48 protein-coding genes and 4 tRNA genes are annotated in these 57,333 nt (G+C 70.4%); 8 read left to right on the plus strand and 44 right to left on the minus strand.

Translation table 11 applies throughout. The features are described 5' to 3' along the window. Nucleotides 1–71: 71 nt before the first annotated feature. The 8 genes from AB0M92_RS09010 to AB0M92_RS09045 all read right to left on the minus strand — a co-directional run bounded on the left by AB0M92_RS09010 (nt 72) and on the right by AB0M92_RS09045 (nt 4,665). A tRNA-Ala gene (locus AB0M92_RS09010) sits at nt 72–144 on the minus strand. 161 nt (nt 145–305) lie between these two features. Further along, nucleotides 306–539 (minus strand): hypothetical protein, encoded by a 234-nt coding sequence (locus tag AB0M92_RS09015; protein WP_008738908.1) that lies wholly within the window; start codon nt 537–539, stop codon nt 306–308. Between the two features lie 144 nt (nt 540–683). Further along, nucleotides 684–756: transfer RNA gene (locus AB0M92_RS09020), tRNA-Ala, on the minus strand. A gap of 123 nt (nt 757–879) precedes the next feature. Next, a complete protein-coding gene (locus AB0M92_RS09025; protein WP_366101650.1) occupies nt 880–1,536 on the minus strand; it encodes a histidine phosphatase family protein in 657 nt (218 codons plus the stop codon). Next, nucleotides 1,533–1,979 carry a ribosome silencing factor gene (rsfS, locus tag AB0M92_RS09030; protein WP_030159316.1) on the minus strand — a complete coding sequence of 149 codons (447 nt, stop codon included), beginning with the start codon at nt 1,977–1,979 and terminating at the stop codon, nt 1,533–1,535. Before rsfS ends, AB0M92_RS09025 begins: the two co-directional genes overlap by 4 nt. 109 nt (nt 1,980–2,088) lie before the next feature. After that, on the minus strand, nt 2,089–3,789 hold the full coding sequence (locus AB0M92_RS09035) for an LCP family protein (RefSeq protein ID WP_366101430.1): 1,701 nt from the start codon (nt 3,787–3,789) through the stop codon (nt 2,089–2,091). 23 nt (nt 3,790–3,812) lie between these two features. After that, the gene (gene nadD, locus AB0M92_RS09040) at nt 3,813–4,430 is read right to left on the minus strand and encodes a nicotinate-nucleotide adenylyltransferase (protein WP_030862415.1); all 618 of its coding nucleotides are present in this window, start codon (nt 4,428–4,430) and stop codon (nt 3,813–3,815) included. A gap of 67 nt (nt 4,431–4,497) precedes the next feature. Next, nucleotides 4,498–4,665 carry a hypothetical protein gene (locus AB0M92_RS09045; RefSeq protein WP_037836848.1) on the minus strand — a complete coding sequence of 56 codons (168 nt, stop codon included), beginning with the start codon at nt 4,663–4,665 and terminating at the stop codon, nt 4,498–4,500. A gap of 141 nt (nt 4,666–4,806) precedes the next feature. Here AB0M92_RS09045 and AB0M92_RS09050 point away from each other — a divergent pair, with 141 nt between their 5' ends. Then, nucleotides 4,807–5,886, plus strand: coding sequence for a M48 family metallopeptidase (locus AB0M92_RS09050; RefSeq protein WP_366101432.1), 1,080 nt, complete (start codon nt 4,807–4,809; stop codon nt 5,884–5,886). Here AB0M92_RS09050 and AB0M92_RS09055 read toward each other — a convergent pair. The 7 genes from AB0M92_RS09055 to AB0M92_RS09085 form a co-directional block, all read right to left on the minus strand. Then, complete coding sequence (locus AB0M92_RS09055) at nt 5,870–7,018, minus strand: hypothetical protein (protein ID WP_366101433.1); 1,149 nt, start codon at nt 7,016–7,018, stop codon at nt 5,870–5,872. The two genes, AB0M92_RS09050 and AB0M92_RS09055, sit on opposite strands and share 17 nt — an antisense overlap. A 68-nt stretch (nt 7,019–7,086) precedes the next feature. Further along, nucleotides 7,087–7,632 carry a hypothetical protein gene (locus AB0M92_RS09060; protein WP_366101434.1) on the minus strand — a complete coding sequence of 182 codons (546 nt, stop codon included), beginning with the start codon at nt 7,630–7,632 and terminating at the stop codon, nt 7,087–7,089. 77 nt (nt 7,633–7,709) lie between these two features. Next, nucleotides 7,710–8,987, minus strand: coding sequence for a glutamate-5-semialdehyde dehydrogenase (locus AB0M92_RS09065; RefSeq protein WP_366101435.1), 1,278 nt, complete (start codon nt 8,985–8,987; stop codon nt 7,710–7,712). Nucleotides 8,988–9,149: 162 nt separating this feature from the next. Further along, nucleotides 9,150–9,569: a hypothetical protein gene (locus AB0M92_RS09070; protein ID WP_078613336.1), complete on the minus strand. Its 420-nt coding sequence runs from the start codon at nt 9,567–9,569 to the stop codon at nt 9,150–9,152. A 62-nt stretch (nt 9,570–9,631) separates the two neighbouring features. Further along, nucleotides 9,632–10,759 carry a glutamate 5-kinase gene (proB, locus tag AB0M92_RS09075; protein ID WP_366101436.1) on the minus strand — a complete coding sequence of 376 codons (1,128 nt, stop codon included), beginning with the start codon at nt 10,757–10,759 and terminating at the stop codon, nt 9,632–9,634. Between the two features lie 42 nt (nt 10,760–10,801). Further along, complete coding sequence (locus AB0M92_RS09080) at nt 10,802–11,272, minus strand: GtrA family protein (RefSeq protein WP_366101437.1); 471 nt, start codon at nt 11,270–11,272, stop codon at nt 10,802–10,804. Nucleotides 11,273–11,275: 3 nt separating this feature from the next. Continuing rightward, nucleotides 11,276–12,307 (minus strand): glycosyltransferase family 2 protein, encoded by a 1,032-nt coding sequence (locus tag AB0M92_RS09085; protein ID WP_366101438.1) that lies wholly within the window; start codon nt 12,305–12,307, stop codon nt 11,276–11,278. A gap of 158 nt (nt 12,308–12,465) precedes the next feature. Between AB0M92_RS09085 and AB0M92_RS09090 the strand changes: the two genes are divergently transcribed. Together AB0M92_RS09090 and AB0M92_RS09095 are read left to right on the plus strand one after the other, a co-directional pair. Next, nucleotides 12,466–15,348 (plus strand): bifunctional glycosyltransferase family 2 protein/CDP-glycerol:glycerophosphate glycerophosphotransferase, encoded by a 2,883-nt coding sequence (locus tag AB0M92_RS09090; RefSeq protein ID WP_366101439.1) that lies wholly within the window; start codon nt 12,466–12,468, stop codon nt 15,346–15,348. Next, complete coding sequence (locus AB0M92_RS09095; protein ID WP_366101440.1) at nt 15,345–16,493, plus strand: glycosyltransferase; 1,149 nt, start codon at nt 15,345–15,347, stop codon at nt 16,491–16,493. The genes AB0M92_RS09090 and AB0M92_RS09095 overlap by 4 nt, the downstream gene beginning before the upstream one ends. An 82-nt stretch (nt 16,494–16,575) precedes the next feature. Here the strand turns inward: AB0M92_RS09095 and galE are convergent, their stop codons facing one another. The 18 genes from galE to AB0M92_RS09185 all read right to left on the minus strand — a co-directional run bounded on the left by galE (nt 16,576) and on the right by AB0M92_RS09185 (nt 40,606). Next, nucleotides 16,576–17,577, minus strand: a complete 1,002-nt coding sequence (gene galE, locus AB0M92_RS09100; RefSeq protein WP_366101441.1) for a UDP-glucose 4-epimerase GalE — start codon at nt 17,575–17,577, stop codon at nt 16,576–16,578. A gap of 81 nt (nt 17,578–17,658) precedes the next feature. Then, entirely contained in the window at nt 17,659–19,278 is a 1,620-nt protein-coding gene (locus AB0M92_RS09105) for a glycosyltransferase family 2 protein (RefSeq protein WP_366101442.1), read from the minus strand. Nucleotides 19,279–19,354: 76 nt separating this feature from the next. Continuing rightward, nucleotides 19,355–20,800, minus strand: coding sequence for a GTPase ObgE (gene obgE, locus AB0M92_RS09110; RefSeq protein ID WP_366101443.1), 1,446 nt, complete (start codon nt 20,798–20,800; stop codon nt 19,355–19,357). A gap of 169 nt (nt 20,801–20,969) precedes the next feature. After that, nucleotides 20,970–21,224 (minus strand): 50S ribosomal protein L27, encoded by a 255-nt coding sequence (gene rpmA, locus AB0M92_RS09115; protein ID WP_048480572.1) that lies wholly within the window; start codon nt 21,222–21,224, stop codon nt 20,970–20,972. 13 nt (nt 21,225–21,237) lie between these two features. Continuing rightward, nucleotides 21,238–21,558, minus strand: a complete 321-nt coding sequence (rplU, locus tag AB0M92_RS09120; protein WP_030715748.1) for a 50S ribosomal protein L21 — start codon at nt 21,556–21,558, stop codon at nt 21,238–21,240. 284 nt (nt 21,559–21,842) lie between these two features. Further along, nucleotides 21,843–25,871: an Rne/Rng family ribonuclease gene (locus tag AB0M92_RS09125; RefSeq protein WP_366101444.1), complete on the minus strand. Its 4,029-nt coding sequence runs from the start codon at nt 25,869–25,871 to the stop codon at nt 21,843–21,845. A 233-nt stretch (nt 25,872–26,104) separates the two neighbouring features. Then, entirely contained in the window at nt 26,105–26,884 is a 780-nt protein-coding gene (locus AB0M92_RS09130) for a TIGR03936 family radical SAM-associated protein (protein WP_366101445.1), read from the minus strand. Between the two features lie 115 nt (nt 26,885–26,999). Further along, nucleotides 27,000–27,974, minus strand: coding sequence for a hypothetical protein (locus tag AB0M92_RS09135; RefSeq protein ID WP_366101446.1), 975 nt, complete (start codon nt 27,972–27,974; stop codon nt 27,000–27,002). Nucleotides 27,975–28,113: 139 nt separating this feature from the next. After that, a complete protein-coding gene (locus tag AB0M92_RS09140) occupies nt 28,114–30,039 on the minus strand; it encodes a TIGR03960 family B12-binding radical SAM protein (RefSeq protein WP_366101447.1) in 1,926 nt (641 codons plus the stop codon). Nucleotides 30,040–30,119: 80 nt separating this feature from the next. Beyond that, nucleotides 30,120–31,643: a CYTH and CHAD domain-containing protein gene (locus AB0M92_RS09145; RefSeq protein WP_366101448.1), complete on the minus strand. Its 1,524-nt coding sequence runs from the start codon at nt 31,641–31,643 to the stop codon at nt 30,120–30,122. Nucleotides 31,644–31,724: 81 nt separating this feature from the next. Continuing rightward, the gene (rodA, locus tag AB0M92_RS09150; RefSeq protein ID WP_366101449.1) at nt 31,725–32,924 is read right to left on the minus strand and encodes a rod shape-determining protein RodA; all 1,200 of its coding nucleotides are present in this window, start codon (nt 32,922–32,924) and stop codon (nt 31,725–31,727) included. Between the two features lie 7 nt (nt 32,925–32,931). After that, on the minus strand, nt 32,932–35,109 hold the full coding sequence (gene mrdA, locus AB0M92_RS09155; protein ID WP_366101450.1) for a penicillin-binding protein 2: 2,178 nt from the start codon (nt 35,107–35,109) through the stop codon (nt 32,932–32,934). A gap of 13 nt (nt 35,110–35,122) precedes the next feature. Beyond that, entirely contained in the window at nt 35,123–35,827 is a 705-nt protein-coding gene (gene mreD, locus AB0M92_RS09160; protein WP_366101451.1) for a rod shape-determining protein MreD, read from the minus strand. 12 nt (nt 35,828–35,839) lie between these two features. After that, a complete protein-coding gene (gene mreC / locus AB0M92_RS09165) occupies nt 35,840–36,784 on the minus strand; it encodes a rod shape-determining protein MreC (protein ID WP_366101452.1) in 945 nt (314 codons plus the stop codon). 125 nt (nt 36,785–36,909) lie between these two features. After that, nucleotides 36,910–37,929, minus strand: coding sequence for a rod shape-determining protein (locus tag AB0M92_RS09170; RefSeq protein ID WP_008738981.1), 1,020 nt, complete (start codon nt 37,927–37,929; stop codon nt 36,910–36,912). Between the two features lie 295 nt (nt 37,930–38,224). Beyond that, entirely contained in the window at nt 38,225–38,635 is a 411-nt protein-coding gene (ndk, locus tag AB0M92_RS09175; RefSeq protein ID WP_123514492.1) for a nucleoside-diphosphate kinase, read from the minus strand. A gap of 90 nt (nt 38,636–38,725) precedes the next feature. After that, nucleotides 38,726–39,073: a DUF4233 domain-containing protein gene (locus tag AB0M92_RS09180; RefSeq protein WP_366101453.1), complete on the minus strand. Its 348-nt coding sequence runs from the start codon at nt 39,071–39,073 to the stop codon at nt 38,726–38,728. Nucleotides 39,074–39,076: 3 nt separating this feature from the next. Next, on the minus strand, nt 39,077–40,606 hold the full coding sequence (locus AB0M92_RS09185; protein WP_366101454.1) for a folylpolyglutamate synthase/dihydrofolate synthase family protein: 1,530 nt from the start codon (nt 40,604–40,606) through the stop codon (nt 39,077–39,079). A 117-nt stretch (nt 40,607–40,723) separates the two neighbouring features. Here AB0M92_RS09185 and AB0M92_RS09190 point away from each other — a divergent pair, with 117 nt between their 5' ends. Further along, nucleotides 40,724–41,773, plus strand: coding sequence for a rod shape-determining protein (locus AB0M92_RS09190; RefSeq protein ID WP_366101455.1), 1,050 nt, complete (start codon nt 40,724–40,726; stop codon nt 41,771–41,773). 6 nt (nt 41,774–41,779) lie between these two features. Here the strand turns inward: AB0M92_RS09190 and AB0M92_RS09195 are convergent, their stop codons facing one another. Together AB0M92_RS09195 and AB0M92_RS09200 are read right to left on the minus strand one after the other, a co-directional pair. Continuing rightward, nucleotides 41,780–42,928: a histidine kinase gene (locus AB0M92_RS09195; RefSeq protein ID WP_366101456.1), complete on the minus strand. Its 1,149-nt coding sequence runs from the start codon at nt 42,926–42,928 to the stop codon at nt 41,780–41,782. Between the two features lie 165 nt (nt 42,929–43,093). Then, nucleotides 43,094–45,715: a valine--tRNA ligase gene (locus AB0M92_RS09200; RefSeq protein ID WP_366101457.1), complete on the minus strand. Its 2,622-nt coding sequence runs from the start codon at nt 45,713–45,715 to the stop codon at nt 43,094–43,096. Between the two features lie 128 nt (nt 45,716–45,843). On the opposite strand from AB0M92_RS09200, the gene AB0M92_RS09205 reads away from it, so the two are divergent. Continuing rightward, nucleotides 45,844–46,779 (plus strand): hypothetical protein, encoded by a 936-nt coding sequence (locus tag AB0M92_RS09205; RefSeq protein WP_366101458.1) that lies wholly within the window; start codon nt 45,844–45,846, stop codon nt 46,777–46,779. A gap of 494 nt (nt 46,780–47,273) precedes the next feature. On the opposite strand, the gene clpX is transcribed toward AB0M92_RS09205, so the two are convergent. From clpX to AB0M92_RS09230, 5 genes are all read right to left on the minus strand, one after another. Further along, complete coding sequence (gene clpX / locus AB0M92_RS09210; protein WP_030297265.1) at nt 47,274–48,560, minus strand: ATP-dependent Clp protease ATP-binding subunit ClpX; 1,287 nt, start codon at nt 48,558–48,560, stop codon at nt 47,274–47,276. Between the two features lie 153 nt (nt 48,561–48,713). Next, nucleotides 48,714–49,385, minus strand: a complete 672-nt coding sequence (locus tag AB0M92_RS09215) for an ATP-dependent Clp protease proteolytic subunit (protein ID WP_366101459.1) — start codon at nt 49,383–49,385, stop codon at nt 48,714–48,716. An 86-nt stretch (nt 49,386–49,471) separates the two neighbouring features. Then, a complete protein-coding gene (locus AB0M92_RS09220; protein ID WP_030862323.1) occupies nt 49,472–50,089 on the minus strand; it encodes an ATP-dependent Clp protease proteolytic subunit in 618 nt (205 codons plus the stop codon). A 284-nt stretch (nt 50,090–50,373) separates the two neighbouring features. Further along, nucleotides 50,374–51,762 (minus strand): trigger factor, encoded by a 1,389-nt coding sequence (gene tig, locus AB0M92_RS09225; protein ID WP_366101460.1) that lies wholly within the window; start codon nt 51,760–51,762, stop codon nt 50,374–50,376. Between the two features lie 163 nt (nt 51,763–51,925). Then, nucleotides 51,926–52,002 (minus strand) — tRNA-Pro (locus AB0M92_RS09230). 170 nt (nt 52,003–52,172) lie between these two features. Between AB0M92_RS09230 and AB0M92_RS09235 the strand changes: the two genes are divergently transcribed. Next, nucleotides 52,173–52,243, plus strand: a tRNA-Gly gene (locus AB0M92_RS09235). Between the two features lie 979 nt (nt 52,244–53,222). Here AB0M92_RS09235 and AB0M92_RS09240 read toward each other — a convergent pair. After that, on the minus strand, nt 53,223–54,071 hold the full coding sequence (locus AB0M92_RS09240) for a hypothetical protein (protein WP_366101461.1): 849 nt from the start codon (nt 54,069–54,071) through the stop codon (nt 53,223–53,225). Between the two features lie 849 nt (nt 54,072–54,920). Then, a complete protein-coding gene (locus tag AB0M92_RS09245) occupies nt 54,921–55,202 on the minus strand; it encodes a hypothetical protein (RefSeq protein WP_366101463.1) in 282 nt (93 codons plus the stop codon). An 84-nt stretch (nt 55,203–55,286) separates the two neighbouring features. Between AB0M92_RS09245 and AB0M92_RS09250 the strand changes: the two genes are divergently transcribed. Beyond that, entirely contained in the window at nt 55,287–55,556 is a 270-nt protein-coding gene (locus tag AB0M92_RS09250; protein WP_366101464.1) for a hypothetical protein, read from the plus strand. Nucleotides 55,557–55,574: 18 nt separating this feature from the next. Here AB0M92_RS09250 and AB0M92_RS09255 read toward each other — a convergent pair whose 3' ends face one another. Continuing rightward, the gene (locus AB0M92_RS09255; RefSeq protein ID WP_366101465.1) at nt 55,575–55,979 is read right to left on the minus strand and encodes a hypothetical protein; all 405 of its coding nucleotides are present in this window, start codon (nt 55,977–55,979) and stop codon (nt 55,575–55,577) included. Between the two features lie 19 nt (nt 55,980–55,998). On the opposite strand from AB0M92_RS09255, the gene AB0M92_RS09260 reads away from it, so the two are divergent. Further along, nucleotides 55,999–56,199 carry a dehydrogenase gene (locus AB0M92_RS09260; RefSeq protein WP_366101466.1) on the plus strand — a complete coding sequence of 67 codons (201 nt, stop codon included), beginning with the start codon at nt 55,999–56,001 and terminating at the stop codon, nt 56,197–56,199. A gap of 625 nt (nt 56,200–56,824) precedes the next feature. Here the strand turns inward: AB0M92_RS09260 and AB0M92_RS09265 are convergent. Beyond that, nucleotides 56,825–57,133 (minus strand): hypothetical protein, encoded by a 309-nt coding sequence (locus AB0M92_RS09265; protein ID WP_366101467.1) that lies wholly within the window; start codon nt 57,131–57,133, stop codon nt 56,825–56,827. Nucleotides 57,134–57,333: the final 200 nt, after the last annotated feature.

The following is a 57,333-nucleotide window of genomic DNA, read 5'->3' on the forward strand; positions in this document are numbered from 1 at the left end:
GGGGGGGCCCGCCGACGGTCCGCCACAGGGCGGGGGGCCCCGCCCGGGGGGGGGCGCCCGCTTCTCTTCTGTGGAGCTAAGGAGAATTGAACTCCTGACCTCCTGCATGCCATGCAGGCGCTCTACCAACTGAGCTATAGCCCCTTGCTTCTCTCTGCCGCCGGGCCCCTGCTCGGTTTCCCTGGCCGGTTCCCCCTGGCGACATCGAGAACATTACACGGTCACGGCCCAGCTCCAAAAATCGGTTTCCGGGCCCTCGGGTTTGACCGATTCGCACCTGTTGTCCGTTGCGGGCGCGGCCGGGCTCACGCCCGCGCGAACTGGTAGAACCGCTTGAGCGTGCAGTGCTCGTCGAGCAGCCGCCCATAGATCGGCTCCCCTTCCAGCTCGCGGTACGTCTCGATCGGGTCGCCTTTTATGATCAGCGCCCGCGCGCATTCCTCGCACCAGTACTGGTAGTCGGGGTTGACCGGGTCCATGTCCCGCACGATCGGCGTGCCGTTGTTGCACCAGTCGCACCGCCGCCGGTGTGCACCCATCCGTCAGCGACTCCCTCCCACGTCGGGCCGTCGACTCCCCCTCCGGCGGTCCCGATTCTGCCACGCGGGTACGGGGCAGGTCAGCAGGCACCGAAGGAACAAACGGAAGGATCCCGCCCCCTGTTGGGGACGGGATCCTGATTGTGGAGCTAAGGAGAATTGAACTCCTGACCTCCTGCATGCCATGCAGGCGCTCTACCAACTGAGCTATAGCCCCGCTCTCCGCCGCGCTCCCCCGGTTTCCGGTGTTCCGCGCTGCGAACAAGAAGAACTCTAGCCTGTGACCAGCCGGAAAGTGAAATCCGGGTGGGAGCCGGGCGGGAGCCGCCCTGAGGCGGGCTCAGTCGTCGTCGCCGAGCACCGGTTCCGGCAGCGTGCCGGCGTTGTGCTCCATCAGACGCCAGCCGCGCGCGCCCTCGCCGAGGACGGACCAGCAGCAGTTGGAGAGCCCGCCCAGGCTCTCCCAGTCATGCGCGTCCAGGCCCAGCAGCCGGCCGATCGTCGTACGGATGGTGCCGCCGTGGCTGACCACGACGAGCGTGCCGCCCTCCGGCAGCCGGTCGGCGTGCTCCAGGACCACCGGCGCCGCGCGGTCGGCGACCTCGGTCTCCAGCTCGCCGCCGCCGCGGCGCACGGGCTCGCCGCGCTTCCACGCCGCGTACTGCTCGCCGTACTTCGCGATGATCTCTTCGTGCGTGAGGCCCTGCCACTCACCGGCGTACGTCTCGCGCAGCCCGGCGTCGTGCGTCACGGGCAGGCCCGTGACGGCGGCCAGCTCGGCCGCCGTGGCGGAGGCCCGCCGCAGGTCCGAGGCGACGATGGCGGCCGGCTTCAGGGAGGCGAGCAGCCGGGCGGCGCGGCGCGCCTGCGCCACACCCGTCTCGGTCAGCTCGATGTCCGTGGAGCCCTGGAAGCGGCGCTCCAGGTTCCACGAGGTCTGGCCGTGCCGCCAGAGAACGATCTTCCGGCCCGTCTTGCGGGTGGGGGTCGTGCTCAGAACAGATCACCGTCCAGGTCCTCGTCGCCCGCCGCCTCGCGCAGCTTGGCGTGCTCCTCCGCCTTGCCCTTGGTGAGCTTGGCGTCCTCGGGCAGCTCGATCTCGGGGCAGTCCTTCCACAGGCGCTCCAGCGCGTAGAAGACCCGCTCCTCGCTGTGCTGCACGTGGACGACGATGTCGATGTAGTCGAGCAGGATCCAGCGGGCGTCGCGGTCGCCCTCGCGGCGCACCGGCTTGGCGCCGAGCTCCTTGAGCAGGCGCTCCTCGATCTCGTCGACGATCGACTTGACCTGGCGGTCGTTGGGCGCCGAGGCGAGCAGGAAGGCGTCGGTGATCGACAGCACGTCGCTGACGTCGTACGCGATGATGTCGTGCGCGAGCCGGTCGGCCGCGGCCTGGGCGGCGGCGGTGATGAGCTCGATGGAGCGGTCCGTGGCGGTCACTGGCCATGCTTTCGGGTTGGCGGGCAGATCCATACAAGGGTCTCATGTACCGCCGACCCCGCCCGCGCGCAGCGGCGCGCACGGACGGGACCACCTCCCCGGTGCCTGGTCAGGACGGTTTGTAGTCCTTGCCCAGGGTCACCACGACGTCCGCGTTCACCGCGTTTTCGCCCTTCTTCACGACGGTCTCCGCCAGGCCCAGCGTCTTGGCAACCTCGACCGCCCCGGGGCGTTGCGCGTCGTCCTGGTACGTGATCTGCGTGGTGGGCTGGGTCTTGTCGGCCTTGCCGCCGTCCACGAAGGTGTAGCCGCCGTTCAGCAGCGCCGCCTTCGCCGCGACCTGCGTCTTCTCGTCGCCGGTGGCGTCCTTGAGCCCGACGCGGGGCGCGGTGCCGGCCTGGGCCGCCGTGAAGCTGCCGCCGAGCACCTCCTTGACGACGTTCTTGTTGGCGTCGTCGGTGAGCGTGCCGTCCGGCTTCACCGCGAGGACGTCCGTGCGGTACGCGCCCTCCTTGGCGTGCTCGCCGAGCCTGGACAGCAGTGCGCCGAGGGCCTGGGCGTTCAGGGAGGGGTCGAGGATCTGGCCCATGCTCTCGACCGTGACGGTCGCCGACTTCGCGTCGCCGGGCACCTTGCGCAGCACCCCGTAGAGCACCTTGCCGAGCCGGTCCAGCTGCTTGGCCTCGGGCTCGCCCTGGCCGCGGTACGTGGCGTACGCGACGGCCATCGCGCCGCTGAGGTGCTGCTTCGGGCCCTGCCCCACGGCCGGGATCTTGGCGGCGTCGTCCGCCGGGACCGCGACGTCGGTGTCGGTGTCGATGCCTCCGACCAGCTCGACCAGGTTCTCCAGGAACGGAGTGTCCAGGCGCCAGGTGCCGCCGATGTGGGTGCCGAGCACCGAGTCGAGCGAGTCCTTGACGCCCACCCCGCCCTCCTCGACCGACTTGCCGAGGGCCGCCGCGGTGCCGTCGTCCTTCGCGACGCCCAGCGTGTTGGGCAGGAGGACGGTGGCGCCCTTCTTGGTGGTGACGTTGTCGACGAGCAGCGCCGTGGAGGTGCCGCCCTTCTTGGTGTTGTGCAAGTGGACGACGATCATGTCGCGCTTCTGCGGTCCGGAGGCGGCCGCGGCGTCCTTCTTGCGGCCGGGGCCGTCGAGGAACGGCAGCTTGCCCGCGTACCAGAGGTAGCCGACGCCGCCGACGACGAAGAGGGCGAGGACGACGATGAGGGCGACCACCCGGTTGCGGCCGCGGCGGCGGGCCTCCTCGCGGCGCTCGGTCCGGCTCTCGGTGAACTTGAGCCAGTCGATGACGTCCTCGGAGTCCTCGTCCGGCTGGTCGATGAACGCGAACTGCTCGGTGCGGTAGTCCGGGTCGGACGGCCCGCCCTCGGGCCGGCGCGGCTCGGGGACCCGGTCGGCGCGCGCCGGCCCGGGCTCGGCCGCGGGGGCCGGGGCGGGAGCGGGGGCCGGGGGCTCGGGGGCGGCCTGCTGCGGGATCCACTGCTGGCTCTGCTGCGTGTCGTACCCGTAGCCGGGGGTCTGCGGGTACTCCTGCTGTCCGGGGTACTCCTGCTGCCCGTAGTCGGGGGCGGCCGGCTGCTGGGGCTGCTGCTGCGGGTAGTAGGCCTGCTGGCCGTAGCCCTGCGGGTCGTAGCCGTACTGCTGCTGCTCGTACCCCTGGTCGTACTGCTGCTGCCCGGGGGCGGGCTGCGCGGGCACCTGGCCGTACACCGGCCGCCCGTACGGGTCGTAGCCGATGAGCTGCTGCTCCTGGGCGTACGGGTCGTACGGATCCTGTCGGTCGTTCACCGCGGGCCCCTCTCTCCGGAAGCTCAGGCTCCCCGGTACAGCTCACGCTTGTCGATGTAGCGCACCACACCGTCGGGCACCAAGTACCAGACGGGATCACCCTGGGCGACCCGGGTGCGGCAGTCCGTGGAGGAAATCGCCAGCGCGGGCACCTGCACCAGGGAGACGCCGTCCTCGGGGAGCCCGTCGTCGGTGAGCACGTGGCCCGGCCGGGTGACCCCGATGAAGTGGGCGAGCGAGAAGAGCTCGTCGGCGTTGCGCCAGGTCAGGATCTGGGCGAGGGCATCGGCACCGGTGATGAAGAACAGGTCGGCGTCCTCGTTGAGGGCGCTCAGATCACGCAGGGTGTCGATGGTGTACGTCGGCCCGCCGCGGTCGATGTCGATGCGGCTCACCGAGAACTGCGGGTTCGAGGCCGTCGCGATGACCGTCATCAGATAGCGGTCCTCGGCGGGGGACACGGCGCGCTGCGACTTCTGCCACGGCTGGCCGGTCGGTACGAACACCACCTCGTCGAGGTGGAACAGGGCGGCCACTTCGCTGGCGGCCACCAGGTGTCCGTGGTGGATCGGGTCGAATGTCCCGCCCATCACGCCGAGCCGGCGCTTGACCGGGCCGGTAGGCATCTCCTGCTCTCCCATGAGCGCAGAGCCTACTGGCCCGGCGGAGCGGTGCGGACCCGCATTCGAGCGTGTGCGCGACGACGGCTCAGCGGTCGCGGTTCAGGCGCGTGGTCACCCAGAGCATCAGGAGCAGGATGAACAGCGCGCCGCCGCCGGTCAGGTACGGGTTCAGGCTGTCGTGGTTGCCGCCGTGCTGCTCGGCGCCCTCCGACGCGAGAACGACCAGGTTGTGGGCGGTGGAGGAGAGGCTCATCAGGCAGATACCTATCGAGTCGGGGAGCGGGCGGAGACTTCGCTCACATCGTATGCGGGGGCCTGGGGCACGCTCACGCCGACTCAGGCGTTGGAGAGGATAGACGCAGGAGCACTCAGGCCGATCAAGGGGGAGGGCGTCATGAAGGAGACCGGGTTCGAGAAGGTGCCGGCGAGGGACCGCAGGAGGTTCCCCGGGATTTCCTCGCGCGCGTACGAGCACCCGGCGGACCGTTCGGCGCTGGTGGCGCTGCGCAAGCTGAGCGGGTTCGACACGGTGTTCAAGGCCCTGAGCGGGCTGCTTCCGGAGCGCAGCCTGCGGCTACTCTTCCTGTCGGACTCCGTCCGGGTGGGCGAGACGCAGTTCCCGCACCTGCACGAGATGCTCCGCGACGCCTGTTACATCCTGGACCTGGAGAAGGTCCCGCAGATGTACGTGCAGCAGGACCCGAGGCCGAACGCGATGTGCATCGGGCTGGACGAGCCGATCATCGTGGTGACGACGAGCCTGGTCGAGCTGCTCGACGAGGAGGAGATGCGGGCGGTCGTGGGCCACGAGGTGGGCCACGCGCTGTCGGGGCACGCGGTGTACCGCACGATCCTGCTGTTCCTGACGAACCTGGCGCTGAAGGTGGCGTGGATCCCGCTGGGCAATGTGGCGATCATGACGATCGTGACCGCGCTGCGGGAGTGGTTCCGCAAGTCGGAGCTGTCCGCGGACCGCGCTGGACTGCTGGTCGGGCAGGACGTGAACGCGTCGATGCGGGGCCTGATGAAGCTCGCGGGCGGCAACCACCTCCACGAGATGAACGTGGACGCCTTCCTGGCCCAGGCCGAGGAGTACGAGTCCAGCGGCGATCTGCGCGACTCCGTCCTGAAGATCCTCAACGTGCTGCCGCGCACGCACCCCTTCGCCACCGTGCGCGCGGCCGAGCTGAAGAAGTGGTCCCAGAACCGGGACTACCAGCGGATCATGGACGGCCACTACCCGCGGCGCGAGGAGGACAAGGACACCTCGGTGTCGGACTCCTTCCGCGAGTCGGCCTCGCACTACGCGGAAGCGGTGCGCAGCAGCAAGGACCCGCTGTTCAAGCTGGTCGGCGACATCGCGGGCGGGGCGGCCGATGTCGGCGGCAAGCTGCGCGACAAGTTCACCGGCGCGGCCGGCGGGGGCTCGACCGCGAACGGCGGGGCCACGGGCGGGGCTACGGAGCAGGGCTGACGGGGGCCGTCCCGGCGGGCGTGGGCGGGGCCAGTACGCCGCACAGCCCGGCGGCGCGCCTCGGGGTGCCGCTGGCGTACGGATCGCTCGCGGCCGGGCCGACCGTGGTCGGTCCGGCTCCGGCCAGGACGGGGCGGAAGCCTTCGGCCGGCTCGTCGGAGCAGGCCTGCGGCCCGGCCATCACGTAGGCGGTGACCAGCTCCGCCCGGCGGGCGACGAGGTCGTCCCGGTCGAAGCGCAGCTTCAGCTCCCGCCGGACGGTGAAGAGCGAGGCGCCGTCGGCGGCCGCCGGGGATCCGGTGGCGGGGCGCACGGCGTACACGAAGGTGTGGTCGGTGATCACTTCGAGGACGTCCGCGGAGACCTCGTCGATGGCGAGGGTTCCGCTGACCCGGACCCTGGTGTCGGCCACGACCGCCGTGCCCGGGTCGAAGCGGACCAGCCAGCCGGTGGCGGCGTGCCGTCCGTCGCCGGAGGGCGAGGTCATGCTGCGGTCGAACTGGTCCAGCTGGTCGGGGTCGAGCAGGACCCGCACGGGCCGGTTGGCGGCCCCGGCCAGCACGTCGGGGTCCAGCGAGGACTGCACCAGGTAGTCCTTGGCGATGGACAGCGCGGTGACGACCTGGCCTTCGGTGAAGTGGTGGGTGCGGCGCGCGCCGGGCAGGGTGATGCCGGCCGCCCCGACGCGGTAGTCGGCCGCCGGGCTGTTCGCGTACAGGTCGGCGGGGCGTCCGCCGGGCACCGCCGCGGCGGGCGCGAGCGGCACGATCGTGCTGGTCAGCGGCTCGGTGCGGACCACGGCCGGGGGCAGGCTCGGGTTGCTCAGGCCCATGTAGACGGCCACGGCGAAGGCCACCGCGATGAGCAGCACGAGCAGCATGCCCTGGCGGGCGCCGCGGCCGGGCGTGCCGGTGCGGGGCCTGGCGGAGCCGGAGCCGGACCAGATGGACCGGCTGCGTACGGCCCGCGCGTGATCGCCCATGCGCTCCTGGGCCGAGAACTCCTGGAGGCGGGCAGCCCGGACGAAGTCCTCGTCGAACACCACCGACCGGTACTCGTCCGACCGGAACTCCTCGTCACCCCCGCCGATGCCCTCGGGGGTGCCGTCGGGTGGATCTCCTGGCACGGCCATCGCTTCTCCCCGCTGTCCCCGCTTCAGAGAAGCCCCCAGCTCCGGTGAGCGCGAGTGGGGTCGTACCTTCAGGGTTGGCGGGCGACGGGGTACGTAAACGCTCCGGCGCCGGTGACTTCGGTGAGCGGCGTGGTGGCGGGCGCGGGCGCGTGGTCCGCGTCGCTCGACGCACTGCGGTAGACGGCGCTGAAGGCCAGGGCGACCATGCCGAGGCCCATCACGAAGGCGAGCACCCAGGCGACCGGCCGCAGCCAGGGCGAGCGGCCCCGGTAGGGCCGCAGGGAGCCGCCGTAGACCCCGTAGGGGCCGTCCGCGTAGCCGGGGCCGTGTTCCCAGCCGGGTTCGTCGATGCCGTACCCGTCGGGGCGGCCGTAGCCGTAGCCCTCGTAGTCGTCGTCGGAGGTCCAGCCGCCGGCGACGGCGCGGGCGGCTTCCGCCTCCGCGCGCGCCCGGTCGGCGGCCCGCTGGCGCTCCGCGGCGCTCGGTTCATGGATCTCGGCGCTCCGGACGAAGTCCTCGTCGAACACCACGGAGGCGAAGTCCTGATCCGCGCCTCCGCGGTCGTCGTCGGGCTCCCCGTCGTCCGGGAACTTGCCCCCCACGTCGTCCGGCACAGCACCAGCCTAGACCGGGGGAACTGCTTTGGGCAGGGTGTGCGCCGAAATCCGGCCACCCGGTGTGTGCTCCGCGACTACCGGACGTGACCGTCGCCGGTGACGATGTACTTGGTGGAGGTGAGCTCCGGAAGGCCCATCGGGCCCCGGGCGTGCAGCTTCTGGGTGGAGATCCCGATCTCGGCGCCGAAGCCGAACTGGCCACCGTCGGTGAACCGGGTGGACGCATTTACGGCGACCGTGGTCGAGTCGACCAGCTGGGTGAAGCGGCGGGCGGCGGCCTGCGAGGTGGTGACGATCGCCTCGGTGTGACCGGAGGTCCAGCGGCGGATGTGGGCGACGGCGTCGTCGAGGGAGTCCACGACCCCGGCGGCGATGTCGTACGAGAGGTACTCGGCGGCCCAGTCCTCGTCGGTGGCGGGGAGCGCGGTGGCCTTGGAGTGCTCGGCGGCCGCGAGGACCCGGTCGTCCCCGTGGACGGTCACGCCGGCCTCGGCGAGGGCGTCGAGGGCGCGCGGCAGGAACGCGTCGGCGATGTCGCGGTGGACCAGGAGGGTCTCGGCGGAGTTGCAGACGGAGGGCCGCTGCGCCTTGGAGTTGACGAGGATGTCCACGGCCATGTCGAGGTCGGCCTGGGCGTCCACGTAGACGTGGCAGTTGCCGGTACCGGTCTCGATGACCGGGACGATGGACTCCTCGACGACGGTCTTGATGAGGGAGGCGCCGCCGCGCGGGATGAGGACGTCGACGAGGCCGCGGGCGCGCATCAGCTCGCGGACGGAGTCGCGGGACTCGCCGGGGACGAGCTGGACCGCGTCCGCGGGCAGGCCGGCGCTCTCGACGGCGTCGCGCAGGATCGCGACGAGGGCGGTGTTGGAGGAGTACGCGGAGGAGCTGCCGCGCAGCAGGACCGCGTTGCCGGACTTGAGGCAGAGGGCGGCGGCGTCGACGGTGACGTTGGGGCGGGCCTCGTAGATGATGCCGACGACGCCGAGCGGGACGCGGATCTGGCGCAGGTCGATCCCGTTGGGAAGGGTCGAGCCGCGGACGACCTCGCCGACGGGGTCGGGGAGGGCGACGACGTCCCGGACGTCGGAGGCGATGGCCGCGACGCGGTCCGGGGTGAGGGTGAGGCGGTCGATGACGGTCTCGCTGGTGCCGGCTTCGCGGGCCCTGGCGACGTCCACGGCGTTGGCCTCGACGATCTCGGCCGTACGGGCCACCAGCGCGTCCGCGATGGCCAGGAGGGCGGTGTCCTTGGCGGACCGCGGGAGGGGGGCGATGGCCGCGGCGGCGGTACGGGCGGCTTGCGCGGTGGCGATCACGGGCGAGACGGGGGCGTCGAGCGAGGTCATGCCGCCCAGGGTAGTCCCCGGGCCCGCCGGGGCCGCGGGGGTTCCACCCCCCGAGACGCCCGTCTCGGTCCGGCCCGTGCCGCGCCCGGCGCCGGGGCCCTGCGGGCTCCTCCCCGCCCCGCCCTTCCGCCGTTCCCCGGGGGTGCGCCCGGACCCGTACGGCTAGTACGGGTGCACGCCCACCGGGTGCGCCGGGGGCGGGCCGTAGCCCTCCGCGACTCGCAGGTGGTACGTCGCGCGGTCGATGACCTCCAGGCCGACGATCTCCCACGGCGGGAGCTGCGCCGAGGAGCGGTGTTCGCCCCACAGGCGCAGGGCGACGGCCGCGGCATCGTGGAGGTCGCGGGCCTCCTCCCAGTACCGGATCTCCGCGTGGTCGTCGGCGTACCGGCTGGTCAGCAGGAAGGGGTGGTCGTGCGCCAGCTGCTCCAGGCCGCGCCGGACCTCCGACAGCGGCGCCGGCTTGCCGGAGACGCTCAGGGTGACGTGCCAGAGGCGGGAGGCCTCGTCCTGCTCGCCGTCCCCGCCGCCGCTGATGCTGGTCAGCGCTCGTCTCACCAGCCCGCCTCCTGTCTGCGCCATGCCTTGTCCGCCCCTCACAGTTGACCAGTCCCCGGCCCGCCGCGCGGCGGTTTTACCGAACCTCAGCCCTCCAGCAGGACCAGATCGTCGCGGTGTACGACCTCGCGCTCGTACTCCGGGCCGAGTTCCTTCGCCAGCTCCCGGGTGGAGCGGCCCAGCAGCTGCGGGAGTTCCTTCGCGTCGAAGTTGACCAGCCCGCGGGCCACGGCTCGGCCGTCGGGCCCGCGCAGCTCCACCGGGTCGCCGGCGACGAAATCGCCCTCGACGGCCGCGATCCCGGCGGGCAGCAGGGAGCTGCCGCGCTCGGTGACCGCGCGTACGGCGCCCTCGTCCAGGACCAGGTGCCCTTGCGGGGTCGAGGCGTGCTGGAGCCAGAGCAGCCGGTCCGCCGAGCGGCGGCCGGTGGCGTGGAAGTGCGTACCGGTGAGCCGGCCCGCGAGGGCGTCGGCCGCCTGGCTCGCCGAGGTGAGGACGACCGGGATGCCCGCCGCGGCCGCGATCCGCGCCGCCTCGACCTTGGTGACCATGCCGCCGGTGCCGACACCCGCCTTGCCCGCGCTGCCGATCGAGACGTGCGCGATGTCCTCGGGACCGCGCACCTCGTCGATGCGGGTGGTGCCGGGCAGCGAGGGGTCGCCGTCGTAGAGGCCGTCCACATCGGACAGGAGAACGAGGAGGTCGGCGCGGACCAGGTGGGCGACGAGGGCGGCGAGCCGGTCGTTGTCGCCGAAGCGGATCTCGTCCGTGGCAACGGTGTCGTTCTCGTTGACCACCGGCAGGGCGCCCATCGCCAGGAGCTGGTCCAGGGTCCGGTAGGCGTTGCGGTAGTGGGCACGGCGGCTGGTGTCGTCGCCGGTCAGCAGCACCTGCCCGACGCGGACCCCGTACCGCGCGAAGGAAGCGGTGTACCGGGCGACCAGCAGCCCCTGCCCGACGCTGGCAGCGGCCTGCTGCCGGGCCAGATCGGTCGGGCGACGGCGCAGGCCGAGCGGGGAGAGCCCGGCGGCGATGGCTCCGCTGGAGACGAGGACGAATTCCTTCTCGCCGCCGCTGCGCGCCTTGGCCAGTACGTCGACCAGGGCGTCCACCCGGTCGGCGTCGAGTCCGCCCGCCGCGGTGGTCAGGGAGGAGGAGCCGACCTTGACCACGATCCTGCGGGCGTCCACGACACCTTGCCTAGCCGCTGACACGTCTGTCCCCTTGCCCCTTGCCGGTACGTCTGCCACCTCAATCTACGGGGTGGTGCGCCGCGCCCGCGCAGGGGTTTCAGCCGGTGGACTTGAGGCCCCGGAGCCGCTGCGGGCCGGCTCCGGGTCCTCGGCCGCGGCGGCCGCACCCGGGACGAGGATCTTGCGCGAGAGCAGATAGGTGAAGGGGATGGCGACGACCGCGGCGACGAGCGGGGCGATCCGGGTGTCGAGCCCGGCCCAGGTCACCAGGGCGTAGAGCCCGGCGGACTGGATCACGTAGTTCGTGATGTTCGTCAGCGGGAAGAGGAGGAACTTCTTCCAGGTGGGCCTGGTCCGGTAGGTGAAGTAGGTGTTCATGAAGAACGAGCCGACCATCGCCAGCAGGAAGGCGAGGGTGTAGGCGAGGAAGTACGGCATCCACGGGTGCAGCAGCAGGTAGATGACGAAGAAGGTGCCGGTGTTGACGGCTCCGACGAGGCCGAAGCGGAAGATCTGGCCGAGCTGGCTGCGCATGGTTCAGCGCACCTCGCGCTCGGCCGAGACCGTCGGGCGCGCGGCGGACAGGCCGCCTCGCTCGCGGGCGTCGGCGTGGACCCCGGCGGCGTCGGGGCGGGCCTGCGGGTCCGCGCCGTGCGCCTCCTTCACCAGGAAGTGCGGGCGGCGCTTGGTCTCGTAGTAGATGCGGCCGATGTACTCGCCGATCAGACCCAGCATGATCATCTGGACGCCGCCGATGCCGGTGATGATCGCGACGAGGGTGACGTAACCGGGCGCGGTGACCCCGTTGGTCATGGCCATGACCGCGATGTACACGGCGTACAGGGCGGTCAGCGCCACCAGCGACACGCCCGCCCAGATGCCGATCCGCAGCGGCCGGTTGTTGAAGGAGATCAGCCCGTCCATGGCGTAGTTCAGCAGCGAGCCGAACTTCCACTTCGTCTCGCCCGCCTCGCGCTGGGCATTGCGGTAGTCGAAGTGGACGGTGTCGAAGCCGATCCAGGAGAAGAGGCCCTTGGAGAAGCGGTTGTACTCCGGCAGCGACAGCAGCGCGTCCACGGCCGGCCGCGACAGCAGGCGGAAATCGCCGACGCCGTCGGTGAGCTCCACGTCGACCCAGCGGTTGACCCCGCGGTAGTAGAGGCGGCTGAGCGCGGAGCGGACCTTCTTGTCGCCTTCGCGGGTGCGGCGGGCGATGATCTGGTCGTGGCCCTGCCGGTGGTAGTCGAGCATGGTGGCGATGAGCTCCGGCGGGTGCTGGAGGTCGGCGTCCATGATCACGACGGCGTCGCCGGTGGCCTCGCGCAGGCCGGCGAGCATGCCGGCCTCCTTGCCGAAGTTGCGGCTGAAGGAGACGTACCGGGTCTGCTCCCCGTGTTCGGCGGCAATCTTGCGAAGCTTGGCGAGGGTGCCGTCGCGGCTGCCGTCGTCGACGTAGCAGACTTCGTACTCGACGGGCAGGGAGTCCAGGACCCTGCGGATCTCCAGGTCGAAGCTGTCGATCACGGCTTCTTCGTTGTAGCAAGGGACTACTACGGACAGCTTCGTCATGAACACTTCCTGCTGGGTCCGAACGGGTGATTGTCGGCGACCGGACCCGCCACACACCTCTTCCTTAGAAGTATGCACGCCGAGGGTCGGCCTGCCGGATCCGAGCGCGGCACACGGTAGCTTTGACGGGTTAAGCGGAATGGAACAAAGGGATCGAGGTGCACGTGCCTGACGTCTCCGTGGTCGTCATCGTCTACAACGACGCAGAGCGTCTGCCGACAGCCGTCCAGTCGGTTTTGGACCAGACCCTGCACGGGGTCGAAGTCGTGATCGTCGACGACTGCAGCAAGGACCGGTCGTACGCGATCGCCCAGGAGCTCGAAACCGCGCACCCTGGCAGAGTGCGCGCCTTCCGGCTGCCTGAGAACAGCGGCGGCTGCGGTGCCCCGCGCAACCACGGCATCCGGCAGGCCACCGGCACGTACGTCATGTTCCTGGACAGCGACGACGTGCTGGAACGAAACGCCTGCCGCAACATGCTGGCCGCGGCCGAGCGGACCGGCAGCGACCTGGTCTCCGGCATGTGCGTGCGCGTGCACCTCGACAACCGGTGGGGCAAGACCACCGAGTGGTATCCGTGGATCTACTCACGCACCCGCACGCTGGAGTCGATCACCGAGGACCCGGACCTGCTGGTCTACGACACCCTCTCCACGAACAAGTGCTACCGGCGCGCGTTCCTGCTGGAACAGGGCCTGGAGTTCCCGGTCGGCATCCACTACGAGGACCTGCTCTTCTCCGCGCAGGCCTACGTGGCAGCACGCCGCATCACGCTGATCCCGAACCACGTCTACTACTGGAACGTGGTCGAGAAGGCCTCGGCGAAGTCCATCAGCAACCGGCGCCACGAGATCGCGAACTTCGTCCACCGGATGGAGATCCACCGCCGCGTCGACGAGCTGCTGGCCGCCAAGGGCCACACGGAAATCAAGTCCGCGAAGGACGCCAAGTTCCTCAAGCACGACCTGGTGCTGCACCTGCGCGACCTGCCGCTGCTGGGCGACGCGTACCGCCAGGAGTTCGCCCGCCTCGCCAACGGCTACCTGGCCGGCATCGACCCCGCCGCGTACGAGAACGTCACGTACCTCCAGGCGATCTGCGCCTACCTGCTGGGCAAGGAGGACTGGGACAACCTGCTCCCGGCCGCCGACGCCATGACGAACAAGGGCCGGCTCACCTCCCCGCTCGCCGAGCGCGACGGCCGCGTCTACTGGTGCGCGTCGCACCTCGACGACGAGGACGAGGGCGCCGAGGCCCGCCGGATACTGGACGTCACCGACCAGGGCTTCCACACCACGCCGCTGCCCTCCCTCGCACTGGGCAACCGACTGACCTCGTACGCGGACGACGGGCGCGGTACCGTCACGCTCTCCGGCGCCGTGGTGAACCCGCTCGGCCGGATCAGCCCGGAGGCCGAGCTGAAGGCCACCCTGGAGTTCCGCGCCCGCCGCCAGATCGGCGTGCGGTCGTTCAGCTTCCCGGTGGCAACCGTGCGACACGCCGGTGACACGATCGAGTGGACCACCACGGCCGACATCGCCGGCACCGTGCGCCCCCTCGGCATCATCGACGCCGTCTGGGACGTCCGTCTGAAGCTGACCGCCGGTGGCACCCGCCTCACCACCCGCGTCTCCGTCGGCGGTGTCGACATGGAGTCGGCCGCCCGCCTGCGCGTGCGCCCGCGGCTGACGCGGCTGGTCTCCGACCGCTTCGAGCCGGAGGTCACCAAGAAGGGGAACCTCTCCTACGTCCTGACCGCCCAGGGCGCCGCCGCCGTCCGCACGCAGACGCTGATCAGCAGCGCGATGCACGGCAAGGCCGCCGGCGTGGTCAAGCGGGGCCTGCGCAAGGCCCTGCGCGCCCGCCGCAACCTCGGCTCGGGCGAGCAGAAGGTGAAGGTCTACCACGAGGTCTTCTCGAAACTGCCGGTCAAGAAGGGCACGGTCGTCTTCGAGAGCCACATGGGCAAGCAGTACAGCGACAGCCCGAAGGCCATCTACGAGGAGATGGTCCGCCAGGGCGTCCCGTTCGAGGCGATCTGGTCGTACGCGGGCGGCAAGCCCACCGGTTTCCCCAAGGAAGCCACCCTGGTGCGCCGCTGGAGCTGGCCGTACCTGCGCGCGCTGGCGCAGGCGGAGTTCTGGGTCGACAACCAGGGCTTCCCCCTGGCCCTGGCCAAGCGCGACGGCACCACGTACATCCAGACCTGGCACGGCTCCGCGCTCAAGCGCATGGGCTTCCACGAGCCCCGCACCAAGGCGCAGGGCAAGGCCGGCCAGGACCGCTTCCAGGCGGCCGTCAACCGCTTCGACCACTTCCTGATCCGCTCCGAGCACGACGCCCGAACCCTCGCCAAGGGCTTCCGGCTCCGCGACGAGGTGCTGCTGCGCACCGGCTATCCGCGCAACGACGCCCTGGTCGAGGCGCACCGCGCCGAGGCGCAGAGCGGGGAGCGGGTGCGCGGACCGCTCGCGGCCGAGCTGGGCATCGACCCGGAGAAGAAGGTGCTGCTGTACGCGCCGACCTTCCGGGCGACCGCGGACGGCGCGGTGGAGGGCTTCGAGTTCCCCTTCGACGTGGAGGAGTTCGCCGAGCGCCTCGGCGACCGCTTCACGCTGCTCGTGCGCACCCACTACCTCAACAGCGTCTCGCTGCCGCCATCGGTCGCGGGCCGGGTCGTCGACGTGTCCCGGCACCACGACATCACCCCGCTCCTGGCACTCGCCGACGGGCTGATCACCGACTACTCGTCCGTGATGTTCGACTACTCGGTCCTGGACCGGCCGATGGTGTTCTTCGCGTACGACTACGAGAAGTACGCGACCGACATCCGCGGCACGTACTTCGACCTGAAGGAGAAGGCACCCGGCCCGGTCGTGGCCACGGCCGACGAACTCCTCCAGGCGCTCGCCGCCTTCGACGAGGCGGACGCCAAGTACGCCGAGGCCCGGCAGCGATTCCTCACCGAGTTCGGCGAGTACGACCGCGGGGACGCGGCCCGCCAGATCGTCGAGAAGTTCTTCACCGGGAGCGGCAAGTGAGCCGGGACATCTTCATCGTCTCCAACAGCGTCGACGAGCTCGGCGGCGTGACGACCTGGTCGCACCAGATGGCCAGGCTGTTCACCGACCGCGGGCACCGGGTGCACATCGTCGGCATCGCCCCGGTCGCCGAGGAGATCCGGCAGAAGCTGCCGCAGGACCTGCCGTACGCGATGACCACCCTGTATGAAACCCACCCGCCCAAGGCGCGCCGCCTGCGCGGGATCAAGGGCAGGCTGAACGCCCCCGAGCGCAGGCGCCAGGCCGCGCGGCGGGCGCAGATGCGGGCCAAGGCGGAGAAGCTGAACGAGCTGCTGCGCGCGGCCGGCCCCGGGGCCGTCGTGATCGTCACGCAGGTCTGGGCGATGGAGTGGGTGGCGCTCTCCGACACCAAGGGGCTCAGCGTCATCGGCATGAGCCACGAGTCGTTCGAGGCCAGCCAGAAGTCCACCCGCGCCGAGCGGGTCCGCCGCCACTACCCCGAGGTCGACCGGCTGCTGGTGCTGACCCCGGAGGACGCGGACCAGTGGATCCGGGCCGGCATGGAGAACGTGGGCAGCATGCCGAACCCGCTGCCGTTCATGCCGGACTCCCCCGCGCCGCGTACCGGGAAGATCGTCGCCAGCGTCGGCCGCCTCGCCTTCGAGAAGGGCATGGACCTGCTGCTCGACGCGTGGGCGGACGCCGCCCCGCACCACCCCGACTGGGTCCTGCGGATCTACGGGGCGGGCGTCGAGGAGCCGGCGCTGCGGGCGCACGCCGCGGCGCTCGGGCTGACCGACTCCGTGGAGTGGATGGGCAGCACCGACGACGTGCTGGCCGCGCTGCGCGGGGCCTCGGTGTTCGCGCAGGCCTCGCGGGCGGAGGGCTTCCCGATCACGCTGCTGGAGGCGATGGCCGCGGGCGTGCCGGTGGCCGCGTTCGACTGCGCGCCGGGCGTGCGGGAGATCGTGGAGCACGGCGAGGACGGGCTGCTGGCCCGGCTGGGCAACACGATGGAGCTGGCCGGGCACCTCGACGCGCTGATGGCGGACCGCGAACTGCGCGACCGGCTGGGCGACAACGCCTTCCGCAACGTGCAGCGGTACTCCAGCGCCGAGATCACCGACCGCTGGGAAGAGCTGTTCACGTTCCTGGAGCGCTGAGCCGCCGTGACGCACGAAGCCGCCCGCCCCGGAACGCGTCCGGGGCGGGCGGCTTCACGTCGTCCTGCGCGGGGCAGCGGGCTCAGCGCGCGACGTGCGGCAGTTCGCCCTTGCGGTTGGCCTCCCAGCCCTCCCAGGCCGAGGTGATCATCTCGCGGACGTCGTGCTTGGCCTTCCAGCCCAGCTCCGCGGCGATCTTGTCGGCCGAGGCCACGACCTTCGCCGGGTCACCGGGGCGGCGCGGAACGACGACGGGCTCGTGCGTGTGCCCGGTGCCCTCGTTCAGCAGCTGCGCCATCTCCCGTACGGAGACGCCCTCGCCGCGGCCGATGTTGACGGTGAGGTCCTTGTAGTCGCCGGTCGCGCCCCACTCGACGAGCTTGCGGGCCGCCACCACGTGGGCCTCGGCGAGGTCCTCGACGTGGATGTAGTCGCGGATGCAGGTGCCGTCCGGGGTCGCGTAGTCGTCGCCGAAGATCCGGGCGCCCTCGCCCTTGTCGAATCGCTCGAAGACCATCGGCACCAGGTTGAAGACACCGGTGTCCGCGAGCTCGGGGGCGGCGGCGCCCGCCACGTTGAAGTAGCGCAGGCAGGCGGTGGAGATGCCGTGCGCCTTGCCCGCCGCCCGGACCAGCCACTCGCCGGCGAGCTTCGTCTCGCCGTACGGGCTCAGCGGCGCGCAGGGGGTCTCCTCGGTGACGAGCTCCACGTCGGGCATGCCGTACACGGAGGCGGAGGAGGAGAAGAGGAAGTTGCGCACGCCGGCCGCGGCCACCGCGCCCAGCAGGACCTGAAGGCCCTCCACGTTCTCGTGGTAGTAGTACAGCGGCTTCTCGACGGACTCGCCGACCTGCTTCTTGCCCGCCAGGTGCACCACGCCGGTGATCTTGTAGCGCCGCAGGGTCTCGTCCAGGTTCAGCCGGTCCAGGACCGTGCCGATCACCAGCGGGACGCCCTCCGGGACGCGGTCCTCGTTGCCCGTGGAGAGGTCGTCGTAGACGACGACGCTCTCACCCGCGGCCACCATCGCGCGGACGACGTGGGAGCCGATGTAGCCGGCGCCACCAGTGATCAGAAAAGTCATGCGTATCTCTCCCTGGGGTCCCCGGAGCGGCTCCGGGGTCCTGTCCGAAATCTCGGGCGACCGTGCGATCGCCGCCTGTCTTCACTCCGATCCGCGGCCTGCCCGGGCCCGGTGGAGACGGTTGCGTACGAGGCTCAGCGCGCCCGCGGCACCCGGCGCGAGCCGCAGGGCCAGTGATCCCCCGCCCGTACGGAACGGCTGCGCCAGCAGAACACCGTACCTGCTGCTCGGCAGGGCCCGGCGGTGCAGGAGCCCTTCGAGGGGGCGCGGGGAAGTGAGCAGGGAGCTCCCGTCAGCGAACTCCACGCCCACCTGAACGCCCCACGCCTGCATGCCGCGGCGGCCCTGGCGGCGCCCCGCGGCGGCCACGCCGGTGAGCCGGAAGGGCAGTTCGGCGGTCCAGCCGTCGCCGTCGGCGGCTGCGCGCAGCTCCACCGGCCGGTCCTGGACCGGCTGCCCGCCGGAGCGCGGCACGAAGCTCAGCCTGGCGGTGCGCGGTCCGGCTTCGGCGAGGCGCCCGTACAGCTCGCGCACCCGGATCCGCAGCCGGCCGGGGCCGACCGGTTCGGCGTCGATGCTGACGGGCAGTTCGGCCACGGGAAGCCCGGCCAGCCCGTCGAGGACCACCGGGAGCTCCTCGCTCCACACGGGCTGCCCGCCGGGGCCGGTGGCGTACGGGGGCAGCAGCCTGGGCGGCTCGGCGGCGAAACGGGTGAGCCGTTCGACGTCGGCGGGCGGGGTCGCGGTGGCACGCAGCAGCCGGACGATCCAGCGGGCGTGCTCCCCGGCGGCCTCCACGGCGGCCTCGTCGAAACCGGCGAGGTAATCGCGGGTCAGCGTCCACCAGGCGGCCTGGTACTCGGGGTCCTTGCCGAGCTCGCGCAGGTACATGCGCAAGTCGTACTCCAGGAACTTCACCTGGCAGGCGAGACCCAGCTCCGGGGAGGAGCCGGTGATGATGCGGCGGGCCTCGCGGTGGGCCTCGATCCGGGAGCGCCAGTTGCCGACGTCCTTGCGGTCGAGGGAGATCGACACCTGGGCGGCGCCGCGGCGCACGTGCCAGACGTAGACGAGGTCGCCGATGACGGCGATGCGCGGGGCGGCGGCCAGCACGCGTGCGGTGAAGACGAAGTCCTCGTAGGTGAACCGGCCGTCGGGGAAGCGGATCGCGTGCTCGTCCAGGAAGGCCCGCTCGTACAGCTTGTTGACGCAGAGGGTGTCCCGGACCAGCTCGGGCCGGTCGGCGGGCCGCTCGATCACGTCGCCCGCGGTGTACAGCCCGGGCATCCAGGGCACGTCGTGGTGGAGCGGCAGCTCGCGGCGCACGCACGCGCCGACGGTCACCGGCGCGCGGTGTTCCCCGGCGGCGCGCACGAGCGCGTCGGCCGCCCCCGGGGGCAGCACGTCGTCGCTGTCGAGGAAGAGGACGTACGGGGAGGTCGCGGCCTCGATCCCGTCGTTGCGCGGGGTGCCGCAGCCCCCGCTGTTCTCCGTGCGGTGCACGACCTTCAGGCGGGGGTGGACGGCTGCCAGCTCGTCCAGCACCCGCGCGGTGCCGTCGGCCGAGGCGTCGTTCACGGCGATCACCTCGGCGACGACCGGGCCCTGGGCGAGAGCCGAGGAAACGGCCTCGCCCACGAGCACGGCGTCGTTGTACGCGATCACCACGACGGAAACGCTGGGAGTGTTGGTGCTGCTCACCCAGTGGATCCTAGGCGACCGGCGTAAACATCACTTCAACACCGCCGTCCGGGTCACGAGAACGGCAAGGCGCAGATCAGAAGGGACGGAACTCGTCGTACTCCTGCTGGGCGGAGTCCCCGCGCTTGGCTTCCTTCTCCTTGCGGCGGGTGGTGGCCGGACGCGGGGCCTCAAGGCGGTGGTCCTCGCCGCGGCGGCCCAGCATCTCGGCGCCGGCCATCATGGTCGGCTCCCAGTCGAAGACGACCGCGTTCTCGTCGGAGCCGATGGCCACGCCGTCGCCGGCGCGGGCGCCGGCCTTCTTCAGCGCGTCCTCGACACCGAGGCGGTTGAGGCGGTCGGCCAGGTAGCCCACGGCCTCGTCGTTGTTGAAGTCGGTCTGGCGCACCCAGCGCTCCGGCTTCTCGCCGCGCACCGTGTAGACGTCCTCGACCTCGTCGTACGTGACGGTGAAGCCGGCGTCGTCCACGGCCTTCGGGCGGATGACGATGCGGGTCGCCTCCTGCTTCGGCTTGCGGGCGCGCGCCTTGGCGATGCCCTCGGCGAGGAAGTACGAGAGCTCCTTGAGGCCCGTACGGGCGACCGCGGAGACCTCGAAGACCTTGTAGCCGCGGGCCTCCAGGTCCGGGCGGACCATGTCGGCGAGCTCCTGGCCGTCGGGGATGTCGACCTTGTTGAGGACGACGAGGCGCGGGCGCTTCTCCAGGCCGCCGCCGTAGAGCTTGAGCTCCTCCTCGATCACGTCGAGGTCGGCGATCGGGTCGCGGTCGGACTCCAGGGTGGCGGTGTCCAGGACGTGCACGAGGACCGAGCAGCGCTCGACGTGGCGCAGGAACTCCAGGCCGAGGCCCTTGCCCTGGCTGGCGCCCGGGATCAGGCCGGGGACGTCGGCGATCGTGTAGACGGTGGAGCCGGCGGTGACGACACCCAGGTTCGGGACCAGGGTGGTGAACGGGTAATCCGCGATCTTCGGCTTGGCGGAGGAGAGCACCGAGATCAGCGAGGACTTGCCGGCGGACGGGAAGCCGACGAGGGCCACGTCCGCGACGGTCTTGAGCTCCAGGACGATGTCGCCGGTGGTGCCGGGGACGCCGAGGAGCGCGAAGCCGGGGGCCTTGCGGCGGGCGGAGGACAGCGCGGCGTTGCCGAGGCCGCCGCGGCCGCCGTCCGCGGCCACGTACGTGGTGCCCTGGCCGACGAGGTCGGCGAGGACGTTGCCCTCCTTGTCGAGGACGACGGTGCCGTCCGGCACGGGCAGGACCAGGTCCTGGCCGTCCTTGCCGGAGCGGTTGCCGCCCTCGCCGGGCTTGCCGTTGGTGGCCTTGCGGTGGGGGCTGTGGTGGTAGTCCAGCAGGGTGGTGATCGCCTGCTCCACCACCAGGATGACGTCGCCGCCACGGCCGCCGTTGCCGCCGTCGGGGCCGCCGAGCGGCTTGAACTTCTCCCGGTGAACGGAGGCGCAGCCGTGGCCCCCGTTACCCGCGGCGACATGCAGCTCGACGCGGTCCACGAAGGTGGTCATGGTTGTTCCTCCAGATACATACGGGAATGTCCCGGGCAGACCTAGCTGCCCATTAAAACGTGGTCTGTATGACAACGCGCCGAGGGCGGACCTCTCTTCCCGGCTCGCGCCGGGAAGAGCTGAGATCCGCCCTCGGGAAGTTACGTACCGCTGATCAGCAGAAGCTGGATCAGGCGGCCGGAACGATGTTGACGACCTTGCGGCCACGGTGCGTGCCGAACTCGACGGCACCCGCCTGCAGCGCGAACAGCGTGTCGTCGCCGCCACGGCCCACACCCGAACCGGGGTGGAAGTGGGTGCCGCGCTGGCGGACGAGGATCTCACCAGCGGAAACGACCTGACCGCCGAAGCGCTTCACGCCGAGCCGCTGAGCATTGGAATCGCGCCCGTTCCGGGTGGACGATGCGCCCTTCTTGTGTGCCATGTCTCAGTCCCTCTTACTTCGCAGCCGCGGGGATACCGGTGACCTTGATCGCCGTGTACTGCTGGCGGTGACCCTGGCGACGGCGGTAGCCGGTCTTGTTCTTGTAGCGCAGGATGTCGATCTTGGCGCCCTTGTGGTGGTCCACAATCTCGGCCGTGACCTTGATACCGGCCAGGACCCACGGGTCGCTGGTCACGGCGTCGCCGTCGACAACGAGCAGGGTCGAGAGCTCGACCGTGTCGCCAACCTTGGCAGTGGAAATCTTGTCAACCTCAACGATGTCGCCGACAGCAACCTTGTGCTGGCGACCACCGCTGCGCACGATGGCGTACACGCGGATCTCTCTCTCACTCGGGACGGATGCTCCTGAAGCCAGCCGCTCAGGCAGACCCGCCGCGAGGGCAGGACCACACCGATCCGGATTGGACGAGCGGCCTCTCTCGCACGACGCTTGCGCGTACGGAACGTGAGGAAGGTGCTCAGGAGCGCGGCGCGTGCTACGACACGCCGACGGTCTAGGTTACGGGGCCGGTCCCGTAGGAGCAAACCGGGCCCCTCACGGCCGTGGGCCCCGCCTGCTCGGCGGGGCCCACGGCCGCTGGGTCACTCAGCGGTGGATCAGCCCTCGGCCGGAGCCGAGACCGAAGACTGCGGCTGCTGCTCGGCCGCCGCGGTCTTCTTCGTCGCCCGCTTCGCCGTGGTCTTCTTGGCGGTCGCCTTCTTGGCCACGGTCTTCTTGGCCGCCGTCGCCTTCTTGGCGGCGGTGGCCTTCTTCGCCGGAGCCTTCTTGGCAGCCGTCTTGCGGACCGCCTTCTTGGCCGGCTTCTCGGCCTCCTCCGCCACCTCGGGGGCCTCCGCCGCCTCGGCCGGGGCCGGGGCGGCCTCGGGCTCGGCCGCAGGGCTCTCGACGACCAGTACGGCGGCCTCCGCCGCGCCGGCCGGGGAGCCGGCGGGTGCGGTGGCCTTACGGGTGGCACGGCGACGGGGACGGGCCGGTGCGGCCTCCACGGCCGGGGCCTCCTCCTCGGCCGGGGCCTCGGCGACCGGGGCCTCCACGACCTCGGGCTCCGGGGCGGCCGGGGCGGCCGGGGCGGCCGGCTCGGGCTCGGCGGCGGCCTCGGCCACCGGGGCCGGGGCCGTGGCCTTGCGGGTGGCCCGGCGACGGGTGCGGCCCTTGGGCGCGGCCTCGACCGTCTCGGCGGCCTCCACGGCCTCCGCGACGACCTCGACGGCCGGCTCCAGCACCGTGTCGGCGGCCTCGGTCACCGGCTCGGCCTCGACCACCGGCTCGACGACGGCCTCGGCCACGGGCTCGGACTCGCGGGCCGGCGCCGGGGCGGCCGTACCGCGCGGGGCACCCGCCGGGGCGGTCGCCTTGCGGGTGGCACGGCGGCGGTTGCGGCGACCGCTCAGACCGGCCGCGGCCTCCGCCTCGGCCGGGCTGCCGTAGAGCTCCTCGTCCGCGACGAACGCCGGCTCGGGCAGCGCCACCGGCGCCGCGAGCTCGGCGGCCACCTCGGCCTCGGTCTCGGCTTCGAGGACCTCGCCGGTCTCGACGCCCTCGATTTCGTGGTCGTGCTCGTGGCCGCGGCCGCCGCGCCGCTTGGCGCGCTTGCCGTTGCCGCCGCCGCCGACCACGGTCGGCGTCTCCATGTGCACGATGACACCGCGCCCGTTGCAGTGGACACAGGTCTCGGAGAAGGACTCCAGCAGGCCCTGGCCCACCCGCTTGCGGGTCATCTGGACCAGGCCCAGCGAGGTGACCTCGGCGACCTGGTGCTTCGTACGGTCGCGGCCCAGGCACTCCAGCATCCGCCGCAGGACCAGGTCGCGGTTCGACTCCAGGACCATGTCGATGAAGTCGATGACGACGATGCCGCCGAGGTCGCGCAGCCGCAGCTGGCGCACGATCTCCTCGGCCGCCTCCAGGTTGTTCCTGGTGACGGTCTCTTCGAGGTTGCCGCCCTGACCGGTGAACTTGCCGGTGTTGACGTCGATGACGATCATCGCCTCGGTCTTGTCGATCACGAGGGAACCGCCCGAGGGCAGCCACACCTTGCGGTCGAGCGCCTTGGCGAGCTGCTCGTCGATCCGGTACGTCGCGAAGACGTCGACCTCGGAGGTCCAGCGCGACAGCCGGTCGGCCAGGTCCGGGGCCACGTGGTTCACGTAGCCGTGGATGGTCTCCCAGGCGGTGTCACCGCTGACGATGACCTTCGAGAAGTCCTCGTTGAAGATGTCGCGCACGACGCGGACGGTCATGTCCGGCTCGCCGTACAGCAGGCTCGGCGAAGAGGTCGAGATCTGCTTCGACTTCTTCTGGATGTCCTCCCACTGGGCCTGCAGACGCTCGACGTCGCGGCGCAGCTCGTCCTCGCTCGCGCCCTCGGCGGCGGTGCGCACGATGACGCCCGCGTCCTCGGGGACGATCTTCTTGAGGATGGTCTTCAGACGCGCGCGCTCGGTGTCGGGCAGCTTGCGGCTGATGCCGGTCATCGAGCCCTCGGGCACGTAGACCAGGTAGCGGCCGGGCAGCGAGACCTGGCTGGTCAGGCGGGCGCCCTTGTGGCCGATCGGGTCCTTGGTGACCTGCACCAGGACCGACTGGCCGGACTTGAGGGCGGACTCGATGCGGCGCGGCCCGTTGGCCATGCCGAGCGCCTCGAAGTTGACCTCACCGGCGTACAGGACGGCGTTGCGGCCCTTGCCGATGTCGATGAAGGCGGCCTCCATCGACGGCAGCACGTTCTGGACCTTGCCCAGGTAGACGTTGCCGACGTACGAGGTGGCTTCTTCTTTGTTGACGTAGTGCTCGACGAGCACGTTGTCCTCAAGGACGCCGATCTGGGTGCGCTCGCCGGACTGGCGGACCACCATGACGCGCTCGACGGCTTCGCGGCGGGCCAGGAACTCGGCCTCGGTGATGATCGGGACGCGGCGGCGGCCCTGCTCGCGACCCTCGCGGCGGCGCTGCTTCTTCGCCTCCAGACGGGTCGAGCCCTTGATGGACTGCACCTCGTCGGACGGCTCGGCCTTCTCGCGGGCCGGGCGCGGCTCGCGGACCTTGACGACGGTGCGTACGCCGTCCTCCTCGCCCGCTTCGGCGTCCGTACCGGTGTCACCGCTGCGGCGGCGACGGCGCCGGCGGCGACGGCTGGAGCTGGAGCCGAGGGCCCCGTTCTCCTCGTCGTCCTCCTCGGCGGAGCCCTCTTCCTCTTCCGCCTCCTGCTCGGCGGTCTCGGCCTCTTCCTCGGCGGACTCGTCGAAGTCGGCGGCCTCACCGCGGCGACGGCGGCGGCCACCGCGGCGGCGACGGCGGGACGGGCGCTCGCCGGTCTCGTCGCCCTCTTCGAACTCGGCGCTCTCCTCGTCGAGCTCGGCGACCTCGGTCTCCGCCTCGACGCGCTCCACGTCGGCCAGCGAGACCGGCGCCGTCTCGGCCGGGGCGGCCTCGGCCGCGCCGCGACCGCGGCGACGGCGGCGGCCGGCCGGCTGGGCGGCGGGCGCCTGGACGACCTCGGCCTCGGCTTCGAGCTCTTCCTCTTCCTCGACCTCCTCGGCCTCGACGGCCGCGGCGGCGGCAGCGGCCGCCATGGCGGCGGTCTCCGGGGTCTGGAACATCGGCTCGGCGAAGACCGGCGCCTGGAACACGGCGACGGCGGGACGCACGGCGCGGCGGCCGCGCGCCGGAGCGGCGGGCTCCTCCGCGGCGGGCTGCACCGGCGAGGCGGCCGGAGCGGCGGACGCGGCGGAGCGGGTGGCACGGCGGCGGCCGCCGCGCTTCGGGGAGTCGACGGCGTCGGCGACGGTGACGGTCGCCTTCGGCGCGGGCACCTCGGCAGCGACCTCGGCGACCTCGGCGGCAGCGGGCGCCTCGGGGGCCGTGACGGCGCGGGTGGCACGACGACGGGCACGCGGCGCCGGAGCGGCCGGCTCCTCGACGACCGGGACGGCCTCGACGACCGGAGCGGCCTCCACGACGACCTCGGCGGCAGCCGGAGCCTCGGGGGCCGTGACGGCGCGGGTGGCACGACGACGGGCACGCGGCGCCGGAGCGGCCGGCTCCTCGACGACCGGGACGGCCTCGACGACCGGAGCGGCCTCCACGACGACCTCGGCGGCAGCCGGAGCCTCGGGGGCCGTGACGGCGCGGGTGGCACGACGACGGGCACGCGGCGCCGGAGCGGCCGGCTCCTCGACAGCCGGAGCGGCCGGAGCGGCCGGAGCTGCCTCGACGACGGCCTCGACAGCGGCCGCCGGAGCCTCCGGAGCGGCGACGGCGCGGGTGGCACGGCGGCGGGCACGCGGCGCGGGGGCAGCGGGCTCCTCGGCAGCCGGAGCGGCGGGGGCGAGCGGAGCGGCGGCCGGGGCGGCGACCTCGGCGGTGGCCGGAGCCTCGGGGGCGGCCACGGCGCGGGTCGCGCGGCGGCGGGTACGGGCCGGGGCGGCGGCCGGAGCGGCCTCCTCGGCGGCGGGGGCGGCCGGAGCGGCCTCGGCCTCGGTCACCGCGGCGGCCGGGGCGACGGCCCCACCGGGCGGACCCGCGGGCCGCGACGCGGCGCGGCGACGCCTGCGCGGGGGCAGGTTGTCGCTCGGGCTGCCGCTGTCGGCGCCACCGGTGGTGTTGTTGGTTTCGTTGTTGAGCATGCGGGCGGTTCTCCCGTCACGCTCCCGGGCGCCGCGGCTGACTTCCGGTCCGGCGCGGTTCCGCGCGGTCAGCGCGGAACCGGCCTCCGGGGCGCGTTCGCCACACGGGAGCTGTAGTCCATGGCCGCCGGTTCCGTACGTCTTGTCGTACGGCCTGGCGGAAGTCTTCAGGTCTGTGCGCGGCCCGACCCAGGTGGCTCCCGAGTGCCAGGGCTGCGCGACGACGACGATCCCTACGCGGCGGGACCTTCCGGCGCCTTCGCGTCGGCTGCTACGGCGGCCGTGGGTGGGGCGGCCGTGACAGCCTCGCGGTCGGGCGCGAGCGGGTCGGTCACCGTGCCGGACTCCTCGTCGAAGAGCCCCTGCGCCAGCCTGGTCACCGCTGCGGGGACCGGCGGCGCCAGGTCGGCCACAGCTTGGAGACCGGACAGGACGTCGTCGGGTCGAACGGCAGGTGTCAGATGCCGAACAACCAGCCGCAGTATCGCACAGGCATTGTCCGGCGTCCTATCAGCCGGGGCAGGAACCGCCTCAAGGCTCACAACGGCCCCCCGGGTGTCGAAGGTGCGCATGCCGTTCTTGGTGCGGCGCTGCACCTCCACCGCTTCGGCGGCGAGGAACGCCCCGACCGCCCGCTGGACGTCGGCGCCCTCCACGCCCTCCAGCCGCAGCTCCCACACGGAGGCGGTCAGACGGTCGGCGAGCCCGGAGGTACGGGCCTCGACGGCCTCGATGATGTCGAGCCCGACCGGCATCGACTCGTCGAGCAGCTCGCGCAGCTTCTCGGGGTCGCGGGGCTCCGCGAGCGCGATCTCCAGGTACTCCGCTTCGCTGCCGGTGCCGGTCGGCGCGGCGTTCGCGTAGGACACGCGCGGGTGCGGGGTGAAGCCGGCCGAGTACGCCATGGGCACCTCGGCGCGGCGCAGGGCCCGCTCGAACGCGCGCTGGAAGTCACGGTGGCTGGTGAACCGGAGGCGGCCGCGCTTGGTGTAGCGCAGTCGGATGCGCTGCACCACCGGTGCGGGGGGCGGGCCTTCGGGCTGTCGCTTGCCCAGTGGTTCTTCTCCTTGTGCGGGGCTCCGCGGCTCGCGCGTCGCCCTGAGGTCTGGTGAGCCGGCGCTCTCCGGCTCACCCTCGCTTGCGCCAGGAGATCTCGGGAGCGGCGGGCGTCTCGCCCACGGCTGTCGTACTACCCAGAGTACGCGCCCGTGACCTCGCCGGTTCCCGGCCGGGGCCCCCGAACAGGGCCCTCCGCACCTCGGCCCGGACCTCGCGCACGGTGTTGCGGACGGTCCGCCACACATCCCGTACGACATGTCCGACCGGTGTCAGCAGGTGCCGGTACACCTGCGCCGCGGGCCACCCGACGAGCACCCACCCGACCAGCCGCACTCCGCGCCACACCGCCCGGACGATCCGCCCGGCGACGTGCCAGGCCCAGACGAGCGCCTGCCCGAGCGGCGCGAGCAGGTACCGGTACACCCCCAGCCCGACGGGCCGCAGCAGGTACCGGTAGAACACGGCGCCGGTCCACGCCAGCGCCTGCCCGACGGGGGTGAGCACGTACCGGTGGAACACCGCGCCCGCCCGGGCCAGCCCCCGCCCGAGGGGGGTGAGCACGTACCGCCACAGCCCCACCCAGGGCCAGACGAACAGGGTCATGGCGAGCGCCCACAGGAGCCACGACACGCCCTTGGCCAGCGGCGCGAGCAGGTACCGCATCCCTCCGCGCCCCACCCAGGCCAGCGCTTCACCGAGCGGACGCAGGAGGTACGCGTACAGCCCCCGGCCGACGGGAGCGAGGAGGTGCGCGTACACCGGCCGGAGCACGTACCGCCACAGCCCGACCCAGGGCCAGACGAACACCAGCTTGAGCAGCACGGTCAGCACCCGGCCGATTCCGCGCAGCAGCGGCTCCAGCACGTACGAGGAGAGGGGCCCCAGCACATGCCGGTGAACAGCCCGTCCGAACGCGACGAGCAGATCCCAAACCACCCGTACGGGCAGTACGACGATCAACGCCACGATCTTGACCGGCACCCGGATGACGCCCACGAGGCAGCCCTCGCCGCCGTCCGGGACCTGCCGCTTGTCGAGTTCCATACCCGTAAGGACTCTCAAAACCCCCCGGCCGTTGCGGCGGCCGCCGGACCCGGTCGACGGATCCCGGCCCCACACGAACGCATACGCCCCCCACCGTTCGCGGTGAGGGGCGTATCCGAAGCGGCGTGTCAGCCCGAGGTCACTTCACGACCGTCAGCGGCAGGAGCTTCTGACCCGTGGGGCCGATCTGGATGTGGGTGTCCATCTGCGGGCAGACGCCGCAGTCGAAGCACGGGGTCCACCGGCAGTCCTCGACCTCGGTCTCGTCGAGGGCGTCCTGCCAGTCCTCCCAGAGCCAGTCCTTGTCGAGACCCGAGTCCAGGTGGTCCCAGGGCAGGACCTCCTCGTAGGTGCGCTCGCGGGTCGTGTACCAGGCCACGTCCACGCCGTAGGCCGGCAGCGTCTTCTCCGCGGCCTGCATCCAGCGGTCGTACGAGAAGTGCTCGCGCCAGCCGTCGAAGCGGCCGCCCGACTCGTACACGGCGCGGATGACGTCGCCGATGCGGCGGTCACCGCGCGAGAGGAGGCCCTCGACGATGCCCGGCTTGCCGTCGTGGTAGCGGAAGCCGATGGAGCGTCCGTACTTCTTGTCCCCGCGGAGCTTGTCGCGGAGCTTGCCGAGACGCGCGTCCGTCTCCTCGGCCGACAGCTGCGGCGCCCACTGGAACGGGGTGTGCGGCTTCGGCACGAACCCGCCGATCGACACCGTGCAGCGGATGTCGTTCTGGCCGGAGACCTCACGGCCCTTGGCGATGACGTTGACCGCCATGTCGCCGATCTGGAGCACGTCCTCGTCGGTCTCGGTGGGCAGGCCGACCATGAAGTACAGCTTCACCTGGCGCCAGCCGTTGCCGTACGCCGTGGCGACGGTGCGGATCAGGTCCTCTTCCGAGACCATCTTGTTGATGACCTTGCGCATGCGCTCGGAGCCGCCCTCGGGGGCGAAGGTCAGACCGGAGCGCCGCCCGTTGCGGGTCAGCTCGTTCGCCAGGTCCACGTTGAACGCGTCCACGCGGGTCGAGGGCAGGGACAGGCCCACCTTGTCGTCCGTGTAGCGGTCCGCGAGGCCCTTGGCGATCTCGGCGATCTCGGTGTGGTCCGCGGAGGACAGCGACAGGAGGCCGACCTCCTCGAAGCCCGTCGCCTTGAGGCCCTTCTCCACCATCTCGCCGATGCCGGTGATGCTTCGCTCCCGCACGGGGCGCGTGATCATGCCGGCCTGGCAGAAACGGCAGCCGCGGGTGCAGCCGCGGAAGATCTCGACGGACATCCGCTCGTGGACGGTCTCGGCGAGCGGGACCAGCGGCTGCTTCGGGTACGGCCACTCGTCGAGGTCCATGACCGTGTGCTTGGACACGCGGTACGGGACGCCCGACTTGTTCGGCGCGACGCGCGCGATGCGGCCGTCGGGCAGGTAGTCGACGTCGTAGAAGCCCGGCACGTAGACCTGGCCGGTCTTGGCCAGGCGGAAGAGGACCTCTTCGCGCCCGCCCGGACGGCCCTCGGCCTTCCACGTGCGGATGATCTCGGTCATGTCGAGGACGGCCTGCTCGCCGTCGCCGATGACCGCGCAGTCGATGAACTCCGCGATCGGCTCGGGGTTGAAGGCCGCGTGGCCGCCCGCGAGGACGATGGGGTGGTCGACCGTACGGTTCCTGGCCTCCAGCGGGATGCCCGCCAGGTCCAGGGCCGTCAGCATGTTCGTGTAGCCCAGCTCCGTGGAGAAGGACAGGCCGAACACGTCGAAGGCGCCCACGGGGCGGTGGCTGTCCACGGTGAACTGCGGCACCTTGTGCTCGCGCATCAGTTCTTCGAGGTCCGGCCACACGCTGTACGTGCGCTCCGCGAGCACGCCCTCGCGCTCGTTCAGCACCTCGTACAGGATCATGACGCCCTGGTTGGGCAGCCCGACCTCGTACGCGTCCGGGTACATGAGCGCCCAGCGGACGTCACACGAATCCCACGGCTTGACGGTGGAGTTGAGCTCACCGCCGACGTACTGGATGGGCTTCTGCACATGCGGGAGCAGAGCTTCGAGCTGTGGGAAGACCGACTCGGACATCACGCGACTTTCGTGAAGCGGGCAGGGGGCGACTCTCAAGCGTAACCCGAGGCGCAGCCGCCTCCTGCCGCCGTGATCTCCGCCTAGGCGCCCAGCTCCGCCCGGAGCGCGGGGTCGGCGGCCTGCCCCCATACGTCCGGAAGCTCCCGCTCACCCTGTGCGGCCAGGGCCTCCTCGCGGGCGTAGAGCACGCCCCAGGTGAAAGCGGACTCGCCGGCTCCGGCCGCCTGGGCGCCGAGGCCGCGCAGGGCCTCGCGGGCGACGACGCTGTCCTGGTGGTCGCCGAGCAGGGTCTGGACCGATTTCATGGCCTTGGCCAGCTGTTTCGCCGGTTTGCCGAGCTCGGGCACGGCCGCTTCCGCCGCGTAGCGGGCGCGTTTGGCGGCCTTGCGGGCCTCGTGCAGGGCCAGGTCGCGTTCCTCGCCCGGGTCCAGGTCCAGGGCCCCGGCGACCCGGGTCGCGAGCCGCTCGTAGTCCTTGAGCACGGCCTTGGGCACGGGCCGGGCGGCCGGCTCGGCCGCGCCGGGGAGCAGGGGCGGATCGGCCAGCAGCGCGTCGAGGGAGTCGAGCAGGGCCGTATACCGCTTGGCGTCGAGGGCGGCGAGGGCGCGGCGCCGGGTTCCCGAGCGGCGGGAGTTGTTCCACGTCCGCAGCCGGCCGCGGACGGGGCCGATCACGAGGGCGCGGGGCAGCTCGGTGACGTGGGTCTGGATGCGGTCGTAGAGGACTTCCTGGTCCCGGTCGAGGCCGAGCTCGGCGGCCAGCCAGCGCAGCTCCTCGCCCAGCGGATCGGTGACGGCGCGGTCCAGGACCTTGCGGTACGTCTTGAGGGCGCTGCGCGTCCGGCGGCAGGCGACCCGCATCTGGTGGACGGAGTCGGGCAGGTTGCGGCGGACGGCCGGGTCCTGGGCGACGAGCGCGTCGCGCTGTTCGCGCAGGTACGAGAGGACCAGCGCGCCCGCGGTGCCCTCGGCGGCGGCGGGTCCGGGCCGGGCCGGCGGCTCGGTGCCCGTCTCGGCGAGGGCCCGGGCCAGCTTCGAGGGCGCGTCGGAGACCTTGAGCCCGGCCTTGCGGAACCTCTTCTCGACGGCGTCGAGGAGCGCCGGGTCGGCCCCGTCGGCGAGCTCGACCTCGACCTCGGTCCAGGAAGCGGCGGCCTCGTCGCGTTCGGCGCGGACGGCGTCGGTGGACAGCTCCGCGAGGAGCATCCCCTCGGCGTCGAGGAGGTGGCTGACGCGGCGCGAGGAGACAAGACGGACCTGGGGTTCCAGGGAGGCGTCCCGGACCCGGGAGCGGACCAGGGCCGCGAGGGCGCGCGGGACGGTGTCGGCGAGGGGGGCACCCACCTCGTCACGGACACCCGGGGAGACGGGCAGTTTGAGGTGCCAGCCGGCGTCCGCGCCGCCGGTGCGGCGCCGCAGGGTCAGGCCGTCGGCGGCGAGCCGCTGGTCGGGGGTGTCGTAGTAGACCGCGTCGAGGTCGACGGTGCCCTGGTCGGTGACGGCCGCGATGGCGTCCGTGCCGGTCAGGTCCGGGACTCCGCGGCGCGCGGCCTTGCTCGTCGTGAACTCGAATTTGCGCTCGATCTCGCGTTTCGTGTCCGCCATGCATCGAACCTAGTCCTGAACGGATCACGACGGCAGGGTGAACGGGGAATCCACGGCCGAACCGGCCGAAGATCGGCCCCGCTAGGCCGACATCGGCCGTTGCACCCTGATCGACTGGAGCAGCCCGACCGCCACCCACACCGCGAACATGGACGAGCCTCCGTAGGAGACGAACGGCAGCGGGAGCCCGGCCACCGGCATGATCCCGAGGGTCATCCCGATGTTCTCGAAGGCCTGGAAGGCGAACCAGGCGATGATCCCGGCGCACACGATCGTCCCGTACAGCTCGGTGGTCTCGCGGGCGATCATGCAGGCCCGCCAGAGGATGATGCCGAGCAGGACCAGGATCAGCCCGGCGCCGAGGAAGCCGAGCTCCTCCCCCGCCACCGTGAAGACGAAGTCGGTCTGCTGCTCGGGCACGAACTGGCCGGTGGTCTGCGAGCCCTTGAAGAGCCCGGACCCGGTCAGCCCGCCCGAGCCGATCGCGATGCGGGCCTGGTTGGTGTTGTAGCCGACGCCGGCGGGGTCCAGGTCGGGGTTGGCGAAGGCCGCGAAGCGGTTGATCTGGTACTCGTCGAGCACTCCGAGCTGCCAGATCAGGATGGCCCCGGCCGCGCCGGAGCCCATCAGGCCGACCACCCAGCGGTTGGAGGCGCCGGAGGCGAGCAGTACGCCGAGCACGATGACGACCATGACCATGACGGAGCCGAGGTCGGGCATCAGCATGACGATGCCCATGGGCGCGGCGGCGAGGCAGAGCGCCTTGACCACGGTGCGGTGGTCGGGGTGGGTGAGGTCGCCCGCGTCCACCCGGGTGGCCAGCAGCATGGCCATGACCAGGATGATCGTGATCTTCACGAACTCGGAGGGCTGGAGCGAGAACCCGCCGCCGATCACGATCCACGCGTGGGCGCCGTTGATGGTGGCGCCGAGCGGCGTGAGCACGGCGAGGATCAGCACCAGGGAGAGCCCGTACAGGATCGGTACGGCGCCGCGCAGCGTGCGGTGGCCGAGCCAGACGGTGCCGATCATCAGGACGAGGCCGATGCCGGTGTTCAGGGCGTGCCGGATCAGGAAGTAGTAGGGGTCGCCCTGGTTGAGCTGGGTGCGGTTGCGGGTCGCCGACCACACCAGCAGGGCGCCGATGAAGGACAGGGCGAGGGCGGAGAGGAGTATCGGCCAGTCGAGCCGGCGCAGCACGGAGTCGCGCGAGGTCAGCTTGGCCATCGCGCCGCGCTCGGGCGCGTACCGGGATACGGAGAACTTGTTCGCGGTCTGCATCGGGGTCTCAGTCCTGCCGCGCGGCGGGCGGGGCGGGGGGACCGGCGAGCGCGGGGGGCGCCAGTTCCTCCGGGGACGGGGGTACGTACGGCTTGATGTCGGGGGCGTCGATGGTGCCGTCGGGCCCGATGGTGGGGAGCTTCGCCTCCGGCTTGAGCAGGAAGGCCTTTTCGGTGTCCTGCTTGCCGGCCATGCTCAGACCGTAGATGGCGTTGTAGATGTTGCGGACGGCGGGTCCGGAAGCACCCGAACCGGTACCGCCCTGGGAGATCGTCATCACGATCGTGAAGTCCTCGGTGTACGTGGCGAACCACGAGGTGGTCTGCTTGCCGTAGACCTCGGCGGTACCGGTCTTGGCGTGCATGGGGATCTGCTTCTGCGGCCAGCCGCCGAAGCGCCAGGCGGCGGTGCCGCGGGTGGCGACGCCCTCCAGGGCGGCGTTGATCTTGACGCGGGTGGCCTCCGTCATCGGCAGCTTGCCGTGGGACTGCGGCGGGATCGGCTCGGTGTGCTTGCCGTCGGCACTGATGACGGCCTTGCCGATGGTCGGGTTCCACAGGGTGCCGCCGTTGGAGATGGCCGCGTAGATGGTGGCCATCTGGATCGGGGTGACCAGGGTGTCGCCCTGTCCGATGGAGTAGTTGATGGCGTCACCGGCGCGCATGAGGTTGCCTTCGAGGCAGTTCTCGTAGGAGAGCAGCTCGACGTAGGTGCCGCCCTTCTTCCCGGTCTTGCACCACATGTCCTTGTTGAGTTCCCAGAACTTCTGCTTCCACCGGCGGTCGGGGACCCGGCCCTTCTCCTCGCCCGGCAGGTCCACGTGGGTCTCGGCGCCGAGGCCGAACTGGTGGGCGGTCTTGTAGAAGATCTCGGCCGGGGCCTTCTTCGGGTGGAGCCCGCCGTCCTTGATCCACTGCTGGTGGCCGAGGGCGTAGAACACGGTGTCGCAGGAGACTTCGAGGGCGCGGCCGAGGGTGATGTTGCCGTGGCCCTGGGACTCGAAGTTCTTGAAGACCTGGCCGCCGATGGCGTACGAGCTCGGGCAGGGGTAGTCCCCGTCGAAGTCGTAGCCGGCGTTGACGGCGGCCGCGGTCGGGATGACCTTGAAGATGGAGCCGGGGGCGGCCTGGCCCTGGATCGCCCGGTTCATCAGCGGGACGTTGGACTCCTTGGCGGTGAGCTTCGCGTAGTCCTTGCCGGAGATCCCGCCGACCCAGACGTTCGGGTCGTACGTGGGCATGGAGGCCATGGCCACGACCCGGCCCGTCTTGGACTCCAGGACGACCACGGCGCCGGCGTCGGCCTTGTAGGGGACGCCGGTGTTGCGGTCGATCTGCTTGCGGGCCTCGACCATCGCCGCGTTCAGCTCGAACTCGGCGACGCCCTGGACGCGGGCGTCGATGCTGGTCACGAGGTGGGCGCCGGCGACCGTCGGGTCGTTCTTGGCCTGGCCCATGACCCGGCCGAGGTTGTCGACCTCGTAGCGGGTGACTCCGGACTTGCCGCGCAGGGTCCGGTCGTACGTCCGTTCCAGGCCGAAGCGGCCGACCTGGTCGGAGCGCAGCAGCGGGGAGTTGGTGTTCTTGGCCTTCTGGATCTCGTCGTCGGTGACCGGGGAGAGGTATCCGAGCACCTGGCCGGTGTTGGCGCCGCCGGGCGCGGGGTAGCGGCGCACGGCGGTGGGCTCGGCGGTGATGCCGGGGTACTCCTCGGGGCGTTCGCGGATCTGCAGGGCCTGCTGGGTGGTGGCCTCGGTGGTGACCGGGATCGGCTGGTAGGGGGAACCGTTCCAGCAGGGCTTGGGGGTCTGGGAGTCGCAGACGCGGACCTTGTTCATGACGTCCTGCGGCTTCATGTCCAGCACGCCCGAGAGCCGGGTCAGGACGCCCTTGCCCTTGTCCTTCATCTTCATCAGCGCGGTGCGGCTGGCGGAGACGACCAGGCGGGTCTCGTTGTCCGCGAGCGGGACGCCGCGGGCGTCCAGGATCGAGCCGCGGACGGCCGGCTGGACGACCTGCTGGACGTGGTTGCTCTTGGCCTCGTGGTAGTACTCGGCGCCGTTGCGGACCTGGAGGTACCACAGGCGCCCGCCGAGGGTGCAGAGGAAGGAGAGGACGAGCACCTGCATGATCACGAGTCTGATCCGCACGCGTGAGGTGCGGCCGGTCTCGGGGGCGTTGGTCACGGGAGCTCCTCCCTCACAGCTTCTTGACGCTCTTCACACTCTTGATCGCCTTGACGCCCTTTATCCGGCCGGCCTTGTTGGCGCGGCCGCGTGCGAGCCCGCGCCGCAGGCCGCCGCGCTGGCTGCCGATGCGCAGGCCGGTGCCGCCGGCGAGCCAGCCGGAGGAGACGTCGGCGGCCGCGGCCTGGCCGCCGCCCGCCTCGACGGCCATCGGGTCGTTCTCGGCGCGGCGGGCCAGCGCCATGATGAACGGCACGGTGAAGGGGGCGAGCAGCAGGTCGTAGAGGGTCGCGGTGAACAGCAGCCCGGTGAGCCCGACGTGACGGGCGGCCGTGTCGCCGACGAGGGCGCCCACCCCGGCGTAGAGCAGGGTGGAGCCGATCGCGGCGGCGACGACGGTCAGCATCGGGCCCCAGGCGGAGCGGAACCGCCCGGAGTCGGGGCGGGCCAGGCCCGCGGCGTACCCGATGACGCAGAGCACGAGCGCGTACCGCCCGGCGGCGTGGTCGGCGGGCGGGGCCAGGTCCGCGAGGAGTCCGGCGGCGAAGCCGATGAGCGCGCCGCTGAGGTGCCCGTACACGAGGGCGAGCGCGACGACGGTGAGCAGGACCAGGTCGGGTACGGCGCCGGGCAGTTGCAGCCGGCCCAGGACGGAGACCTGGACGACGAGGGCGACCACGACCAGCGTGGCCGAAAGCAGGATCCGGTTGAAGCGCATGACGGTCAGCTCCTACTCGTCGGCCGGCTTGCCGGGCACACTGGCGGACGGCGACGGCGTGACGGTGACGGTGACCGTCGGGGTGGGCTTCACCTCGGGCTTGGGCGGCAGTACGGCGTCGCGCGGGTCCTCGCGGGGCGGCATCACGACGACGCCGACGATGTCCAGGCGCGAGAAGCCGACGAACGGACGCACCCAGATGGTGCGGGTCAGGTCTCCGCGCGAGGGGTCGACCTTGACGACCTCGCCGATCGGGACGCCGGGCACGAACGGCTTGTTGCCGCGGGAGCCGAAGGTGACCAGCCGGTCGCCGGGGCTGACCTTGGCCTTGCCGTTGAGCATCTGGACGGACAGGGCGCGGTCGCCCTGTCCGGTGGCGAAGCCGAGCTCGCCGGTCTTCTCCAGGCGGGTGCCCACGGTGAAGTCGGGGTCGTTGGCGAGGACGACGGTGGCGGTGTCGGGGCCCACGGTGGAGACGCGGCCGACGAGGCCTTCCCCGTTCAGTACGGTCATGTCGCGCTCGATGCCGTCCTTGCTGCCGGCGTCGATGGTGACGGTCCAGGAGAAGCCCTGGGCCGCTCCTATGGCGATGACCTCGGCGCCCTTGATGCCGTACTGTCCGGCGCCGGCCCGCTTGAGCATCTCGTCGAGCTCGTGGATGCGGCTGCGGGTCTGGTCGTCGCTGCCCAGCTTGGCCTTCAGGGCGGCGTTCTCGCGCTCCAGCGTGGCGATGCGGTTGTGGCGTTCGCCGGAGTCCCGTACGGCCCCTATGGCGTTGGCGACGGGGTCGACCGCGGTCGCGACCCCCTCCTCGACGGGGCCGAAGACCGCTGCGGCGGCCTGCCGGGCGCCGTCGACCGGAGACTCCTCGCCTGCCCTGATGTCCACCGTGATCAACGCGAACGCGATGGCGATCAGAAGCACCAGGAGCAGCCGGCTTTCTCGTGTGTCCCTCACGTGCGGCGGCCGTGCCTTCCTCGTCGGAAACTTATTGGTCTGTATATCAACGATCCGCCGCACGAGCGCGGCAGCACCCGTACGGCGGATCCTTGTGTTCCGCATGGCCCCCGGACGGGGGTGTGTCAGCGCCGGGGCTGGGCGTCCAGAACCTGCTGGAGTGCCTCGAACTCCTCCACGCACTTGCCGGAGCCGAGGGCGACGGAGTCGAGCGGGTCCTCGGCGATGTGGATCGGCATGCCCGTCTCGCGGCGCAGCCGCTCGTCGAGGCCGCGGAGCAGGGCGCCGCCGCCGGTCAGCACGATGCCGCGGTCCATGATGTCGCCGGAGAGCTCGGGCGGGCACTTGTCGAGGGTCGTCTTGACCGCGTCGACGATGGCGTTGACCGGCTCCTCGATGGCCTTGCGGACCTCGGCGGCGGAGATCACGACCGTCTTCGGGAGGCCGGAGACCAGGTCCCGGCCGCGGATCTCGGTGTGCTCGTCCTTGTCGAGGTCGTAGGCCGACCCGATGGTGATCTTGATCTGCTCGGCGGTGCGCTCGCCGAGGAGGAGCGAGTACTCCTTCTTGATGTGCTGGATGATCGCGTTGTCGAGCTCGTCGCCGGCGACCCGGATGGACTGCGCCGTGACGATTCCGCCGAGGGAGATGACGGCGACCTCGGTGGTGCCGCCGCCGATGTCCACGACCATGTTGCCGGTGGCCTCGTGGACGGGCAGGCCCGAGCCGATGGCGGCGGCCATGGGCTCCTCGATGATGTGCACCTGGCGGGCGCCGGCCTGCGTGGACGCCTCGATGACGGCGCGGCGCTCCACTCCGGTGATGCCGGAGGGGACGCAGACCACGACGCGCGGTCGGGCCAGGTAGCGGCGCTTGTGGATCTTGAGGATGAAGTACCGGAGCATACGCTCGGTGATCTCGAAGTCGGCGATCACGCCGTCCTTGAGGGGCCTTACGGCGACGATGTTGCCGGGTGTCCGGCCGATCATCTTCTTCGCCTCGGAGCCGACCGCCAGAATGCCGCCGGTGTTCGTGTTGATGGCGACCACGGACGGCTCGTTCAGGACGATCCCCCGGCCCCTCACGTACACCAGCGTGTTGGCGGTCCCGAGGTCGATCGCCATGTCACGGCCGATGAACGACATGTTGTTCCCCTTGTTCCCCATGAGGAGCGTCTGGCCTTCCAGTTGATAGCGGCTGCTGTCAGGTCGGCGAGGTGGGTGTGTGGGTGGAGGCCCCATCGTAATGCCGCAAGTACGAACACCGCGCGACGGGACTCCGGCAATCCCGCCGGAACGGAAACCCGCCCCCTAGTGGTGACGACGTGTCCTGCACATGCGTTCCCGCTCCCGCCCGGTAATACCGAAGGGCGACCGAAATTACTTCGGTCGCCCCAGGTCATGAGCGCTATTCGGCTGATGTTACGTCAGGAAGGACTCATCAGAGCGAGGGGAAGAACAGCTTCAGCTCGCGCTCCGCGGACTCCTCGGAATCCGAGGCGTGGATCAGGTTCTCCCGGGTGATGGTGCCGAAGTCCCCCCGGATGGAGCCGGGCGCCGCGGCGATCGGGTCAGTGGGTCCGGCCAGCTGGCGGACACCCTCGATCGCGCGTTCCCCTTCCACCACCAGGACCACGACCGGACCGCTCGCCATGAAGCCCATGAGGGGCTCGTAGAAGGGCTTGCCCTTGTGCTCGCCGTAGTGGGTCTCCAGGGTCTCCTGGTCCAGCGTGCGCAGCTCCATCGCGGGGACGGTCCAGCCGGCCTTCCGCTCGATGCGGCCGATGATCTCGCCGATCAGGCCTCGACGGACGGCGTCGGGCTTGAGGATGACGAGCGTGCGCTGGGTCATGTTGCGGCTCCTTGCGGCATACGGGTGCGGTCCGACGAGGCTACAGGGAGTCAGCGGGGCCCCTGCGCGGAGCCCCGGGCCCCCGCGACCTCAGGCCTGGGCCTCGCCCTGCGCCGCCGCCCAGCGGGCCTTGATCGCGTCGATCTTGGCTCCGTAGTGCACCGAGCACCACCACAGGCCGGCGAACGCCGCGCCCAGGATGAACATCATCGGCACGACGAACCCGCTCAGGATCAGTCCGATCTGCAGCGCCCAGCCGATCTGGACCGCGCCCGGACGCGAGAGCATCCCGCACAGCAGCACCGACAGCAGCATGGCGATCCCGCAGACCGTCCACACCGTGGCCTGGGTCAGATCCGGGTTCTTCATGGCCACCAGCCCCGCGAAACCGATCACGAAGAACTCGCCGATCAGCGTCGAAGCACACAGCGTGCGCATCCCTCAGCCCCTCTTCAGCAGTAGGCGGGCCTCGCCCACCGTGATCACGGAACCGGTCACCAGGACCCCGGCCCCTCCGTACTCGGCCTCTTCCTCCGCCAGGGTGATCGCCGCCTCCAGGGCGTCGTCCAGCCGCGGCTCCACCTGCACCCGGTCCGGCCCGAAGACCTCGACCGCGACCGCCGCCAGCTCGTCCGCGGACATCGCCCGGTGGCTGGAGTTCTCCGTGACCACGATCTCCGCGAAGATCGGTTCGAAGGCCTCCAGCACCCCCTTGACGTCCTTGCCCTCGCTCGCGGCCATGACCCCGATCAGCCGGCTGAAACCGAAGGCCTCGGTCACCGCCTCCGCGGTGACCCGTGCGCCGGCCGGGTTGTGCGCCGCGTCCAGGACCACCGTCGGGCTGCGCCGTACGACCTCCATCCGGCCCGGCGAGGTCACCGAGGCGAAGGCCCGGCGCACGGTCTCCAGGTCCAGCTCCCGCGACTGCTGCGCGCCGACTCCGAAGAAGGCCTCGACCGCCGCCAGCGCCACCGCCGCGTTGTGCGCCATGTGGGCCCCGTACAGCGGCAGGAAGATGCCGTCGTACTCGCCGCCCACGCCGCGCAGCGTCAGCATCTGCCCGCCGACCGCCACCTCGCGCGAGACGACGCCGAACTCCATGCCCTCGCGGGCCACGGTCGCGTCCACCTCGACGGCCTTCTTCAGCAGCACCTGCGCCGCGTCCACCGGCTGCTGCGCCAGGATCACGGTGGCGTCCTGCTTGATGACGCCGCCCTTCTCCCCGGCGATCTCCCCGGGAGTGGAGCCGAGCCGGTCCGTGTGGTCCAGGCTGATCGGGGTGATCACCGCGACCGCGCCGTCGATCACGTTGGTCGCGTCCCAGGTGCCGCCCATGCCGACCTCGACGACGGCCGCGTCGACCGGGGCGTCCGCGAAGGCCGCGTACGCCATGCCGGTGAGCACCTCGAAGAAGGACAGCCGGTACTCCTCGGCGGAGTCGACCATCTCCACGTACGGCTTGATGTCGTAGTACGTCTCGATGAAGCGCTCGGCGGTGATCGGCGCCCCGTCGAGGCTGATCCGCTCGGTGACCGACTGCACGTGCGGGCTGGTGTAGCGGCCGGTGCGCAGCTCGAAGGCGTTCAGCAGGGCCTCGATCATCCGGGCGGTGCTGGTCTTGCCGTTGGTGCCGGTGACGTGGATGGAGGGGTACGCGCGCTGCGGTTCGCCCAGGACGTCCATCAGCGCGGCGATCCGCGTGACGGACGGCTCCAGCTTGGTCTCGCCCCAGCGGGTGGAAAGTTCCTGCTCCACCTCCTGGAGCGCCCGCGCCACCTCGGGGTCGAGGGGCTGCGACGGTACCGGGTCGCCCTGGGGCGGTCCGGCCTGGGCGCGCAGGGTGCGGCTGCCGGCCTCGATCACCGCCAGGTCGGGGTCGCGGTCGGACTCTTCGGCCACGATCCGTTCGAAGAGATCGGAGGTCTCGTCGCGGTCGTCGGGTCCGTTGCTCTCGGGCTGCTGCTCACTCACGGGGCCAGTCTACGGACGGGGGGCCCGGGGACTTTCGACCCGGCCGTTTCAGGACCTTCGGCGGCCGCTGCGACCTGATCGTTATGCAAGCCTTGCGGGCAGGAGATAGGGGAACAAATGCCGCAGGCCAGCACCAACAAGTCCGCTTCCAGCCGCGACATAGGGATCGATCTGGGGACCGCGAACACCCTGGTCTACGCCCGGGGGCACGGCATCGTCCTCAATGAGCCGTCCGTGGTGGCGGTCAAGGCGGGCACGACCACGGCCCTGGCCGTGGGGGCCGAGGCCAAGGAGACCATCGGCCGCACCCCCGGCTCCATCACCGCGATCCGCCCCCTGAAGGACGGGGTGATCTGCGACTACGAGGCCGCCGAGGAGATGATCCGGCACTTCGTCCGCAAGGCCGTGCCCGGGCGGCGGCCGCGCACCCGGATGGTGATCTGCGTGCCGTCCGGGGTCACCCCGGTCGAGCGGCGGGCCATCGTCCACGCCTCGACGCGCGCCGGGGCCAAGGCCGTCCACCTGATCGAGGAGCCGATGGCGGCGGCGATCGGCGCGGGCCTGCCGGTGGCCGAGCCCCGCGGCTCGATGGTGGTGGACATCGGCGGCGGCACCACCGAGGTCGCCGTCATCTCGCTCGGCGGGATCGTCACCGCCCGGTCGCTGCGGGTCGGCGGGGACCGGATGGACGGCGCGATCATGGACTACGTGCGCAAGGAGCACGGCCTGCTCATCGGGGAGCGCACCGCCGAGGACGCCAAGGTCGGCATCGGATCGGCCTGGCCGGTGCCGGACCGGCCGGAGCTGGAGACGCGGACCTTCACGGTGCGCGGCCGGGAGCGGGTCGGCGGCATGCCGAAGACGCTCCCGCTGGGGACGCCGGACGTACGGGCCGCCCTCGACGAGCCGGTCGAGGCGATCATCGCCGCGGTGCGCACCACCCTGGAGGAGTGCCCGCCGGAGCTGTCGGGCGATGTGATGGAGCACGGCATCGTGCTGACCGGCGGCGGGGCCCTGCTGCCGGGCCTTGACCTGCGGATGGCTTCGGCCACGGGCATCCCGGTGTTCGTCGCCGACGCCCCGCTGGACTGCGTGGCGCTGGGCTCGGGCCGGTGCGTGGAGGAACTGGACGAGCTGAACAGCCTGCTGGTTCCGGCGAAGGCCTGAGCCCGGCTACCCGCGCGGGAGGGTGGCCACGACCGTGTACGCGTCCGCCGTGCGCGTCGCCGTCAGCGTTCCGCCCAGGCTGCGCACGCGCTCGGACATGCTCGCCGTGCCCGAGCCCGCCGAGACGGGGGCGCGCACCGGCGTCCGGACGGGCAGGCCGTTGCGGACCGTGATCCGCAGCTGCGGGCCGTCCGCCTCGATCGACACGTCGATGGTCTCGCCGCGGGCGTGCTTGGCCGCGTTGGTCAGACATTCCTGCACCACCCGGTAGACCGCCGCCTGGCGCAGCGGCGACAGTCCGTGCACCTGCGGATCCAGGACCAGGCGTACGGGCGAACCGGCCCGGCCGCTCTCCTCCGCCAGGGCCGCCAGCCCGTCGGCGCCCGGGGTCGGGGCCCGTTCCCCGCGCTGCACGATGATCTCGTTGAGGACCAGGTGGGCCCGGCGCGCGGTGTCGGCGAGCTCCTCGAAGTCCTTCGCGTACGCCGTCTCGCGGGCCCGCGTCGAGAGCACCTCGGAGCGCACGGTCAGCAGGGTCAGCTCGCGGCCGACGAAATCGTGGACGTCGCGGGCGACCGAGGTGCGCTCCTGCTCGACGGCCTGGAACACCGCCGATTCGGCGCGCCGGGCGGTCAGCTCCCCCACGAGGTCGTGCCGGTAGGCGGCGACGCCGACGGCCGAGGCGAGCACCCCGATCGGCACGACGAGGCTCAGGAACGCGCTGAGCGTCTTGACGTGCGGCTCGGGCCAGCCCGGGACGCTGAAGACGACCAGCGCGAAGGCGATGTACCCGAGGGTGGCCAGGACGGCCGACCTCCGTCCCCGGTAGCGGCCGACCGAGTACAGCGCGAACTGGATCAGCGTCAGCTCGTGCAGCCAGCCGATGAAGAGCAGCGCGGTGAGGTACGAGACCCAGGGCGAGCGGCGCCGCACGACCAGGGAGCAGCACCCGGCGGCGAGCACGAAGGCGGCCATCGGACCGCTGAGCGAGTTGTCCGCGGCGGCCAGGCCGGGGAGGTCCAGCGCCATCAGGCCCAGGCAGCTGAGTGCGGTGAGCACGTCAAGCGCCCGGGGGGACCCGGCCCAGCCCGCGGCGAGCCGGCGGCCGGCGGCCGCGGCCCGGTGGAGCGCCGAGGCGACGGGCGGGACGTACATGCCTTCCATCATCCGTGCTCGGCGAGGGGTATCGGATCAGCCAACCCGGCCGAAATCGTGATGTGCGACACTCCGCCCCACTTCCGGACAACTCGGGCAGACCCAACAAAGCGCCCGGCCCCCGGGCAACGTGTGCTCGGGGGCCGGGGATTGACCGTGTGCGGGTCAGGAGGCGGGCAGCGTGTCCAGTTGGGCCTGGATCCGGGCGATGTCCGCCTCGGCCTTGGACAGCCGGCCCTTGATCTTGTCCACGACGTTGTCGGGAGCCTTGGCCAGGAAGGCCTCGTTCCCCAGCTTCGCCTCGGCCTGCTGCTTCTCCTTCTGCGCGGCCGCGAGGTCCTTGGAGAGGCGCCCCCGCTCGGCGGCCACGTCGATCGTGCCCGACAGGTCGAGCGCGACCGTGGCGCCGGCGACCGGGAGGGTCGCGGTGGCGCTGAAGGAGTCACCCTCGGGCTGGAGGCGCAGCAGCTGCCGGATGGCCGCCTCGTGCGCGCCCAGCGCGGTGGCGCCCAGCTCCAGACGGGCCGGAACCTTCTGGCCGTCCTGCAGACCCTGCTCCTTGCGGAACCGGCGGACCTCGGTGATCAGGGACTGGACGGTCGCGATCTCCGATTCGGCGGCCTCGTCGCGGAAGCCGCTGTCCTTGGGCCAGTCGGCGATGACGAGGGACTCGCCGCCGGTCAGCGTGGTCCACAGCGTTTCGGTGACGAACGGGACCACCGGGTGCAGCAGTCGCAGCATGACGTCGATGACCTCGCCCAGGACCCGGCCCGAGACCTTGGCCTGCTCTCCGCCCGCGAAGAACGTCGTCTTCGACAGCTCGACGTACCAGTCGAAGACCTCGTCCCACGCGAAGTGGTACAGCGCCTCGCTGAGCTTCGAGAACTGGAAGTCCTCGTAGTACGCGTCGACCTGAGCGACCGTCTTGTTCAGGCGGGACAGGATCCACCGGTCGGTCGCCGACAGCTGCCCGACCGGAGGCAGGTCGCCCTCGATCGTGGCGCCGTTCATCAGCGCGAAGCGCGTGGCGTTCCAGATCTTGTTGGCGAACTTGCTGGACGCCTGGACCCAGTCCTCGCCGATCGGGACGTCGGTGCCGGGGTTGGCGCCCTTGGCCAGGGTGAAGCGGACGGCGTCGGAGCCGTACTTGTCCATCCAGTCCAGCGGGTCGACGACGTTGCCGAAGGACTTCGACATCTTCTTGCCGCGCTCGTCGCGGACCAGGCCGGTCAGCGCGATCGTCTTGAACGGCACCTCGCCGTCCATGGCGTACAGGCCGAACATCATCATCCGGGCGACCCAGAAGAAGATGATGTCGTGACCGGTGACCAGGACGTCGGTGGAGTAGAACTTCGCCAGGTCCGGGGTCTTCTCCGGCCAGCCGAGCGTGGAGAACGGCCACAGGCCCGAGGAGAACCAGGTGTCGAGGACGTCGGTGTCCTGGTGCCAGCCCTCACCGGTGGGCGCCTCGTCGTCCGGGCCGACGCAGACGATCTCGCCGTCCGGGCCGTACCAGACCGGGATCCGGTGGCCCCACCACAGCTGGCGCGAGATGCACCAGTCGTTGAGGTTGTCGACCCAGTCGAAGTAGCGCTTCTCCATCTCCTTCGGGTGGATCGTGACCCGGTCGTCGCGGACCGCGTCACCGGCGGCCTTGGCGAGCGTCTCGACCTTGACCCACCACTGCAGCGACAGGCGCGGCTCGACGGTGGTGCGGCAGCGGGAGCAGTGCCCGACGGAGTGCAGGTACGGGCGCTTCTCGGCGACGATCCGGCCCTGCTCGCGCAGCGCGCCGACGACCGCGGAGCGGGCCTCGAAGCGGTCCAGGCCGAGGAAGGGGCCGTGGACGGTGATGTTGCCGTGCTCGTCCATGATCGTCATGTTGGGCAGGCCGTGGCGCTGCCCGATGGCGAAGTCGTTCGGGTCGTGGGCCGGGGTCACCTTGACGCAGCCGGTGCCGAACTCCGGGTCGACGTGCGTGTCGGCGACGACCGGGATGGAGCGGTCGGTGAGCGGCAGCTTGATGAGCTTGCCGACGAGGTGCTTGTAGCGCTCGTCGTCCGGGTGGACGGCGATGGCCGTGTCACCGAGCATCGTCTCGGCGCGGGTGGTGGCGACGACGAGGGTGTCCTCGCCCTCGCCGTACTTGATCGAGACGAGCTCGCCCGCGTCCTCCTGGTACTCCACCTCGATGTCGGAGATGGCCGTGAGGCAGCGGGGGCACCAGTTGATGATGCGCTCGGCGCGGTAGATCAGCTCGTCGTCGTAGAGCTTCTTGAAGATCGTCTGGACGGCCTTGGAGAGGCCCTCGTCCATGGTGAAGCGCTCGCGCGACCAGTCGACGCCGTCGCCGAGGCGGCGCATCTGGCCGAGGATCTTGCCGCCGTACTCTTCCTTCCACTGCCAGACGCGCTCGACGAACTCCTCGCGGCCCAGGTCGTGGCGGGACTTGCCCTCCTCGGCGAGCTGCTGCTCGACCTTGTTCTGGGTGGCGATGCCGGCGTGGTCCATGCCGGGCAGCCACAGGGACTCGTAGCCCTGCATGCGCTTGCGGCGGGTCAGGGCGTCCATGAGCGTGTGCTGGAAGGCGTGGCCCAGGTGCAGGGAACCGGTGACGTTCGGCGGGGGGATGACGATGGTGTACGCGGGCTTCTCGCTCGCGGCGTCCGCCGTGAAGTACCCACGCTCTACCCAGCGCTCGTAGAGCTTCCCCTCTACCTCGGCCGGAGCGTACGCGGTCGGCAGTTCGGAGTGGGGGCTGCTGGGTGTCTGCGTGTTCTCGGTCACGGGGCACAGTTTAGAGCCGTAACAGTCCAGCTATGAAACCGGTAATCCGGGGGCCCGGCGGCCTGCGCGGGTTGGCCTTCCGACAGGATGTCTGAAACGCATAAGGATTCCTGAAGGGGGATGCGGGCATGAGCTACAACCAGCCGGGGCCGTACGGAGGCCAGCAGCCGCAGCAGCCGGGACCGTACGGGGGCCAGCCGCCGCAGCAGCCGGGACCGTACGGCCAGCCCGCGCCGCAGCCCGGCTACGGCTACCCGCAGCAGCCCCCGCCGCCGGGCATCCCCCCGCAGGGCTACCCCCAGCAGCCCCAGCCGGGCTACGGCTACCCGCAGCAGGGCATGCCGCAGCAGCCCCCGTACGGCATGCAGCCGCAGCCGCCGAAGAAGTCCAAGGCGGGCGTGGTGATCGCCGTGGTCGTCGCGGTCGCCGTGATCGCCGGCGCGGGCTGGTACTTCACGAAGGGCGGCGGCGCCTCGGGCTCGGTCTCGTCCGCCACCAAGGGCTACAAGCTGGTCGCCCCGGAGACGGTGGACGACTTCAAGAAGAACCCGAATTACAAGGAGAAGCCCCTCAGCGACAAGGACCGCCAGGAACTGGAGGCCATCGGCGTCAAGAACCCCACCAGGGTCGCCATGGACTACAGCTCCGGCAACCCGGCCAACGCGCTGACGACCAAGGGCCTGAGCTTCCAGGGCCTGTACGGCGAACTCGCGGATCCCGAGAAGTCGGTGGACGCCTACTTCGCCACCGCCAAGCTCAACGCCGGCAAGGACAAGTCCGCGACGGTCGAGATGATCGGCAGCCCGAAGTCGATGTCCCCCTCCGGGTTCAGCGGCGCCGTGATGAAGTGCCAGGAAATGAAGATCACGTCGACGAGCACCACGGCGTCGAAGGGCCCGAAGGAGCTGACCCTTCCGATCTGCATCTGGGGCGACTACAGCACCCTGACCATGGTCAGCGCCTCCGACGCGGCCTCCATCCTGGCGGGCAAGCCGGGCTACACCCTGGAGCAGACCGCCGACCTGACGGCGAAGCTCTACAACACAGCCCGCGTCAAGGCCTGATCACACGCGGCCGACTCGGCACAGATCACGAAGCGCAGAGTCGGCCGCTTCCGCTCCATTACGCCCTGGAGCACGCCTCGGAAGCATGCTCCGAGCGGACCCCTATACCAGTCAGGCCCCAGTAGCAGCCCGTCCAGGCACCCACGTTGGAATAGTCAGCGCCGAACCTACAGGCACTCTCCACCTTCGGACCGATGCTGTAACCCGCTTCGTGTAGGTAGTACTGGCAGTCCCCCTGGTCGGCCGACGCAGGTGAAGCCCCATGATCGGGAGGGCGGCTGCTGCGAACGTCGCGCCAGGACGCCGACAGTGCGCTTCTTCATCTTCGTCTCTGGTTCCCCTTGGCTAAAGCTGGTCGAGACGAAGTCGATCAAGAAGTCATCCGCCACGCTAGGCGGCACGGCTCACTTGTCTGATCATCGGCAAAGATAGTCCGAATGCGCGAAGGGCGCCCCGGAACATCCGGGACGCCCTTCTTCGTACGCAGACCGCGACTACGCCGACTTCTCCTGCGGACCCTGGTCCTTCGGGACGATCCGCGGGACCAGCGTCGGGTTGACGTTCGAGCGGACGACGTCCGCGGTGATGACCACGCGGGCCACGTCCTTGCGGGACGGGACCTCATACATCACCGACATCAGGACCTCCTCCATGATGGCGCGCAGACCGCGCGCGCCCGTCTGGCGCAGGATCGCCTGGTCCGCGATGGCCTCCAGCGCCTCGCGCTCGAAGTCCAGCTCGACGCCGTCGAGTTCGAAGAGCCGCTGGTACTGCTTCACCAGCGCGTTCCGCGGCTCCACCAGGATCTGCAGCAGCGCCTCGCGGTCCAGGTTGTGCACCGAGGTGATGACGGGCAGACGGCCGATGAACTCGGGGATCATCCCGAACTTCACCAGGTCCTCCGGCATGACCTCCTGGAACTGGTCGCTCGCCTCGATCTCGCGCTTCGAGCGGATCGTCGCCCCGAAGCCGATGCCCTTGGCGCCGGCCCGCGACTCGATGATCTTCTCCAGGCCCGCGAAGGCACCGCCCACGATGAACAGCACGTTCGTCGTGTCGATCTGGATGAACTCCTGGTGCGGGTGCTTGCGGCCGCCCTGCGGCGGGACCGACGCCGTCGTGCCCTCCAGGATCTTCAGCAGGGCCTGCTGCACGCCCTCACCGCTCACGTCGCGCGTGATCGACGGGTTCTCGCTCTTGCGGGCGACCTTGTCGATCTCGTCGATGTAGATGATCCCGGTCTCGGCCTTCTTGACGTCGTAGTCGGCCGCCTGGATCAGCTTGAGCAGGATGTTCTCGACGTCCTCGCCCACGTACCCGGCCTCCGTCAGCGCCGTCGCGTCGGCGATGGCGAACGGGACGTTGAGCATGCGCGCGAGCGTCTGGGCCAGCAGCGTCTTGCCGGAGCCCGTCGGGCCCAGCAGCAGGATGTTGGACTTCGCGAGCTCGATCGCGTCGTCCCGGCCCTGCGCGCCGCCGTTCTCGCCGGCCTGGACGCGCTTGTAGTGGTTGTATACCGCCACCGAGAGGGCCTTCTTCGCCGGCTCCTGGCCGACGACGTAGCTCTCCAGGAACTCGTAGATCTCACGAGGCTTGGGGAGTTCCTCCCACCGGACCTCGGAGGTCTCGGCGAGCTCCTCCTCGATGATCTCGTTGCAGAGGTCGATGCACTCGTCGCAGATGTACACACCGGGTCCTGCGATGAGCTTCTTCACCTGCTTCTGGCTCTTTCCGCAGAACGAGCACTTGAGCAGGTCGCCGCCGTCACCGATGCGTGCCACGAGGTGCTTCCCCTTCGCCTGGGAGACGCCTGGTTCAGCGCTCCTGGTGCCTCATATCCGACGGTACCTTGCCGGGGGCCCCGTACGGGGCCCCCTTGACGTGGTTCACATCGCCGAATGTGACGACGTGCCCACGCCAATTGGCGGCAAGGATCAGTGGGAGTTCTTGCGGGTCGAGACGATCTGGTCGATCAGGCCGTACGCGAGCGCGTCCTCGGCCGTCAGGATCTTGTCGCGCTCGATGTCCTCGCGGATCTTCTCGATCGGCGTGGTGGAGTGCTTGGCCAGCATGGTCTCCAGCTGGTCACGCATGCGCAGGATCTCCCTGGCCGCGATCTCCAGGTCGGAGAGCTGCTCGCGGCCGGTGCCGCCGGACGGCTGGTGGATCAGCACGCGGGCGTTCGGCAGCGCCATGCGCTTGCCCGGGGTGCCGGCGGCCAGCAGGACGGCGGCGGCGGAGGCCGCCTGGCCCATGCAGACCGTCTGGATGTCCGGCTTCACGAACTGCATCGTGTCGTAGATCGCCGTCAGCGCGGTGAAGGAGCCGCCGGGGCTGTTGATGTAGATCGAGATGTCGCGGTCCGGGTCCATCGACTCCAGGCACAGCAGCTGCGCCATGACGTCGTTGGCGGAGGCGTCGTCGATCTGCACGCCGAGGAAGATCACGCGCTCTTCGAAGAGCTTCGCGTACGGGTCGTACTCGCGCACGCCCTGCGAGGTGCGCTCGACGAAGCGCGGGACGACGTAGCGGTTGTCCACCGGCACGCCGGTGTGGAGGCCGCTCGCGGGAGAGAGGTTGTTCATGTGCATCTGGGTGTTCACCATCCTGGTGGCGTTCTGCGGGCTGGGGCTTGCCGGGTGCGGGCGGGCGTACGGGTCCTCGTACGAGGACCCGCGCGCCGGGGCCGGGATCAGGCCCCGGTGCCGCCGCCGCCCGGGACCAGCGACGCGGCGGAGATGATCTCGTCGATGAGGCCGTACTCCTTGGCCTCCTCCGCGGTGAACCAGCGGTCGCGGTCGCCGTCGCGGATGATCGCCTCCACGGTCTGGCCGGAGTGGTGGGCGGTGATCTCGGCCATGCGCTGCTTCGTGCGCAGCAGGTACTCGGCCTGGATCTTGATGTCCGAGGCGGTGCCGCCGATGCCGGCGGAGCCCTGGTGCATCAGGATGTCCGTGTTCGGGAGCGCGAAGCGCTTGCCCTGGGCACCGCCGGTGAGCAGGAACTGGCCCATGGAGGCCGCCATGCCCATGCCGATGGTGACGACGTCGTTCGGGATGTACTGCATGGTGTCGTAGACCGCCATGCCCGCCGTCACCGAGCCGCCGGGGCTGTTGATGTACAGGTAGATGTCCTTCTCCGGCTCCGCGGCCAGGAGGAGGAGCTGCGCCGTGATCTTGTTCGCGATGTCGTCGTCGACCTGCTGGCCGAGGAAGATGATGCGCTCGCCGAGCAGCCGGTTGTAGACATGGTCGCCGAGGCCGCCACCGATGGACGGCTCACCCGCGGCGTAAGGCTTCAGATTCGTCACGTATCCACCTGCTCGTCTCCGACGGCCACTTGCCGTCTCAGCGTCTCGTTCTGGGGCGCGGACCGTTCGGGCGGCGTGGCCGCCGGCGTCCGGTTACTCCCGTGCCCTCGTATTCATGGACCCTAACGCGCAGGTAGGACAACGCCATCCCGCTTCCCGAACTGTTCGCTCGGAGCGCAAGCTCCGCGGGCGCCCGTACGGCATGCAGAAAGGCCCGCACACGGCTGTGTACGGGCCTTCCCGATGCTGCTGGGCGGGCGGCGCTCAGGGCGCCGCCCAGGGTGTTACTTGGCCTCTTCGGCGTCGCCCTCGGCGTCACCGTCGACGACGGCCTCGACGGTCTCGGTGACCGTCTCCTCGTCCTCGTCGGACAGGTCCACGACCTCACCGTTGGTGTCGACGACCTTGGCGGCCTCGACGACGACCGCGAGCGCCTTGCCGCGGGCGACCTCGCCGACGAGCATCGGCACCTGGCCACCCTCGACGACGGCCTGGGCGAACTGGTCGGGGGACATGCCGGAGGAGGCCGCACGGCGCATGAGGTGCTCGGTGAGCTCCTCCTGGTCGACGCCCAGCTTCTCCTTGTTGACCAGCGCGTCCAGGACGAACTGGGTCTTGATGCCCTTGACCGCCTGCTCCTTGGTCTCGGCGTCGAACTCCTCGACCGTCTTGCCCTGGAACTCCAGGTACTTCTCGATGGTCAGGCCCATCTGGCCGAGCTGGTGGTGCTCCAGGTTGTGCTTGCGGGTGTTGACCTCGTCCTCAAGCAGCTTCTCGGGGATCGGCACCTCGACGAGCTCCAGCAGCTTCTCCAGGACGCGCTCCTGGGCCTGCGTGGCCTGGTCGTACTGCTTCATGTTCTCAAGGCGCTTGCGGCTGTCCGCCTTGAGGTCCTCCAGGGTGTCGAACTCGCTCGCCATCTGCGCGAACTCGTCGTCCAGCTCCGGGAGCTCCTTGGCGGAGACCTTGGTGACCTTGACGGTGACCTCGGCGTCCTTGCCCTCGGCGGAGCCGCCCTTCAGCTGGGAGGTGAAGGTGGTCTCGCCACCGGCCTCCAGGCCCTTGACGGCCTCGTCGATGCCGTCGAGGAGCTCGCCCGAGCCGATGGTGTACGAGACGTCGGAGGCGACGCCGTCGGGCAGCACCTCGCCGTCGACCTTGGCCTCCAGGTCGATGGTGACGACGTCACCCTCGGCGGCGGCGCGCTCGACGTCGTTCGTGGACGCGAAGCGGCCGCGCAGCTGCTCGACCGACTTCTCGACGTCCTCGTCGGAAACCTCGACCGCGTCGACCTCGACCTCGATGCCGGAGTAGTCCGGGATCTCGATCTCGGGGCGGACGTCGACCTCGGCGGTGAAGGCCAGCAGCTCGCCGTCCTTCAGCTCCGTGATGTCGACCTCAGGCTGGCCCAGCGGGTTCAGGTCGGCCTCGTTGACCGCCTCGGTGTAGAACTTCGGGAGGGCGTCGTTGACGGCCTCCTCCAGCACCGCACCGCGACCGAAGCGCTGGTCGATGACCCGGGCAGGGATCTTGCCCTTGCGGAAGCCCTTCACCGTGACCTGCTGGTTGATCTTCTTGTACGCCGCGTCGAGGCTGTCCTTGAGCTCCTCGAAGGGCACCTCAACAGTGAGCCGAACCCGAGTCGGGTTCAGGGTCTCCACGGCGCTCTTCACGGTTCGGTCTCCTTGTGGCTGACTGCTTGGGGTTCTGCGTCCACGCTGCGATTCAGCGGTTCGGCGGATTCGGCCCGGTACATCAGACACACGGGCACGCAGCTTGCATAGTAACCGCAAGCGGCAATCAGCCCACAACGCGATCTTGTGATGGCGGTGGTGGTGGTCGGGGTGGCCGGATTCGAACCGACGACCTTCCGCTCCCAAAGCGGACGCGCTACCAAGCTGCGCCACACCCCGTCGGTGCGACACGTAGGGTACATGGCCGGAGACCCTCTGATGCGCGGGGTTTTAGCGAACGTTTCCGGACGCCGCGCACCGCGCCCCCGCATATGGGGTGTGCGCTCCCCCGGCCCGACCCGCTAGGATGCTGTCCGTGCCGCGGTCCCCGGACCTGCGGCGCACGTGTTGCGGGCGTAGCTCAATGGTAGAGCCCTAGTCTTCCAAACTAGCTACGCGGGTTCGATTCCCGTCGCCCGCTCTGAACACTGAAGGGCCAGGCCAGAGGACACTTCCTCCGCCTGGCCCTCAGTCGTTCCCGGGGCCGCCCTCCAGCTCCCCATACCCCCTGCGTGCCCCGCGCCCCCTTCGTCACGAGCCCATCCAGCGCGTCGGCGACCAACCGGCCCCGGTGGGTCGTCGCGGGCGTTGCTGCGACCCACCCACCCGTCAACTCCCGCGCACCCGAACCGGTCGACGCGTCCAGGGTGTTCTCCCGGCGCCGTGGAAGAGCACGGCGCTGAAGCCCCCGGAGCCCGGAGATCCCGACTGCCGGCGGGCGGCACGGGAACCCTCACGGCGGGTGTCGTAGCCCTGCCCTTCCGCAGCACGCCGATCGGCGACGCCGAGTGCACCTCGGACGAGACCACGGGCCCACGCCCGAAGAGGTGTCTGAACGAATGTCCGAGGTCGATGCGATCCGACTGCTGGACGCCGACAACGCACACGGGCCGGCCCCACACCCGACACCATTGCCGGGCGCCAGCTCCACACGGTGCGGTGAAGTTTCCCTACTTCACCAAGACACCCGTCGCGCACGCGCGGCGCGCGTGGCCCGTCGCCCGGGCCCGCCCTCCTGCCTCCACCCCGCTCCACCCCACCCGCCGCCCGCGCGCCAGACGGCACGGGTTCGATGGAGGGACAACTGCGGTACGGCTGACGCACCCGAGCCCCCGACTCCGGTCTATCCCCACCAAGCACCCACGCCGAGCGAAAGCACGACTTCACCCAACACCACCAGGCGCAGCCCCTGACCCAGGCCACGCGGGGCGCGCCGAGCCGCCGAGCACCCGGATCCCAAGGTCCAATCCGCCAGACGCTCAAAGACACGCCTCCGGCGGGGGCGCTCCGGCTCCGGGATGACTGGGGCCAGCCGTGCGACTGCGGGCCTGTTTGTGGTGGGGTTGGGGGCATCGCTGCGGCGGCTGCCCAGCGATCCCTAGTATCCACTGGAGCGACGCTCACGGTCGGAATCTTTCCGTTCCGATCACGGGAATCACGCCCTCTCCGTCTAGGGACTTTAGCGTTCCTAGGAGTTTTCCCTGAGCCCAGCTATTCCACGACTTGGTGATTAGGTTGTAGGAAGTCCGCCGACCTCCGCTCGTACCCAGGATCGCCCGCTCGCGAAAAAACCGGTTGCGGAGAACCAGTCGCGGATCCTTTGAGTCCATATTGGCGCCAGAGATGAGGCCGTTGGCCCAGTCTTCGATCTTCCCGGCGTGCTCAGTCCTCGCCGCTTGGGCCAGAACTGCCAGGTGGGTTGGCTGATTGATACCCGATGCTCGATACGTTGCGGCAGCGATGGGCGCCAGCGTGGTCAACTCAGGCCAGGCCGCGACTGCCCGCAAAATATCTGATGTGGCGGCCTTAGTGTCGTAAAACCCGTCAAATAGGGTGACTGGATCCCACATTTTGTACATCTGCCCAATGATGCGTGCTGCTGCCGCCACTACTGTCCGATGTGGGATCTTGAGGAGCTGCGCCGCCTGCCGGCGATGACCCGAATCAAGGACGTCGAAGGTCTCGGCATCGCATTTCGGGATCACGAGCATTTCTACCGTAACGCCCGAGATTTTAACTCCCATAAGGCGATGCTGACCATCGAGCAGCATGCCGTTCTCATCGAAGGCCAACCCCTGATGGGTCGTTCGCCATACCCCATCCGACATAGCCTTCGCGTATCGCTCGTAGACAGTATCTAACATGACCCTATTGCTAGAAGGATTGCAGTGCGTGAGCCATAGATCCGCCATCTCCGGAGTGATTTGCATGTACTTCGGTCCGGTGGGCAGGGCGGGGAGGTCGATCATGCTCGATCTACGGCCCTTTCGCGGGCGAGCTCTTGCGTCAGGCTCTCAGATTTGCGCAGGGTGATATCCGGCAATAGTTAAATCTGACATTAATCCGATAGATACTGTCCGCTATTGAGTAAAATTTGCGCTGGTCGAGCTCTGAACGGCGCACCGCCCCGGGGCCGGCAGCCCGTTGCCGGCCGATGGAACATTCAGGCCATCTCTAGGCTCTTGGCCTGCTGAAACGCGCGAGCTGATTGCGACCTCCGGAGCTGTGTGCCTCTCTGTGCTCCAGTGCGCGCCTTGCTGGCCTTCGTGGGTGGCGAGACGCTGCCTGCGTCTGTGTGGCTGCCTGGAGGGAGACGAGACGGAGTGACCCAGCCGAAGTGTGGAGCCCCGAAGAAGCGTGGTGGTCGGTGCACGAAGCCGGCCATCTTGGGCAGCGGCCAGTGCCACCTACATCAGGGCGAGTGGACAGCTCGCGGGGTGGCCGACCGCAAGGCGGGGGAAGCCAAAGCGAAGAAGCAGGCGCTTCAGAAGAAGAAGTGGTCTTGGTGGTGACCGATGCGCACATCAACGTGGGTGGATCGCGGCACTCGGGAGCATCCGAGGGCGGGCTCTACGTACTGGGCTCGGCCCATGAGTGGTAGCCGCAGGGGGAGGTTACAAAGCAGCTGTCGCCGACCGTGCGGCACAGGTTCGTTGCTTGCGGCCTATTCGTGGACTGGCAAAGCAGGTAGCAACGTAACCAACCCCTTGAGCAGCTGCAGCACGTGAGGCACACGGGGCCTCCGGAGCCGTGCGCAACGTGTAGAAGCAGCCCCAGGCTGACCTTGGGGCCGCTCCGTTGTCTCGTGCGAGTCCTCGCTAGCCGAGGTGCTCTGGAAGCCCTTCTGGGTGGACTGATCGGGGGAGGCGGTGGCCGCGGCTGGTGGCTACTCGAAGCGTGTCTCGGAGGGCTTCCGTCAGGTCCGTTGTCAGGAGGCGGAGTTCCTCCGGGCCTGCGACCGAGTCGGTGAGTACTTCAAGGGCGTGGTCCACTAGCTCGGCCCCGAGTTCGAGCTGGCTGTCTTCGGCGTCGTCGGCCAGGCGGGAGGGGTAGCCGGCGGTGTCTCCGGTGCTCAGGTAACAGGGCTGGACGGCCGACATCGTCATTCCTGCCGCGCTGTGCGAGATCGTCTACGAGATCCTTGTCGGTCGCTAGAGCGGTCGGCGGAGGGAAGGGGTACCGCCGTGGATGCCGAACGAGAGGCTCGTATAGCCGAGGTGGCCGTGCGGGCGCGGCCCGTGTGGGCGGAGCCCCGCGATAGCGGGGTTCTGCAAGAGTTCCTGAAGGAGATCGGCTGTGACGGCGTGGACGCGGTCATGGTGACCAGGCAGGTGGTCGGGTGCAGCCTCGGTGAGGCTCAGGAAATGTTCCTCACCGCGCCCTGCCGAGCCGCCGAGCTCGCCGCCCACGACGCGTTCATGGAAGCCCTTGAGCGGTCCCAGGGTGACGCCTGACCCCGCCGGTCCAGTCCCCTACTGCGGTGGGGCCCCGTCCGGCCTTCGTACGCCCGCACAGGCGATCAGGTCGCCACCGTCTTCCGTGAGGAAGAACGTATAGATCCATGACCTGTCCAAGGTCTCGACCTGCCAGATACGGATGAACTGAGCACGCTTGCGGAGCAGTGCCACCGCTCGTTCCCATCCCGGCACCTCGGCGCCCTTCCGCTGCATGCACTGGTGCCGAATCGCGAAGATGCCCGCGTGGCCGTCCGAAAGCCTCGGCGAGGCCTCCGATACGAAGAAGTCGGCACCATCGGCCAGCGCCGCCAGAGCAGCCTTGGCTGCCGCGCCGTCGCCGGCCAGCAGCCGCATCAGCTCATGTCGGTCCACGGCCAGCCCTCTGCCGGAATCCTGCTGGATCGCGGCAAGGCGCCGCAACGCCGTTAGGGTTCTCGGCATGAACGGCAACACACCGACCTGCCCGGAGTGCAGCCAAGCCATGAAGTTCGGCGGATTCGTGCTCTGCCGCCGGGAGGACGACGGCGAACGGGTCTGCCGGTCACTGTGGAAGTGCCCCGCTCGGCATGTCTGGTGGCACTGGGCCGACCGGCCGGACGAGGCGCTGGAGGCGTGCCCGATGCCGGAGTTGTTCCGCTGACATCCGTGTCCGCACGCGTGACCTTCGTGTGCCCGATCAGACGGCGAGTGGTGGGGAGCCACGGTCATCTGCGGCGGGCGCTCGGCTCGGGTGCAGGTCAGGGGCCTGGCTGGTGACGGGGAAGGTGCTTACGCGATCTTCCAGGCTAGCTACGTGGGTTCGATTCCCGTCGGCCGCTCTGAAGTACGACCGGCTGGGGGTTCCGCTGAGGGTCGCGGTCGCCGAGACCAGGGGGTGAGACGGCGGCGTCGGCTTCTTTGGCGATGTGTTCCTTTGCCCGGCGAAGGGGGCTCTCCATCTGCTGAGAAGTGGCCATGGACGCTGCTCTGACGGGACTTGCAGGCACGACCCTGGCGCGACGAGGACGACGGCCGGCTCGCGAAGACGCGGGCGACTGCCTACGAGTGGGGCGTCGAGGCTCCCTCATCGCGTCGGAGCCGGTCCGGACCTCCGTCGAGGAGCTGCGACGCAGGTTCCTCGCGGCTCAGCCCTCGATCCTCCACCGCACGTCGGCGGCGGAGCGGCCCCCTCTTGGGGCCGTGCAGGACGGGCCGACGCTCCTGGAGAGTGCGTTGAGGACGGAACTCTCGGAGCCGGGCCGGCCGGACGCTGCTTTGCGGGCGGCTCAGTAGTGGACCGCCGTGCAGGTGACCGTGGTTTTGCCGTCGGCCGTCTTGACCACGTACTTGCCGCCGCTCAAGCCGCCGAGGTCGAAGCGGCCCGTCGTGTCGATGGGGACCGAGCCCTTGGTGGAGCCGGAGTAGGTCACCGTCGTGTCCGCGGGGAAGCCTTCGCCCCACACGTGGTACTTGCCGGCGGAATCCACCTCGACGTTGCACTTCGCGGCCGCGGGTGCGGCGGCAACGGCGGGGGCCGCCGCGAGAGCGGGGGCCAATATGAGCGCGAGTGCTGCAAGACGACGTGTCCGGTTCATCATTCAACCTGCCTTGGGCGCCGGAGATGCGGCAGCGGTGGCGGGGGCACGGGGGCGTTGGTCTTTGCCCGTTGCACCGTGCTGATGGCGTCTTTCATTTTATCGGCCGGTTCGTCGCGCGGCATCTCGCGGATGCTCTTGACGGTGATGGGGGGGAGCGCGGGAGTACGTCGGGACGCGACTGGGTCAGCGCCAGGAGT

This window comes from Streptomyces sp. NPDC051582, from assembly GCF_040681715.1.
Lineage (GTDB): Bacteria > Actinomycetota > Actinomycetes > Streptomycetales > Streptomycetaceae > Streptomyces.

What these genes read in the sequence shown, in the direction of transcription:
- AB0M92_RS09015 (WP_008738908.1), bottom strand. Translation starts at nt 539, where the DNA reads ATGGGTGCACACCGGCGGCGGTGCGACTGGTGCAACAACGGCACGCCG.
- nadD (WP_030862415.1), bottom strand. Translation starts at nt 4,430, where the DNA reads ATGGGAGAGCAGGAGATGCCTACCGGCCCGGTCAAGCGCCGGCTCGGC.
- AB0M92_RS09045 (WP_037836848.1), bottom strand. Translation starts at nt 4,665, where the DNA reads ATGAGCCTCTCCTCCACCGCCCACAACCTGGTCGTTCTCGCGTCGGAG.
- AB0M92_RS09050 (WP_366101432.1), top strand. Translation starts at nt 4,807, where the DNA reads ATGAAGGAGACCGGGTTCGAGAAGGTGCCGGCGAGGGACCGCAGGAGG.
- AB0M92_RS09055 (WP_366101433.1), bottom strand. Translation starts at nt 7,018, where the DNA reads ATGGCCGTGCCAGGAGATCCACCCGACGGCACCCCCGAGGGCATCGGC.
- AB0M92_RS09065 (WP_366101435.1), bottom strand. Translation starts at nt 8,987, where the DNA reads ATGACCTCGCTCGACGCCCCCGTCTCGCCCGTGATCGCCACCGCGCAA.
- AB0M92_RS09070 (WP_078613336.1), bottom strand. Translation starts at nt 9,569, where the DNA reads ATGGCGCAGACAGGAGGCGGGCTGGTGAGACGAGCGCTGACCAGCATC.
- AB0M92_RS09080 (WP_366101437.1), bottom strand. Translation starts at nt 11,272, where the DNA reads ATGCGCAGCCAGCTCGGCCAGATCTTCCGCTTCGGCCTCGTCGGAGCC.
- AB0M92_RS09085 (WP_366101438.1), bottom strand. Translation starts at nt 12,307, where the DNA reads ATGACGAAGCTGTCCGTAGTAGTCCCTTGCTACAACGAAGAAGCCGTG.
- galE (WP_366101441.1), bottom strand. Translation starts at nt 17,577, where the DNA reads ATGACTTTTCTGATCACTGGTGGCGCCGGCTACATCGGCTCCCACGTC.
- obgE (WP_366101443.1), bottom strand. Translation starts at nt 20,800, where the DNA reads ATGACCACCTTCGTGGACCGCGTCGAGCTGCATGTCGCCGCGGGTAAC.
- rpmA (WP_048480572.1), bottom strand. Translation starts at nt 21,224, where the DNA reads ATGGCACACAAGAAGGGCGCATCGTCCACCCGGAACGGGCGCGATTCC.
- AB0M92_RS09125 (WP_366101444.1), bottom strand. Translation starts at nt 25,871, where the DNA reads ATGCTCAACAACGAAACCAACAACACCACCGGTGGCGCCGACAGCGGC.
- AB0M92_RS09135 (WP_366101446.1), bottom strand. Translation starts at nt 27,974, where the DNA reads ATGGAACTCGACAAGCGGCAGGTCCCGGACGGCGGCGAGGGCTGCCTC.
- AB0M92_RS09145 (WP_366101448.1), bottom strand. Translation starts at nt 31,643, where the DNA reads ATGGCGGACACGAAACGCGAGATCGAGCGCAAATTCGAGTTCACGACG.
- rodA (WP_366101449.1), bottom strand. Translation starts at nt 32,924, where the DNA reads ATGCAGACCGCGAACAAGTTCTCCGTATCCCGGTACGCGCCCGAGCGC.
- mreD (WP_366101451.1), bottom strand. Translation starts at nt 35,827, where the DNA reads ATGCGCTTCAACCGGATCCTGCTTTCGGCCACGCTGGTCGTGGTCGCC.
- AB0M92_RS09170 (WP_008738981.1), bottom strand. Translation starts at nt 37,929, where the DNA reads ATGTCGTTCATCGGCCGTGACATGGCGATCGACCTCGGGACCGCCAAC.
- ndk (WP_123514492.1), bottom strand. Translation starts at nt 38,635, where the DNA reads ATGACCCAGCGCACGCTCGTCATCCTCAAGCCCGACGCCGTCCGTCGA.
- AB0M92_RS09180 (WP_366101453.1), bottom strand. Translation starts at nt 39,073, where the DNA reads ATGCGCACGCTGTGTGCTTCGACGCTGATCGGCGAGTTCTTCGTGATC.
- AB0M92_RS09190 (WP_366101455.1), top strand. Translation starts at nt 40,724, where the DNA reads ATGCCGCAGGCCAGCACCAACAAGTCCGCTTCCAGCCGCGACATAGGG.
- AB0M92_RS09195 (WP_366101456.1), bottom strand. Translation starts at nt 42,928, where the DNA reads ATGTACGTCCCGCCCGTCGCCTCGGCGCTCCACCGGGCCGCGGCCGCC.
- AB0M92_RS09205 (WP_366101458.1), top strand. Translation starts at nt 45,844, where the DNA reads ATGAGCTACAACCAGCCGGGGCCGTACGGAGGCCAGCAGCCGCAGCAG.
- AB0M92_RS09215 (WP_366101459.1), bottom strand. Translation starts at nt 49,385, where the DNA reads ATGGTGAACACCCAGATGCACATGAACAACCTCTCTCCCGCGAGCGGC.
- AB0M92_RS09240 (WP_366101461.1), bottom strand. Translation starts at nt 54,071, where the DNA reads ATGATCGACCTCCCCGCCCTGCCCACCGGACCGAAGTACATGCAAATC.
- AB0M92_RS09245 (WP_366101463.1), bottom strand. Translation starts at nt 55,202, where the DNA reads ATGTCGGCCGTCCAGCCCTGTTACCTGAGCACCGGAGACACCGCCGGC.
- AB0M92_RS09260 (WP_366101466.1), top strand. Translation starts at nt 55,999, where the DNA reads ATGAACGGCAACACACCGACCTGCCCGGAGTGCAGCCAAGCCATGAAG.
- AB0M92_RS09265 (WP_366101467.1), bottom strand. Translation starts at nt 57,133, where the DNA reads ATGAACCGGACACGTCGTCTTGCAGCACTCGCGCTCATATTGGCCCCC.